A 57,671-nucleotide genomic window follows, 5' to 3' on the forward strand; every position below is an offset into this window, starting at 1 on the left:
TTAATCCTTGTTTATGTTTGTCTAGGGTTTCCATGCTTAAACTTATTTCTGTTGTTTGCACATAAGGCTTGGTTCTAGTTATTTTTACATAGGCAATGGTAATGTCTTCAATTGAATTCCCGCTTTCGTGGGAATGAGATAGTATATTAAAGCCGTTTTCGAGTATCATTAAACTTTCTATAATAAGCTGTGGTGAAAGTCCTAGCTCTATTTCTTTTTTAGTTGGGATAGTACCAGTTTTATAATCTAATATAGTTATGCGGTTTGATTTACTGATTTCAATTCGGTCAGCTATACCAATTATTTTTATATTCTGTCCTGCTATATTTAAGTTCAGCTCTCCCTTAATTTCAAAATAAATTTTTTGACAATTTTTTCTGCGTTCCATATCAAATAGAATAAAAGCTTTACTCAGTAGTGTTAGTTTTGTCTGCCAAGTTTTCTTTGTATATGTAGGGAGAATAGTGCTATGTAAAATATTATTGCCAATATTTAGCAAAGCTTGCTGTTTATCAAGCATATTCTGCTGGTCATAATTTTTAGAATATTCTTCTAAAACTTTATGAATAAAGTTCCCAAAATCTGATATTTTTGGCTCTTCCCATATCTTATCTTGAGTCCGTAGCTTCAGGATTTTCTTAGCATAAAAACCATATGGATTCCTGATTAAGGTTTCTATATCTGTTACAGATAATATATTTGGGAAAAAAGTACTGTGTGCTGCTTTTTTTCTATTGTCATCCCGTGGTTTGTCCACGGGATCCAGAAATATACTTTCAAAGATACCGCGATCAAGTCGCGGTATGACACTTTTATTCTGAGTGACATTTTGCAGCTTTAAAAATAAATTACAAGGAGTAGATAATTTTCCGGCATATTTTTTTGCATTTAATATGATTACTTCTTCATTTTGTAATAACAAATCAAAATAATCTGAATATAGTTTGGGAGTAATTTCATCATAATCTATATTCAATATTTGCTTTGCTTCTTTACTTAAATAAGGATGAGTAGTGGTAGTAGTACTCCAATTATCGCTATTAAAATGTGGTAATATAATTAAATTGAAACGAGATAAAGCAAGTTCTTCAGATGAGCCGATAACTATCTTAGATTCAATATTTTTATAATATTTAATACTAGAAAGTAATAGAGTAAAAATTTTAGGAAAATCTTTTTTACTGGTGTTTATACTATCGCTAAACTCTATTAAATTATTTAAAAATTCTAATAGCTCAGCTCCTTCCTCTTTTTCCCAAATTTCTGGTAAAAGCTTTTCAGCTATTTCTTTAGAAACTACTAATATATCATTGATATTATAAGGTTTAGTAGCAAATAAAATATCTACTAAATTATGGCAGTAACTTCTTAGATCCTCATTATCAAATTGTAATTGTAGTAAATATTTTGGCGAAGATATAAAACGATTTTTACCTGATAATAATAACTCAAGTTTCTGAACATTCGTGCAGTTTATTAAAGGATTTTTAAGTAATAAAAATAAAAGTTTCAAATCAAAATTATTACATAATATATTAATGATAGATATTAGTAAGCTACTTACATTTGTTAGTTTTAGATCATTACCGATCAAATCTTCAAACACTAACTCATATTTATCTAAATAGTTACAATATATCCTTTTCAATTTATCGTTATTTGTAACAATAGCTATTTTTTTATCCGCATTCAGCTTACATATGTGAGCTATCTGCTCAGCTTCTTCATAAATATCCGTAGGCTTATAATAATATATATTATTGTGAGCTAGTTTTATCTCATTATATTTAATTATTTGCAGTTCTTCTTCATATTTTTTTAAGAAAGAATCAGGCTTAAATATGCCGGCTAATATTACCTTTTTACTGCTGTTTTTGGTTCTTGCTATCTCTTCCAAAAGCAATTTTAATTTATAATTATTACTGCTTTGCTTTTCGTTTTTTTGCCATTTTAAAAAACTATATTCTAAGAATTTATAAATATTCTGCCAATATTCTGAATTATTGTAAGTCTCAATTAATTTTATATCGATATTATTATTTACTAAATCAGCAAATAATTTATTTAAAATTCCGGCAGTTTTTAATGCTTCCTCAGGAGTAAAATCTAATTTTTTATATTCGGTAATTATTTTTGACAAAGTAAATAATTCTTCCATTTTAGACATATAATCTTCCGAAGAATCTTTTTTTGAAATAATAGCATTGAATGGGATAATAATAGGTAAATTCTTTATATTATAATTGCCAGTCAAAAGCTCTTTTAATTCGATGCAAGAACGACTATTCGGCAATATTATTTTGAGTTCTTTATACAAATTATCTTTACCGAATTTACTTATAATAAATTCAGCAAAATCCTGTAAAAAAGAAATATTAGAAATCATAAATATCGTTTTTTATATCGAATATAGCATATTTAAAATCCAAAACAAATTTTTTAAAAAATCATATTTTATGGTAATTAACCCTTGATTATTAATTTTTGTTAATTATTATGAGAGAGATATTAATTTAAATGGAGGAGAATCATGGAGTATAAATTTGAAAAAGTTTTATCAATGTTAAACAAAGGTGGAATTGATATTAATTCCTTGGTTGAACACAATAACAAACACGTAAGTGGTGAGATATTTTCAGGTTACAAAACCACAGCTTTACATTGTGCTGCTTTCCACAATCATTATAAAATAGTAGAATTACTAATTGAGAGGGGGGCAGAAATTAATATTGAAGACTCAAATAATTATACTGCTGCTCTACGTGCTACACAATTTGGTCATTATGAAACAGTAAAATTATTTATTGATAAAGGTTTTTCTGATCTTGAATATTTGTTATTTATGGCTGCTACTAATAATTACCTAAAGATAGCAAAGTTATTAATCGAGCATGAAGCAGATGTAAATTATAATAATGGCAAAATATTAAATGAGTTAGCATATTATGACTACGCAGAAATGTTAGAGTTACTCATTAAGAATGGAGCAGTCGTAAACCATATTGACTCTTCCACAAATCGAATCCCATTGGTAAAATCAATAATAACAAACCATGACGATGACAGCGATGATATTAACCCATTTGCTCAATATTTACTCGAATATCCTAATACTAATATTGAAGATGAAATATTAGAACCTGTGTATAAATCATATTTAAATAATCGTATAACAGGAATAGTTGAAGATATAGCAAAATGCGAGAAATTATATAAACAATCTAATTTAGAAGAGTTATATGAATATTTTAAAGATTGTGATTCAAAAGTACAAAATATTTTTTTAAATAGGCAAAAAAACAAATTTAATCCGGAAATAAAATATTTTAAGAATAAAGATGATTTATATAACGAAGCAACAAAATTAACAAAATTTACTTCTAATGATTTTGTTGATCCTGAACTAAAATCTTTAAGTAACTCAATATCTGAATATATTACATTAAAAAGATTAGCATTATTAGAAATTAAAGAGTCGAATATTGAATATAAAAATTCATATATACCTAAATCCTTAATTGAGGATTTAGACGAAGTTATAGCATTAGGTAGCCCCTCTGCTGATTAAGTTTTAATAAGCTTTTTAAACAAGACTAAATCTATATTACAAGAAAACCACAAAGTAATTTAACAAAGCAATCTAATTAAAATTTTTTAGATTGCTACCTTGCTTGAATTGTTTGCAATATAGATTTTTAAAGACTAAGTCGCAGGTGCTACATCGCCTCCCATAGTTTCAACATTTTCTTCTTCATAAATAGTAGCTGTAGTATGTTGACGCTCAGAAGCAAGTTGTTGATTAGAGCCTGCGTATTCTTTCAAATAACTTTTTATTTCTTCATTGCTGAGTAATTTCACAGCATTAGTCATGTTATATTTATCTATAAACTCTTTCGGCATAGTTTCTTTAAGAGCTTCAGAAGCGTTATCTAATAAATAAGATGATAAAAAATCTAATATTTTATTACCTTTTTTAAATGACAAAAAACTTAATATAGATTTATTAACACTTTCAGTTAGTAAACAAGTAACAATAATGCCATAATCATTTAATTTTTTGCACCATTCTTGAGTTTCGTTTATACCAAGATTTGGTTCTTTTATATGTGCTTTGGCAAATTTTACAGTTTGTAAAGCATATAATATTTGATTATATGTTTCGTCCATGGAAAATTTGGTTGGAGCTATTTTATAAGCTGATTTAACTTCTGATCTAACTTTTAATTCTTCTGCCAATTCTTTTATGTCATTAATAACAGGGTTTTGAGTATAGGAATTAAGACTAAGTATACTTGCTGAAAGTTTGCTTTTCATAACACTACCTATTAATAAGTTTTTAACATATTATTAATTACACATTAATTTTTATTAATAAATAAGTATTTTGTTTGGAAGATAAAATTATTATACCAGATGTGATAAATATAACGCATTAACATACTCGTTTATCAATTTTTCATTTATTCGTGGTATATTTCTAAGTGATGACCATTAATAAATATTTCAGCTTCTTTATGATTAGCTTCATGATCAAAATTTATTAATAACTCTTTTCCTGAGTTTTCATAAATTTCACTTGCTAATAACCTTTTATCAGCTCTAACCTTGATTTCAATAGCCTTTTCTTCAATAAATTTTACTCCATTTATACCATATTGATGATGTATTATTCCTTTCTCCATTGCTTTCTCAAAACGAGGCAATAAAGAACCAATTGATTTCTTCACTTTATCATCAATAATACTATAACAATCTTGTCCTTTATATTTACCAATATAAGTAGCTTCGGTACTTTTAACCTGACCTTTTCCTGGAATATTCCATGAAGTGGTATAATGAGTAATTTTCTGACTTAATATATGAAGCTGTTGTTCTTTTTTATCCTGATAATATTGATGAATTTTCTTAGCATCATATTGTGCAAGTAAACAATCTAAATCATCTATTTTTGTAGCTTCTTCAGAATCACCTATAAAGATTTCTTCTTGTTTTTCTTTACTTAATTGATTTGCATATTTCTTAGCTTTTTCTAGATCACTATTAAGTAAAGCAGCATTTATCCCAATTTCTAAAGTTTCTTCATTTTGGGGATGGAACTCTAAAACCTTTTCAACATTTTGTAAAACTTTTTGAACGTTTTTAGAAACTAGCTCACTTTTATCTTCTGCCATTAAAGAAGTATTGGCAGCATTAAGAACTTCGACTTTTTCTTCTTTTTTTAATTCCTCTGCATCATAAATTATAGAATCTGGATCAAGATAGCTTCTTAAGAGCGATAAATTTAACTTCTTACACTTCTCTATTTCATTTTCTGGAACTGTGTTTAATATGTTGCGAGCTATGTCAAATTGTTCTGTGTAAATAGCTACCGAGAGGGCTAATAATTTATCAATATCAGAATTTTTTTTGATTATTGTATTTAAATCTTTTGTAAAACGTGTTTTTTTACTAATTTTTTGATCAATTGAAAGAGAATTATATTTAGCACTATATTTATAAAGATCAAACATTTGAGTATGCTGAGGTTGTAAATCAGAGCGGTTAATATTCTCTAATTGGGAAGTAGTAATATTTGTTAGATTTTTGCCTAATTTTAGTAGATCTTTAAGACCAGATTCCGGCATTTGATTTAATAATGCTTCTATACTATCATCAGCATCATAATAACTATAAATACCCCATAAATTATAATTAATAGTTTGTATAATATATTTATCTGTAGCTGGTAATTTGTCTAAAGCATTCTTATAGCACTCTACAGCATATTCTCTCTGTCCATTTCTATGATTAAGATAACCTAATTTATAGTAACACCAACCTATATCTTGGTTTTTTGGTTTATCATCTATAGTCATATTATAAAGTGCTGCTGTAAGCAATTCTTCAGCTTCATTTGAATGTTTATTATTAATTAGTATATCTGTAGATTCTGCTGTAATATTAAAATAATGCTTTAAGTGAGAGGTTAGATCTATGATAGTTTTAATTTGATGTTCAACAGACATAAACTTGTTTACTAATTCAAACAAAATAGTCGTATATTTTTTATGATTAACATATTCTTGTTGAGAGAATATCGAATCTAAATTTGTTCTTGCATTTGAAAATATATCGGTAAATAATTTTTCTGCTACTTCATAGTGATTATTCTCTATGGTACACTCTAACGCCATTTTCATTATTTCAAGCTGTGAGAAAATACTTTCTATAGAATTATCCGCTTCAGTTTTTGCACTTTTAGAAAATTTTTCAGCATAGGCAACATTATTTACTAAAAAGGTAACGTCTCCATTAGATTTTTGCTCAGGATGATATTTTCTTAACACTTCCTTTAGTGCTTTATGTTCTTGAATATTTTTATATTCATAATTATTAAATAAAATTTTTAACACAAAAAATTTCATATTCTTATTTGTATTAATAGGAATTTTTTTTACTGCTGAACTGTTACCACTTAAAAAATTCAAAATATTTATTATTATCTCTGCTCCAGCTTCTATAGAACCTTTCATATTTGAAAGTTTTGACCATGCATTATCTTGTAAAATTATAGGAAGAGCCGGTACAAATTTTAGTACCTTATCTTTATCCAGGGCTGTAAAATTAAATTTTAATTCAGTAGGAGATTTAGACTTTTTCATAATAAATACTTAATACAAATTAGGTATAAATTATAAAATAAATTTAATAAATTGTAAAGCAAATATTAATTTTTTAAATAGGAATTAATTAGATAACAGAAAAACTAGGGTGGTAATTTTTTAGTGTTATGTTGTAGCGATGATATTACGTGGATCGTTTGTTATTCCGGCTTAAGGCTTGCTTGTGTGGATCGGAAAACGCCTTGGATGTCATTCCCGCGGAGGCGGGAATTCAGGGTAAAGCGAGATACCTAAGCTTTTAGTTTTAAAAACTTGTTTTATTTATGTTTTTTTATTACTGGATTCCCGCCTACGCGGGAATGACATGACCCCGTGAACAAGCCACGGGAGGCATTGTTGCGTGGATCGAAAAACGCCCTTGGTGTCATCCCGTGGCTTGTCCACGGGATCCAGAAAATAATAAAAAATACTAATAATATTAGCATTTTTTACTGGATTGCTTCGTCGTCTATGACTAGCATTGTTGCGTGGATGCCAAGTCGTCATTGCGAGCGGTCGAAGACCGCGTGGCAATCTCAGGAAATAATGATGAGATTGCTTCGTCAAAACTTAAAGTTTTTCCTCGCAATGACGAGAAAATGATCTACGCAACAATGCCTCTATGACTCCTCGCAATGACAGGAAAACGATTTACGCAGACATTGACACTGAGGCGTTAGAAGTCCATGCCTCCCATTCCGCCCATGCCACCCATACCGCCACGCATTGGCATTGGGTTTTCTTTGTCTTCAGGTTCATCAACAATTAAAGTTTCCGTAGTGATAATTAACGAAGCAACAGAAGCTGCATCTTGCAGAGCAGTACGCACTACTTTAGCCGGATCAATAATTCCTGCTTTAATCATATCAACATATTGTATATCTTGAGCGTTAAAGCCGAAATTCTTATCTTTATGCTCTAATAATTTACCAACTACTACACCGCCATTCTCGCCAGCATTTTCAACGATTTGCTTTATTGGATCTTTTAAAGCTTCGATTACTAATTCAATACCTGCTTGTTGGTCTTTATTGTCTACTTTCAGATTTTTTAAAGCTTGTGAAGCATGTAGTAATGTCACACCGCCACCAGCAACAACACCTTCTTCAACAGCAGCACGTGTTGCAGCAAGTGCATCCTCAACGCGATCTTTACGCTCTTTTACTTCAACTTCAGTAGCACCGCCGACTTTAAGTACAGCAACACCGCCAGAAAGTTTAGCTAAACGCTCTTGTAATTTTTCTTTATCATAGTCAGAAGTAGTTTCAGCGATATGTGATTTAATTTGTAATACTCTCTCTTCGATATTTTTCTTATCGCCGCTACCGTCAACAATTACAGTATTTTCTTTAGAGATTGTAACTCTTTTTGCATGACCTAAACTTTTAAGGCTAACATTTTCAAGCTTCATGCCTAAATCTTCGGTTATAAGCTCACCATTAGTTAGAATGGCAATATCTTCCATCATGGCTTTTCTTCTATCACCAAAGCCTGGAGCTTTTACAGCTGCAACTTTTAAACCACCACGTAATCTATTTACTACTAAGGTTGCAAGAGCTTCTCCTTCAACATCTTCAGCAATGATTAATAAAGGACGTTGTGACTGTACCACCGCCTCAAGGATAGGTAGCATTGGTTGTAAGTTTGATAGTTTTTTCTCAAATAATAAGATGTAAGGATTTTCAAGTTCAGCAACCATTTTTTCAGAATTTGTTACAAAATATGGTGATAAATAACCTCTATCAAACATCATTCCTTTAACTACTTCAACATCAAAGCTGAAATTCTTTGCTTCTTCAACAGTTATTACGCCTTCTTTGCCAACTTCTTCCATCGCTTTAGCAATTTTCTCACCGATTTCTTTATCACCATTTGAGGATATAGTACCAACTTGAGCGATCTCTTCTTGGCTATCGATTTTTTTACTAGCTTTTTTAACTTCTTCTAATACTGTATTTACCGCTAAATCCATACCACGTTTTAAATCCATTGGATTATAACCAGCAGCAACAAGCTTGTTACCCTCACGTGCTAAAGCTCTAGCAAGAACAGTTGCGGTAGTTGTTCCATCACCTGCAACTTCAGCAGCTTTAGTAGCGGCTGACTTTAACAGCTGAGCCCCAGCATTTCTAATTTTGTCTTTTAATTCAATAGATTTTGCAACAGTAACACCATCTTTAGTAATTTTTGGTGCTCCAAATGATTGCTCGATAAGTACGTTTCTGCCTTTTGGACCTAAAGTAACTTTTACTGCATCAGCTAAAATATCGATTCCCTCTAGCATTTGCTCACGTGCTTTTGAGCCGTGCTTAATAAGTTTTGTTGCCATATTTAAATTCTCCTTAAAACAAATAATTAATTAATAATACCAAATACATCGCTTTCTTTCATTACGATGAGATCTTCACCCTTGACTTTAATTTCAGTACCAGCCCATTTACCATATAGAACTTTATCACCTACTTTTAACTCTAAAGGATGCACTTCGCCTTTTTCATTACGAACGCCTTTGCCAACTGCTACGACTTCACCTTGCATTGGTTTTTCTTTAGCAGTATCCGGAATAATAATTCCACCTTTAGTTTTTTCTTCATGTTCGATAGGCTTTATTGCAATTCTATCGTATAATGGTTTAAAAGACATTTTAACCTCCAAATTATATAAATATTTTAAATGTACATACTATATATATTTATATATTTTATTTTCATTAGTTCAAGAGTAAAAATAAAAATTTTTTAGTTACTGATTTAAGGCTAAAATTTATTTGCTTAATTACTTGAGATTTAATATTGCAAGTAATTTTTAATTAATTATAATACACTTCTCAACCTTTAGTCTTTAATTGGTTGAATTAAGCAAAAGCTTATAATCTTTATAATAAGATAAATAATAATTTTATTTTGAAATCGGGCGAGGAAATGACCTCAAACCTTGATTTCTACAACTTTTCTTTATAATAGCAATTATAAAAATTGATTTGCTACTGCTAATAAATTAAGGAGGTATTGTTGTTTCAAAAAGTTATTAAACATTTAAGTCATAATTTATCTAAACATGATATTACCGCTAAAATAACAGGTAGAATTAAACATCCCGTATCAATTTTATATAAATTGTATTGTAAGGGGATAAAAATAGAACAATTAACTGATATCTTCGCAATTAGGATAGTGGTATTAGATGAAGAAAAATGCTATAAAACTTTAAAAATAGTACATAATTTATATGAGTATGAAAAAGATAAGCTAAAAAATTATATTGATAATCCTAAACCAAATGGTTACCAATCTTTACATACTGTTATTATAACTGAAGATCAATATAGAATAGAAATACAGATACGCGATGAAAATATGCATTATCATGCCGAAAGCGGTGGAGCAGCACATTGGAGGTATAAAAGCGATTTAATTAACGCATTAAAATTTTAACTCGTTATTTAAATTCATTTTGAGAATCTAAAATAGAGTTTTTAAAATTTGTTGTATTAAGTAAGTCATTTTGTTCACCTTTTGAAGGGAAATTTTGTTCTATAAAATTAACACACATTTAATAATTGCTGCTCTATTGTTCTTATCTCAAGATATGCAGCTATAAGTAAAAAGCTTTCTATAGTTTCTTTGACTGTTTTTAAAGCTTTGTCAGGAGACTTAGCATTTATGGTTTGTAAATTATGTAGACGATCAAATACTTTGATAAGTGCTATATCATATTTTTTTTCTTGAATTAATAAATTTAACATTTCACCGGAGCTTATTTTTCCATGCGGTTTAATTCTTGTTAAGTGTTCTACATTATCTGCAATATCTTTATCAAAAATTTTGCTAATATCCTCATGTGTTAAATGAGTATCTTCTATTGTGTCATGAAGCAGAGCAACGATTATCATATAAGATTTATAAAGCTTTGGTGCTTCATGAGCTGCAAATTCAGCTAACATTATTGCTACTTCTATTGGATGGGTATAATAAGGCTCGCCTGATTGACGCATTTGTCCCTCATGATACTTATGAGCATAGTAAAGTCCTTTTTCGATTTCTTTAATATCTATAGGATTTTTTGTTGTGATGTTTAATTCTTGAATTTTATCAATTAGTTTCTTGCCATAATCGCAAGCTTCAAATTTATTCTGCCAAATGTCAATATCTTCCATAACTCTAATAACTTATTATAATTTTAATCTTTAATGTATACCTACTTAAATTACTATATTTTTTTAGGAAAATTAATAGTATTTTAAAAAGATATTATCTTTTGTATCAAAAAATTTTATTTTTGGGTAAAGATAGCGATATAATTTACATTTAGGCATGATTTTATTTAAATAATAACTTATCATTAAATCTTATACTGCTATTTCTTTTCTAGATTTTCTACTAAAGATATTTTTACCGGTAGGTGTGATTTTTTTACATTGCAAAATAACAATTTAATTAATTTTTATTAACGTAATAAATAGTATATATGCATTCAATATTTACTGCTAATTTCAATAAAATATAAACCTAATTAATAAATCTTAATTTTCTATAATATAATTTCTTATAATTTTTTCAATTATTTAGTTTATAATTTCTTGTTTAGCATCAAAAACTCTAGTAATCATATAATTATAAAGATAGTTTTGTTATTCAATCTATCTTTAATTTCAAATTAATAAATTATATGGAGGTTATTATGCCATTACATTATATGATTACGGCAAAATAGGGAAAAGACCAAGCTGAGTGGTTTATTCCTTTAGATATTACAATTAGAAATAATACAGATAAGGATGTAAATTCTCCTACAATAAGTTTTGATGTTAGTAAAATAGCAAATATAAGTGGTGAAGTTAGAGCGTATACGGGTTTTGCTCAACAAACATTTACCGGACCTGTAATTAAAGGAAGTTTGTCAGAGCATATGGCACTATTAAAAGCTAAAAGTTCTACAACTTTAACTTTTGGTGTTAATTTTTCTAGTACTTCTATTTATCCTACATTACCTACTGATTTTACCTTTAATGGTGAGCCTATTGTAATACCTGATGATCATACTCCTCCAACTAAAGTAGAAGATATAGTAACAGCTGCTTCTGGTCCTACAAGTTTCTCTTTAAACTGGACTCCAAGTATAGATGAAGAAACAGGTGTTGATAAATATATAGTAAAATATAGAGCAACTAATGAAACAACGGATCATGAAGCAAGTACCACAACTAACAGTATATCTTTAAAGAATTTAGCTGCTAATACAAAATATCAAGTTAATATTTCAGCAGTTGACTTTGCGGGTAATGCTTCTGCTTCTAGTGCATATTATGCTTCTACAGATGAAGCTTTAAAAGGTCCTGCAAAATGGAATACTGGTAATTGGATTAAAGGTTCTCCTTTTGTTGATTCAACTGCTTGGCCAACTCCTCCTATTGATAAATGGGCTGCAGAATATAATTTAAAAGGTTATTTCTTAGGATTTATTACAGCTCATTATGATACTGCTAGTGGAAGCCATAAAGCTTGCTGGGGCGGTAATTTAAAGATGTATGATGGGATTGATAATCAAGAATATGATGGTGACGTAACAATCTCTAACTATTACAAAACATATATTAATGGTATTAGAAAAAATGGCGGTGATGTAATTTTATCTTTTGGTGGTGCATCAAATGAACCAATAGAAGCTCCAATATCAGACGTTAAGAAAATTGTTGATATTTATTTAAAAGCTATTACAAATTATGGGTTAACTTTAATTGATTTTGACTTTGAAGGTGGTTTCTTAGGTCATACAGATGCTTTAGATAGACATATTGCAGCCATAACCGAAGTAATTAAAGCAAAACCTGATATAAAAATTTCTTATACCTTACCTGTAGACGGGGCTCCTGGCTTAATGGGCTTTAATGGAAACGGTACCACATTCCTTAAAAAATTACATGATGCAGGTATCACACCATCGCTTGTTAACGGTATGTCTATGGAATTTGGTCAAGGTTCAAATGCTAATCTGTTTGAGTGTGCTAGACTTTCTCTTGAAGGTGATGCTGCTAACGATACAGATGGTAGCAAAAAAGGTGCAATCAAACAGCTTTCAGAAATTTGGACAAACTTAACTCCAAAAGAACTTTATGCAATGACTGGTCTATGTACTATGTTTGGCAAACACCTAAATGGAAAAGTCAATACTGTTGCAGATCAAAGAGAAATCAATAAATATTTTGTTGGTGATAAAGGTCTTGGAAATGTCAGCGGTTGGGATGCTTCAATAGATAGTGATCCTGCAAAAGGTGGCGGTGGTTATAATGTTGGTGATTATAGTAAAGCTGTTGCTGACTATAATCCTGAATTATTAGGAAGTCATGTTGTTACAGACGCTCACTAAACCTTAAAATAATACAGTTGGTTAACTTAAACTTGCTTACAATTTAAGCTTTTGCATGCAAATCTAACTTAATTAGCTAGCCGTAATGCCTTAAATCTTAAGGCATTACTTCCCCTCCTTTTTTTCAGAGATAGTAATCCTTACTATTTCTGAAAGTTTTTTTCAAATAACAAGTATACTTTTTTCAAAATTAATATTTCATATTTTCTTTAAAAGAAGATTATAATATGTAGATATCTTCTATGTTGTATTTTTAACAATACATATTACAACTAAATTAACTTTTATTAATATTTAGACCATACATTTTCTCATCAATAATCCTAGTGCTTTAGTAAAATTTATAAAATAATTAACTAATCTTAACTAATTATTTATAATACTATAATATGTATTTCCTTGAATAATGGAGAAACCTCAGTAACTATTTTATTCATAAAAATAAATTTAAATTAAGTTTATTTTTATATAAATGCTAATTTATATAAATTTTTTAATTCAAATAAAGGTTAATTTATGTCGAAAAAGAAAGAGATTGATAATGATAATCTAGAAACACAAACAAATGAAACAGCTGAGGCTGCTAATGTTGGTTCAAATGAAAGTGAATCAAGTCGTGCTTCTACGCCAATAAGCCCTGAAACAATGGCAATCATCAGCAAAGAGTTAGAATCATTAACAAATGTTGAGAAAGGTGATGGTGAGCCTGAAGCTGAAGAGTCTTCTGATTTACCTAAAGATGCTTCTATGGTGATTTCATCTGAAACTGGTGAGGCAGTAAGTAATTTACAAGACTCTGATGAAGTTGATGCATTGGGTGACGTAGTACGCAGTACTGAAATTGCAGAATAATTGAAGTCTTATATGTGATTTGTCATTGCGAGGAAAATTACGAAGTAATTGACGAAGCAAGGAGGTATAAAAAATACTAACTTATAGCATTTTTTAACTAGATTGCCACGCTCATTTCATTCGCTAGCAATGACTAATTGGTATCCACGTAATAATACCATCACGGGGTGATAACAATAAAATCGAGCCATGCAACAATGTCCTTTAATTCTTGCAATGACTATTTCGCTATACTCAATCATAATAAAATTTAAAAATACCAAATTATGTCAAAATATGTTTCTAACAAATATAATATTAAAGAAAAACAGGATGATGAAAATATATTGGGTCAATTGAAAGATTTAGAAGAAGAAATAAATGAAAAATATGAAGTTAATATAGTGGGTGATATTTCCTTACCCCTATCAATAAACTTCCTTTCTTTGAAAAGTAGTATTTCATACTCCTTTCCAAAGAAGCTTTAAATGATGGGTATACAAGGTGAAAAGCGGTTTCCACCTTGTATACAATTTTAATTTATATATTTTATTAGTTTATAGAGTATATTTTTCTGAAATAAAACCTTTATCGATATAGCTAGGTAATTTTGATAATTCTTGTTTTAGTTCGTTATCTACTCCTATAGTTTCAAATTTACGATCAACTAAGAAAATTATAGGCTTAGTATTGTGATTATAGAAAAAATCAAAATTTGGCTTGTTATCAAAATATCGATACACTCGAGGGAAATGATAAGCATGGGTAACAATAGCGATTTCAGTATTATTTAAATCAATATTACCGTCTTCATGTTCTTTATATAAAGTTTTAAACTGTCCGCCAGTGTTAGCCTGATTTTCCGGTAATGCAAAAATATAAAAATTCTCTTTTGGATAATCCTTGATCTCGTTCTTATCTAAATCTTTCTGTAACAAACTGTTACCTTCCGCTCCGCCATTAAATAAAATTATCGGTCCATGCTCCTTTAATTCTTGATAAGTTAAATCAGATACGTGCTTATTAAGCTTTTTAGCGGCTACTTCTCTTGCAATTTCAATACCAAGTCTCATTCTATTATAACCGTCTTCTTTATCTACAGCCCCTATATTTTGGGCATGAGAAATAATAGGCATTTTATTATAAGAATGTCTTGCTGACAAAACCCATACATATTTTATATTCTTATCTATCTCAGGATTTTCAGTGGCATAAATATTTTGTATCTCTGAAATGAAACTTTTACGTACCTGCTCATTATTAATCTCTAAATTATTAAGATCAGTTACTAGTTGTTCAAAATGCTTATCTTGTGTATGTTTTTGGTAATTCTGAAATCCTAGAATCGAAACTATAGCTATAATAATTATAGAAATAGCAATGCCAAAGTTTTTGCAGCTTTTCATATTGTGATAAAGTAATTAGGTTGAAATATGGGAGAGACATATCACGGCTTAATCGTAATATCAAGCAAAATAACTTTTGGTAACTGGTATTACTATTTTCCGTCTGAGCTAAGGAAATTACGGAGTAATTGACGAAGCAATCCAGAAAAAATAATATTAGTATTTTTAACTGGATTGCCGCGTCGATGCTACGCATCTCCTCGCAATGACGGAAAAATTGATCCATTTTATCTCCTACCACCCGCATTCATAGCTAAGCTTGCTGAGACAAATTCTTCGAGATCGCCATCAAGTACGCCCTTAGTGTCAGAAGTTTCATAATCAGTGCGTAGATCTTTTACCATTTGATAGGGCTGCAACACATATGATCTAATTTGATGCCCCCAACTATTATCCGTCTTGGCGGCATTCTGCTCGTTAACACTATCGGTACGTTTTTGCATTTCAAGCTCATAGAGTTTAGCTTGTAGCATTTTCATAGCTTGAGCTTTATTTTTATGTTGCGATCTGTCGCTTTGGCATTGTGTAACCGTGCCGGTAGGTATATGGGTGATACGTACCGCTGAATCGGTAGTATTAACATGTTGTCCTCCCGCTCCCGATGCTCTAAAAGTATCGATTCTTAAATCTTTATCCTCAATTGTAATTGCTATATTGTCGTCAATTTCCGGATATACCCAGCTACTTGCAAAGCTGGTCATACGTTTGCCTGCCGCATTAAAAGGAGAAATACGCACCAACCTATGCACTCCTGCTTCAGTTTTAAGCCAGCCATAAGCACGCTTACCGATTATCCTAATCGTGCATGATTTTATGCCTGCTTCTTCGCCGTTAATCATATTAATGATCTCAGTTTTGAAGCCTAATCTTTCGGCAAAACGTAAATACATACGCATCATAATAGACGCCCAATCATGACTTTCTGTTCCTCCCGCTCCGGCATTTATTTCTAAAAAGCAGTTATTACTATCTGCTTCGCCTGAAAACAAACACTCAGTTTCAAATTTTGCGGCAATAGTGCTTAAATTTTGTAAATCTTTCTCAACTTGCTGCATTATCTCAAGATCATTTTCAGCTTCAGCCATTTCTTCAAGCTCTAATGCATCTTTTAGATTAGACTTAATTTTATTATAAGCTCCTAATTGTTCTTCTAGATTGCTTTTTTCTCGTAGTAATTTTTGAGCATTAGCTTGATCATTCCATAGATCGGGACTTGCCGCTAACTCCTCTAACTCTGCTAGTCTAGTTGCTGACGTTTCGACGTCAAAGTGACCTCCGAAGCAGTTCTAAAGACTGCTCAATTTTCTTAACGTAATTCTCTATTTCCGCTCGCATTATTTTTTCCTGTTATATATTTTGGTTTTGTTATATTATCGTGACTATAGACGTCATTGCGAGGAAAAACTATAAGTTTTGACAAAGCAATCTCAGGATATTTTCATGAGATTGCCACGTCAAGGCTTCGCCTCTCCTCGCAATGACGGAGATGATAAAACGCAAATTATATCACAATAATTATGAATAATCAAAAATATATAAGGAACTTCTCAATAATAGCTCATATCGATCACGGCAAATCTACTTTGGCTGACCGGTTAATTGAATATTGCGGTGGCTTGCAGGCAAGAGAAATGAGCCAGCAAGTACTAGATTCAATGGATATCGAAAAAGAGCGGGGCATAACAATCAAAGCCCAAACAGTGCGGCTTGTATATAAGGCTAAAGACGGCAATACTTACTACTTAAATTTGATGGATACCCCTGGGCATGTCGATTTCGCTTATGAGGTTAGTAGATCGCTTGCAGCGTGTGAGGGGTCGTTGTTAGTGGTTGATAGTACGCAAGGGGTAGAGGCACAAACTCTTGCCAATGTTTATCAGGCAATTGAGAATAATCATGAAATAGTGCCAGTACTGAATAAGATTGATCTTCCGGCGTCAGAACCTGAGCAGGTAAAACAACAAATAGAGGACATAATTGGGATTGATGCAAGTGAGGCAGTACTGATTTCTGCCAAAAGTGGTATAGGTATTGACTTAGTTTTAGAAGCAATCGTAAATAAATTACCTCCACCGAAAGAAAGTAATACAGATATTTTAAAAGCATTGCTTGTTGATAGTTGGTATGACCCTTATCTTGGTGTAGTTATTTTAGTGCGTGTTATTGATGGATCGTTACGTAAGAATATGAAAGTCAAAATGATGGCAACGAATTCGGTTTATACAATAGAGAATGTTGGATATTTTACTCCCAAAAAACATATTTCGGATGTTCTGCATGCAGGGGAAATCGGCTTTTTCACTGCTTCTATAAAGCAGGTAGCAGATTGTAAGGTTGGAGATACTATTACCGATGAGAAGAAGCCTTGTGAGCAAGCTCTGCCAGGTTTTAAACCAAACTTGCCGGTAGTATTCTGCGGGCTTTATCCGACAGATAGTAGCGAGTTTGAGCATTTAAAGGATTCGCTGGCAAAACTTCGCCTTAATGATGCTAGCTTTGAGTATGAAATGGAAAGCTCATCAGCTTTAGGAGTTGGTTTTAGGTGTGGTTTTTTAGGGTTGCTACATTTAGAGATCATACAGGAACGTTTAAGTAGAGAGTTTGATCTAGATTTAATTACTACCGCTCCAAGCGTGGTGTATAAAATTCATATGCGTGAGGGTGAAGTGCTAGAGATTCACAATCCAGCTGATTTACCTGATCTGCAAAAAATCGACTCAATGGAAGAACCTTGGATTAAAGCAACTATAATGGTACCTGATGAGTTTTTAGGTGCGGTATTATCGCTTTGCACTGAAAAAAGAGGAATTCAGTTAGATCACAACTATATAGCAAATAGGGCAAAAGTAGTATATAAATTGCCACTAAATGAGATAGTATATGATTTTTACGATCGGTTAAAAAGTTGCTCAAAAGGTTATGCAAGTTTTGAATGGCAAATGGATACATACGAGCCGTCTGAACTTGTGAAGCTTGGGATTCTGGTTAACAGCGAGGTAGTTGATGCGTTATCGACAATCGTACATCGCTCACGTGCTGAGCAGCGGGGGAGGGCGTTATGCATAAGGCTAAAGGATTTGATACCGAGACAGCAGATCGATATTGCAATTCAAGCAAGTATTGGCAGCCGTATTATTGCCCGTGAGACTATTAAGGCATTGCGTAAAGATGTTTTATCCAAATGTTACGGCGGTGATATAACTCGTAAACGTAAGCTGCTCGAGAAGCAAAAAGCCGGTAAGAAGAGAATGAGGCAGTACGGCAATATCGAAATCCCACAATCTGCATTCATCGCAGCATTAAAAATAGGGGATGAATAGTAGTTTTTTCTTCGTCATCCCGTGATTTATTCACGGGATTCAGCATAAAGCGAGATAACCTAAGCTTTTTATATTAGTATTTTTTATTATTTTCTGTATTTAGTTTAACACCGGTTCGCAGCATCCTCCTCTCAAAGATCGCCTGATTACGACCAACCACCCCGCCAAGCCTTGCCTTCTCCGCCACATTACCAAAGCCAGTACCGTTCATTATCCCAGTCGTAACACCAGCCGCTAGCATATCCTTGCCTAGCGATCTTAAAGCCTTTTTGCTAGTAGATTCCTTTACTCCCTTTAAAATATTCCCACCATTATTTGCAGCTCCTATCACCACTCCAGACGCAAATCCACTCACCCCAGCCGCTATAGCACTACTTACGCCTGCTCCAACTGCACCAATCGTACTACCTACTCCGGCGGTTGCTGCCGTTACTGCTGTCCCTATTACCACTTGAGCTTGAGGGGTTAATGTACGTGTCTTACGATCCCAGTTCTTACTTTCTCTCTTTATCTCACCAATATTTACATTCTGCTTGCCCTGCCTTGCCTCCAACATACTCACCCAAGCAGACCTTAACCAAAAACCTACTTCTTTGGTATTTGCGGAGTTTCGATTAGTTTTAGTCTCGCACGTTTAGAATTATCATTTACTGCAAGATATTTAGGATTCTGTTTAAGCCCTAAGTTCCTCATAATATCATTAAAAATATTTTCTATTTCTTTGAACTCGTTTTCTAAATACTCAAGATTAGCATCACATTTACTATAACTATTAACAATGTTTTCTGTTAGCCTTTCTGTTGTCTTTACAGCCGCTTTGCCTAGATTTATAACTAGCATTCTTTGAAAAAGACTTTTTAATATTAATTTTAGCTTTTTATTAAGTATTAATTTTATTAAATTAACTATTCGGTGCATCACTTTCCTAAATCAAATATTTACTATTCTCTAAAATAGCATTATCTGATCCAGTTTGTAAACTATTAGTAGAAAATAAAAATAAGATGGTTTTGATTTTAAAGTTTTTTGTTAGAATTTTTTCTCTCTATTTCGAAAAATTTACTCATTATTTCTACTAGTTCCTTTTTTGTGTTTACACTAGCACGACCTACAGCTTGAGCTGGTTTATCAGAAACATTAGATAATACCTCACATTCATAAAAGTAATCATCCTTATCATAAATACAAATGTAAATTAATTTATTATTTCTTTTAAACCCAATAGAATTAAAATCGTCCCAATCATCTACTACAGAAAAAGTATCATCACCAAACTCCTTATTAATTATATCTATGAATCTTATTACTAATTGGTTTTTTTCTATCATTTTAAAAAATCTTTTTTTATTAATAATTTTTTAGCAGTTCTTGCTGCGTCTACTCTATTATTTGCATCATTTAAAATTTCTCTTAATGTTTTATCCCAATATTCTCCTGGAAATTCTTCTCTAATACTTCCTTTTCTATGTTCTGATACAAATTCTCTTGCAGTTTTATCAAGGCTTTCAAGAACTTTACGACCAGTAACATTATTATCTTTAATTTCATATTTTTTTCCATCCTTAGCTAATTGTTTTTCTTTCTGATTCTTATCTTTGTCCGGTTCGAAGTCAGGTTTCATTGAGCCAGAAGCAGCAACAGCCTTTTCTTGAGATTGAGGATTGGCTTTACTATTATTATTTCCCTTATTACCATGTTTACTTTTCTCTAAAATAGCACTATCTGCTCCAATTTGTAAATTATTAGTAGCAAGTAGAGATATAATAGTTCCGATTTTGGCAGAAGAAGCGGTTTCGTTATCAATAATTCCTAATGAGTTTAGTTTCTCTGCTAAACTATTGAACATATTCGAAAGAACTATTGGAACATCGGAAATACTAGGCAAAGAAATATCCGGCAATAATGGCTCGGCATCAACTTTTTCTCTGTCACCAATTACAGCTGTGGAGGTAGACAATAAAGCTTGCGTCATTAATGCTTGTTGCTGGAATAAATGCAGAGCAGCATTATACTCCACCACCGAAGAGGAGATGCTAGTTGCCATTTGCATGTCGGAGGCGGATGCACCGGCGAGCATCGCGGTAGCTGCGACTATAGTGTCGTTCCAATTAGATAAGCCAGTGCCGCTTTCGCCAGTGCCAGAAAACTTATGAGCTGGGGAAGAGGTAAGACCGCTTAAAGCCTCACCCATACCACCAGCGAGCATACCTATAGCAACATTACCCTTGCTCGCTAAGGCGTACGTCCCACCAAGTGCCGAATGCATCATTACTTTGGCTGCTCTTTCTTCACTTAGACCATATCGCTGTCCTATGTCCCCGATATAGCCTTGACCGACTGCTAAAGCCCCACGCAGCACCTCACCCATGAAATTATCACGAAGACTGCCGCCCTTAATCGCTGTATTAACACCGGTTCGCAGCATCATTCTCTCAAAGATTGCCTGATTACGACCAGTTACGCCTACATCTTTTGCTTTCTCTGCTACATCCCCAAAACCTGTGCCGTTCATTACTCCCGTTATAACACCAGCTGCTAGCATATCCTTGCCTAGCGATCTTAAAGCCTTTTTGCTAGTAGATTCCTTTACTCCCTTTAAAATATTCCCACCATTATTTGCAGCTCTTATCACCACTCCAGACGCAAATCCACTCACCCCAGCCGCTATAGCATTATATCCCTACATGTGATGATGTTTATTTAAAAGGATTAATATCTCTAACTTCTATGACACTTGCTAAATTTTTATCATTCCTTATAAGTTTTAATTATATTACGGTTTTCATCTTCTATTACTACCGTTCCATCTTAGTATTTTCTAGTACAATATTTATAGTCAATATCCCATAAAAATAACATTAAACTATATCTTCAACGTCCCCACCTAAAGTAGTAGGATTTTTCTCAATAATTTCTTCAAGAGAAAAGAATACAGATTTAGAAGAAGTATCCACTAATTTAGAACCTTTTTTAGATGGTTGATTAGTTTCAGCAGAATCCGAAATATACCCCTCATCTTTAAAATCACTTTTATTAATTACTTTCATATCTTCTATTATCTCTTCTTTCAGTTTATTTATAGCTTCTGTATAACTTTTAAATTTTGAAGTATCAGCTTCATATTGAATTAATAGTTTGCATATAGCTTTATATGTATCATTTTTTGGTTCAGCTATATGTGCAAATAATGCTATAAAAACTACTTTACCTCTTTCTAGAATTTCAGCATTAGGATTACCGCCATGCTCTAATAAAAATTTAAGTGTTTCTACATAATTAGATAAGTCTTTTTTTGTTTCAGAAAATGAACTGTCGGAATAAGTAGGATCATTGGCTGGAATCGCAGCATTTACTAATAAAGCAACAAGATCTTCTGAATAACCATCGTGAGCTGTTGCACCATATTTGAATAGCTTTTCTAAAATTTCTACATTACCTTTTAGTATTGCGGATATAACACCTTGAGATGCGATAGCACCATTTTTTAGGAGATAATTTATTACGTCAATATGTTCTTGCATGGTGGCAATACTTAATATAGCCCCTCCATGTAAAGGATTATTAATTGTAGTATTAACATCAAAATTTTTTTCTTCAATAAAATATTGAACTAAATCTAAACGACCTTTATGAACTGCTTTATAAAGATACTCATCAGGAAGTTCTGATGAAGATAAGGAAATTAATGTTTTAATTTCTTCTAGGGTATATTCATGACCTATTGCAAAATAAATAGCTTCATTTATATCAACTTTTTTTGCTAATAACTCTGTTATTATTTTTTCATCTTTTAGCTTAATCGCTCTATTTAATGCTGTTCCATGTTTAGGATCAACATAGTTGATTTGATTGGTTTTTATAAGTTTTTGAATATCGGCTTTTAAAATTTGTTTTTTAGTTTTAAAAAAATTTCCTAGAGCTAAAGAGGAGGATTTTTTCATGATAATTTACCTTAATTAATTTATAGCGGGCGTACTATAAAGTAATTAAGGTAAATTATCAATATAAAATATTAACTAAATATCAAAGAATTAACTATTAGTTTACTTTCTTAATCTTTAGTTGTAGTTTGTGGTTTTCTAGCTCGATTTCACTAATATGATCAGGAATAAAATCTTTAGCAAATTCACTTAAGGTTTGCTCTTTAATAAACTCACCGTAAATATCAGTTATTCTAGGCAAATTTATATCAATCAAAATCCTATCTGTTATAGCAAAATCGGCATTTTTTCGAGCTTGTTGTATAGACCGCACAATATCTCTAGCTATTCCTTCGTCTATTAACTCAGAGGTCAGCTCTAAATCAAGTATTAGCAGACTGCTATTATGGGCAAAGCTGCTAGCCCCTTTAATATGCGAATGAGGTTCTAAGATTAGTTTATATTCATCGCTATTTAAGGTCTCATTACAGATCCTCAAGCCGTCAGAGGTTACTTCCCACTCGTTCTTTTTAGAGGCAGCTATAATATCTTTCATTTTAGCTGGCAGACGCTTACCGAGTAGCGGGAAATTAATCGATAATTTTTTAACTGCATAATTTTCTAAATCATCACGATAAATTACTGATTTAACATTAATTTCATCTTTAATTAAATCTTCAAAATCTTTTAGTTTATCGTTATTTTTGCTAATAATAGTTATACTGCTAAGTGGTTGTCTTACACGTGCGTTTTCGCTACTTCTGATGAATAGGCTATGACTGCAAATATCTAGTACAGTATCCATAGTATCCACTAGCTCGCTGTTTATTTCAAATTTTGAAAGATCAGGATAGTTGCAAAGATGGACACTTTTTATGTCATTGCGAGCCACTATTGACTTGTCATCCCGTGGCTTGACCACGGGATCTTGAGCCATAGCTTTTTCTCCTGAGATACCGCGATCAAGTCGCGGTATGACCCTATTCGTTAGCCCCAAATATATCGCTTCCGAGATAAGTGGCACGAGTGATGACATCGCAATGGACATAGTCTCCAAGCACGTATATAGCGTGTTATAAGCATTTTGCTTGTCTAGATCTTTTTCGCTTTTCCAAAACCTAGCTCTGCTTCGTCTAATATACCAGTTATTTAGCACTTCAAAAAATTCTGAAACAGCATGATAAGCTATTTGAGTATCAAAATTGTCTAAACTTTCTTTAATCTTTTCTACCGCTATTTTGAGCTTGGATAATATATATATATCAAGCACATTGTCCGAGTTAAACTCCTGCTCGCCTTTAATATGATCGGCATTAGCATACATCGTGAAGAAATGGTAAGCATTCCAGATAGGCTTGATAAACAAACGAAGCGTATCAAATACCATTTTGCCGTCTTTATCAATCAGTAGCTCTTGCCCTTTAACAACATTGGAAGAAAGCATTGTTACCCTTAAGGCATCTGAGCCATATTTATCGAATAGCTCCAGCGGATCGGCATAGTTATTTAGACGCTTTGAAAGCTTTTGACCCGTAGCATCTAAAATCACCCCGTGGCATATACAATTTAAAAATGGTGGACGATCGAATAGGGCAGTAGATAACACCATTAAAGTATAGAACCAGCCACGTGTTTGTGCGGAATATTCAACTATGAAATCTGCCGGAAAGTGATCCTCAAACCACTGCTTATTTTCAAAAGGGTAGTGTGCTTGCCCGTAAGGCATCGAGCCGCTTTCAAACCAACAGTCAAATACGTCTTCTATTCTACGCATTGTTGATTTACCGGTTGGATCGTCGGGATTGGTCCGCGTTAACTCATCAATAAATGGACGATGTAAATCAGTAATTTTAACACCAAAATCTGTTTCTAGCTCTTCTATAGAGCCGTAAACATCTATGCGTGGATATTTTGGATCGTCAGACTTCCATACCGGCAAAGGTGTTCCCCAGAATCTATTACGGCTTATTGACCAATCTCTAGCATTCTCAAGCCATTTACCGAATAAATTATCTTTAACATGCGTCGGTATCCAATTAATTTGCTGATTTAGCTCTACCATTCTGTCTTTAAATTCGGTAACTTTTACGTACCATGACGGAACAGCCTTGTATATAAGAGGCGTATCGGTTCGCCAGCAATGCGGATAATTGTGAATATATTGCTCGGTTTTTAGCCAATTCCCTTGCTCTTTCAGCTTGATTATTATTTTATCGTTTGCATCAAATACTTGTAAGCCCTCTAAATCAGGTATTTCTTTGGTGAACTTACCACTATTATCCACGGGGCAAACGAGCTTTATGCCTTTCGATTCACAAAGTATTTGGTCATCTTCACCAAACCCAGGAGCCATATGTACTACTCCTGTGCCGTCTCCCTCAACAACAAAATCGCCGGCAAATATCCTAAAGCTATTCGGATGATTTTTGAAATAGTCAAATAGCGGCTTATAGCTTAATCCTTGAAGCTCTGAGCCTTTAATTATCGTGAATTGCTCATCGCCTTTTAGCTCTAATTCTTTAGCGTATTTAGAAACAGATGAGGCAGCTATGATATAACAGACATCGCCTTTAGGAACTAACGCATAATTAATATCACTGCCAACTGCTAAGGCTAGATTTGACGGTAATGTCCAAGGGGTAGTCGTCCAAGCTAAAACACGATACTCCTTATAATCACCATGAGGTATTTTGTCGTTCAGTACAAAACTAACTGTTACAGCTTTATCTGCTCGCTCTCTATATGAATTATCAAGTCTTGTTTCAAAGTTAGAAAGCGGAGTTTCGCATGCCCAAGAATATGGCATAACCCTCATAGATTCGTACAATAATCCTTTATTATATAACTCTTTGAATGCCCAAAGCACAGATTCCATAAAATTCTTATCCATTGTTTTATAAGAATTCTTAAAATCCACCCATCTTGCTTGACGTGTTACATATTGCTCCCACTCACCGGCATATTTCATTACCGAATCTCTACAATGAGAGTTAAACTTTTCTATCCCGAAATTAGTAATAGCAAGACGCCCTGAAATACCGAGTTCCTTTTCAGATTGCATTTCAGCAGGTAGTCCGTGACAATCCCAACCGAAACGACGCTCTACTTTCTTACCTCTAACCGTTTGATATCTAGCATATACGTCTTTAATAAAGCCAGTTAGTAAGTGCCCATAATGCGGTAACCCATTAGCAAAAGGCGGACCATCGTAAAAGATAAACTCAGCATCGCCCTCTCTAATATCAATAGATTTTTGGAATATATTATTATCTTGCCAAAATTTTAATATTTCTTTTTCTATGGTAGCAAAATCAGCATTTGAGCTAACTTCTGGGTAATATTTAGTGTTTGTCATTATTTTGTAAATTATTTATTATAACAGTTTAGTTTATTGTAATGTCATCCCCGCTTAAGGCTTTGTTGCGTAGATCGAGAGTCGTCATTGCGAGCGAATGAAATGAGCGTGGCAATCCAGAAAAAATAATAAAAAATGCTATAAATTAGCATTTTTTAACTGGATTGCTTCGTCAATTACTTCGTAATTTCCTCGCAATGACGGAAAAACTGATCCACGCAACAATGCATCCCGTGGTCAAGCCACGGGATGACACCGATTTATAATAATAGATAATAGCAGAGAGATAAATAGCTAACTATGACAAATAGCGAAAAAATTTATATAGGGCTTTGTATAATATTCTCTACTCTTATAATACTTGGTAACTTAATATATCAAAAATTTGTTATGTTACAAATACCGTTTTATAAGTTTGAGTTATCAGCAGGAGCAATATTATACCCTTTAACATTTTTAATTACTGATATAATTACTGAGCTATATGGAAAAGAAAAAGCTAATTTTTGTATTAGATTAGCAATATGTATGAATGTCCTAGTTACTATAATTATAATGTTTGTAAGTTATTTGCCGGCTACTAATTGGTCAAAAATCAATGATGAAACATTTAATAAAGTATTTAGTTATTATAGTGTAGCATTCCTTGCATCTATTATCGCATGTTATATTGCTCAAGCAATTGATGTTAATTTATATTTATGGATACGCAAATTAACTAAAGGAAAATATTTGTGGTTAAGAAGTAATGTTAGTACTTGTATCTCATTATTTATCGATACTACTATCGTGATTAGTTTTATGGCAATGTTTAATATCTTTCCTGTCGAGCAAATATGGAAATTATTTTTTACCATCTGCTGCACACCATTAGTTTATTTGAGCCTTTTTTCTATAAGGGGTTTTATTAAATTTGATATGAGTACTTGGAAAAAATAGCAACAAATATATAAGTAATAATCGTCAGTGTAAAAATATTTGATTAATATTACTTTTTTAGTTTTTCTTATTTATTAAGTTTGGTATAATAATATTATATAGTAAGTCATATCAAATAATTATAAGTTATTAACATGTATATCAATACTTTAACCATTACCTCTAAAGGACAAATCGTTTTACCAAAAAAAGCCAGAGATATTCTAAGTAGCACTGTTATTGCTGTAGAAGTTAATGATAATCATCAGGTTATCTTATCTCCTGTTTTAGATGTAGGAGGTGTTTTTGCAAAATATAAAAAAAATACAGAAGCTTCTTTTGAAGAGATGAGAGATAAAGCTTGGAGAGAAAACGTAAGAAAATAATATGAAATATATATGTGATACAAATTTTATTGTAAGATATTTAGTTGCTAATGATCAAAATATGTTTGATAAAGCAAAAGAAATATTTGAAAAAGTCAAAACAGGACAAATTATTTTAATATTAGAGCAAACCACATTTACTGAAATAGTATTTGTTTTATCTTCTGTTTATAAAGTTTCACGTAGTGAGATATTTACTAATTTATCAGGCTTACTTGCCTATAAAGGCATTCATTGTGAAAAGGAATATTATTTAGCTGCTTTAGAATATTACAGTAGGCATAACATTCATATAGTTGATTGTATATTGTTAGCTAAAGCAAAGTTTTTAAATATACTGTTACTTACTTTTGATCAAAAATTACTTAATTTATCTAATAAAAATGACAGTTAAAATACTTACCCCTCCAAGCGGTAAAATCTACTAGATTTATAGAATTTAATTATATTAAAAAGTAAAATCTTCGTGACGCCGGCTATTGGTATAGCGAAAAATATTCCAATAAAGCCGAATAAGCTACCGCAGGCAAAAATTGAGAATATAATCCAAAGAGGATGTAAACCTATTTTATCACCAATAATTTTAGGTGTTAGAATATATGACTCACAAATATTTCCGATTAAATAGACCACTATTATATAAAACAGTTTTGTGGTTGCACCAAAGGTTAAATATCCGACAGTTAGAGTTAGAAGAAAAGAGATAAAAGTGCCGATAAAAGGAATAATAACTAAAAAACCTGTTAAGATTCCAAGTAAAAGAGCAAGATCAATGCCTATTACACTAAATGAGATGCTATAATAAATCGATAACATTAAACAGATATTTAGCTGACCTCTTATATAAGCAGCAAGCTGGCTATTGATAGAGGATAATATTCCAAGGATTTTATGCCTGCTTTTTAGCGGTAATAATGATTTCATATTTTCGATAATTCTCATCCAATCACGTAAGAAATAAAATAATATTATAGGTATAAGTAAAAACAAGACAAATATATTAATTGTAATGAGAGTATAGTGCCAAAAATTATTAGCAAGGCTGCCAAGTATAGTGAATATACTATTTATGAAATTACTTAAAGAATCCCGTATCTTATCAGCGATATTAGGTTCTACAGCATAAATTTTTGTCATTATAGGCGGTAATATTTCTGCTTGAAAATAATCCTTATATTTAGGGATATTATTAACAAAAGTAGAAACCTGCCCATAAATTACCGGTACTAAAAGAGTAAGTGCAGTAAAAAATATACTTAAAAATATCAAGTAAACTACAATAGATGAAATTTTATTTGATAGTTTAAATTTTGACGCAACAAATTCTATAGCAGGTTGTAGTAAATAAGAAATTATAAAAGCAATAAAAAATGGTCTTATTGCTTCTGAAATTAGCATAAAACCGCTTATAAAAATTCCTATAAAAAGAAGCCAAAATATAGCGCTTTTATTCATATATATACTCCTAATAAATGAAGAGTTGTGTATACGAAGATCAACTTGGAAAAGAGTAATCGGTCTATAAGGCAAGGAGCGGCAGCAGTTACTTAATACGTGAGCACCGCAGATCTTATAAGACGACGTATCCAATTTTTCAAGTTCATCTAGTATATCTACTTTTTTGTTACTTGAACAGTCGCAGGTCTTAATAACCTATCTTTAATTTTATAACCAACTTGCATTATATTAATAACACTATTAGGTTCATGATCAGGATGCTCTATTTGAGAAATTGCATTATGCAAATTATAATCAAATGATGATCCTATTTCTGGCTTTATTTCTTCTATATGATGCTTATGAAATACTTTATCTAGTTCATCTTTAGTCATCTGAACACCAGCAATAATATTCGTTACTTCTACTGAAGCATCTAGTGGTTTATGCTCTAATGCTCTAGATAGATTATCGCTAACGTTTAAAAGTTCTTTAGCAAATGTAGTAATCGCATAATCTCTTGCATCATCACGTGCTTTTTCTAAACGCTTTCTTGTATTATCTATTTCAGCACTTGCTCTAATTAGCTTATCTTTTAGCTCTTCTATTTGGGCTTTTAAGTCTGCTATTTCTGAATTAGTTTCAGTATTTTCTACCTCTTCAGCAATATTATTTATTGCTTCTTCTTTGTTTTCTATATTATTGTCCGTCATCGTATAACTATTATTGATTTACTTATAGTATAAGATATAATAAAAAATCTAAAATTTTCAATGGGGTATACTTGTTTTATTTAAAATCTTTTCCAAATAAAACTTTGTCTATCTATTCTTCATCTATTAGAGGTATAAATATTATATTATGAGGCAGTCAGGCAGAAAAAGCAATCAATTACGTCCTATTTCATTAGAATTATCTCCTCTTATTAACGCAGAAGGCTCATGTCTTATTAAAATAGGCAACACTCATGTTATGTGTAGTGCAAGTTATGATACGACAGTACCGCCATTTTTACGTAACCAGAACAGAGGATGGATTACCGCAGAATATAGCATGCTCCCGGGTTCTACAGCTCAGCGTAATAAAAGGGAAGCGGTGCAAGGTAAGCAGTCAGGTAGAACGCAAGAAATACAGCGTTTAATTGGGAGGGCGATGCGTTCGATAATTGACTTACAAAAACTTGGTGAGCGACAAATTACCATAGATTGTGATGTGATTAATGCCGATGGAGGTACTAGAACTGCCGCTATAACAGGGAGTTATGTAGCTTTGCATTTAGCTATTAGATCATTAATGAAGAAAAGAATTCTGAAAGTAAATCCATTAATTAACCAAGTTGCTGCCGTTTCTTGCGGTATATATAAAGGTCAACCTATATTAGATTTGGATTATTTAGAAGATAGTGACGCTGAAGTAGATAGTAATTTTGTGTTTGCAGGTAATGGAAACTTAATTGAAATTCAAGGAACGGCAGAGAAAGAACCTTTTTCTGAAGAGCAATTTTTAGAAATGTTAAAACTTGCAAAAGCTGGTGTTTCAGAATTGTTTAAACTACAAAATCAAGTATTACTCAATTTACAATGACTAAAATAAGACTTGATGAATTTTTACTGCAAAAAGGTTTTGCCCCAAGTATCCAAATAGCACAAAGTCTAATTATGCAGGGTAAAGTGCATAATAAACATGAGCAATTAACCAAAGCCGGAACTCAAGTTAATGTAAATGATAAGGATATTAAGGTAAAATTGCCGAAGCATAATTATGTTTCAAGAGGAGCATTAAAGTTAATTAAGGCTTTAGATCATTTCAAGATTAACCCTAGCGGTATGGTTTGCATTGATCTTGGAAGCAGTACTGGCGGTTTTACGGAAGTTTTATTGGAGCAAGGTGCAAAGTTAGTTTTTGCTGTAGATGTTGGTTATGGCGAGCTGCATCATAGATTGCGTGACAATCCACAAATTATAGTACTTGAGAAAACTAATGCACGATATTTAACCGAAAAACAAATAACTACTCAGCCTGATTTGATAGTTTGTGATGCAAGCTTTATTAGCTTAACCACTATTCTGCCTGCTTCATTTGCTTTAGCTAAGAAAAATTGTTTGCTTATAGCTCTAATTAAGCCGCAATTTGAAGTCGAAAAGCAGGAGGTAGAGGAGGGGGGAATTATTAAAAATCCGTTACTCCATCAAAAAGTGTGCAATAAAATTAAAGCTTGGCTTGAAGAAGAACATAATTTTGAGATATTCGGTATTGTAGAAAGCCCGATACTTGGAGCTAAAGGAAATAAAGAATTTTTAATAGTAGGGCAGAGAAAAAAGACACTTTAAATCAATTTATTATTAATTGCATCCTCTAATGTATAATTATTAAGTGTTTTTATAAATGCATTGCTTGCCTCCTTAATAAAATGTTTAAATTGGCACGAATTAGTGATTCTACATTGATTAGTATCCTTATTAAAACACTCTACTATATCCATATTAGGCTCTAACTTCTCTATTATATCTCCAAGTTTTATAGAAGAGGGGTTAGATGCTAATCTAATTCCACCTCCTTTTCCTTTACTACTAGTTATATATCCTAATTGTGCTAATTTGTGTATTACCTTTACTAAATGATTAAGCGAAATATTATAGTATTCTGCTATTTCTTTTATACTACAAATTTTCTCCTGTTTAGATGCAAGATATATAAGACTACGTAATCCATAATCTGTAAAACTTGTTAACTGCATAAAAATTTTATTTTTTATCTTGAATATACAAAAAAACATTTATATAAGTCTATATGTTATAATATGTATTTGAAATACATATTATAACATATTAATAATTGTAAACAAGGAGTGACTATGTCTAAAGTAATTACAGCAAAAGAAATAAAAGATGCTGCTAAGTTATTTAAAAATTTTGATATTACTAAATCATTAAATTTTTATGGGAGTTTGGTAGCTAATTATAAAGTTGTGGTAGATGAATATTTTAATAGTAGTAGCTTCAATTTGAAAGAACCAGAAAAAGGAACGCAACCAAATTTAATGAAAAATTTTTTAAACCTTACTGGAAATGCTATTTTAAAAGTTTTAGATTCATATAATGAAACAGATGAAGTAAATATTTCAGAAGTTATACAATCAGCTTTAGATAATGATAATAAATTTAATGAAGCGATAGCAAAAATTGTTGGCATACATGTAGGGCGTAATATTCCTGCACATCTATATCCACCCGTTGCTGAAAAGCTTATATTAAATGTAGGAAATGGTAATGAGCTAGTAAAAGAAATATTAAATGAAGTAGGAGCATATTTTGTAAAAACTGAAGAAAAGCAATATAATGAGTTGAAAGAATACAAAATAGAAAATTTTGAAGAGCATAAAATAAAAATCGAAATGAAAAACGCTGATGGAGATACAGCAAAAATAAAATTTTATAGACAGAATGAGCAGGAAGTAACACCTCATAAACACGGACAAATTATTACTATTAAAGTGGGAAGCAATTATAGTGAATTTACAGTTATGAAAACTGGTCATGATAATGAGGGGCATTATTATGAATGTTTGATAAAGAAAAATCCTAATGGAACTGTAACAAATTACCTATTTAATGATAAAAATCAGCTAGTAAAAGTGCAGCCCTCATATATTGAGTCAGATATAGAAACTACAAAAGACCTTGTCCTTATTAGTAGTGGATCAGGAGAAAGCCATTCTATTTCTATAATAAATAAAAAGGATATTCCGTTCCCACAATCCATCCATGTTATTCATTCTACTAAAAGTGAAAATAGTGATACATTTCAATTAGATGAAGTAATTAATGTTGCAAAATCATATAATATTAACGTTTCTCATCATAAACATTATACTCATTATAGTGGTAGAATGACTAAAGAATCTTTAAGCGATATTTTAGAAAATTATGATAGCCATTATGAAGTTTGTACTTCTAGCTCTTTTAGTACTGCTATACAGCAGACATTAAAGGGATGGGGTGTTGAAGACGTTAATATTCATGTAGAGGGATTCGGTTCGATACCAGAAATTCTTGATTCAGCATTAATAGGTGTCTGTCCGTTTCATTAAACATATAGTTCTTTTTATTGTTAAATAAATATTGCTTATATATATGAACTAGTGTATTCTGCCTTTTTAAGGGATACAATATTGGAATTAAAAAAAGGTGGGTTATCCCGCCTTTTTTGTTATAAAAGCCAAAGAATGCAAACTATTGAACAACAAATAACAGATTTGATACAAGAAACCTTAAAAGATATGGGGTTTGAAGTAGTTCTTGTACGTGTTAAAGGTCTAAGCTCTAAAGTAGTCGAGATATTAATAGATAGGCTTGATGATCAAAAAGTAACGGTAGAAGATTGCACTAAAGCAAGCAATACTATTTCGGCTATTTTAGATGTTGAAGATTTGATAGAAGAGGCATATTATTTAGAGGTTTCATCAAGTGGTGTTGAACGTCCATTAGTAAAATTTGAAAATTATAAAAGATTTGTAGGACGAGAAGTTAAAATTAAGCTTAAAGAGTTGTTAAATGGTAGAAGCCGTTATCAAGGTACGATAATTGAGGCTAAAGACGATAAAGTATATTTAAAATGGGAAAACCAAGAAGTAATAATTAATTACGATTTAATTAAAAGTGCTAACCTAGTTTTAACAGAAGAAATGTTTAAAAAATTATTAGGTTCTGAGAATAAAAGTAATACAAGGTAATGTAATATATGTCTAATATAGGTAACATAGAAATTTTACAAATTATAGATTCTGTAGCTCGTGAGAAAGGAATATCAAAAGAAGTTTTGATATCAACTGTAGAACAAGCAGTGCAAGTAGCAGGGCGAAAAAAATATGGCAATGAATATAATATCAAAGCACAAATAAATAGAAAGACAGGTGAAATAAATCTTTTAAGAGTGCTTAAAGTAGTAGAAAATGTAGAAGATTATTTAACACAAATTTCACTTACCGAAGCTTTACAAAAAGATCCTGAAGCTAAAATTGATGGTGAAATATATGAATATTTGCCTTCTATTGATCATGCGAGAGTAGCAGCTCAAGCCGCAAAACAAGTCATAACACAACGTGTTATAGAAGCAGAGCGTGAAAAACAATATCATGATTTCAAAGATAGAAAAGGTGAAGTTATAAATGGTGTTGTCAAAAGAATAGAATATGGTGATATAATAGTTGACCTTAACCGTGCTGAGGCAATAATAAAGAGAGAACAACAGATTAAAGGTGAAAATTTTAAAGTTGGTGATCGTGTTAAAGCATATGTACAAGATGTAAGACACGAAACAAAAGGTCCACAAATCTTTTTATCTAGAGCAGATGATAGGATGCTTGCTAAACTATTTGAGTTAGAAGTTACAGAAATTTATGAGGGAATGATCGAAATAAAAGCAGTAGCACGTGATGCCGGTTCAAAAGCCAAAATAGCTGTATTTGCTTCAGATAGTAGTGTAGACCCGATAGGTTCATGTGTTGGTATTAGAGGCAATAGGGTAAAAGCTATAACAAATGAGCTAAATGGAGAAAAAATTGATATAATATTATGGAATAGGGATGTTGCACAGTTTATAATCAATGCTCTTGCACCTGCTGAAATTTTAAAAATTCTTATTGATGAAGATAAAAGAAAAGTAGAGGTAGTAGTTTCACAAGAGAATCAAAGCCTTGCAATAGGTAGAAGAGGACAAAATGTAAGACTTGCTGCTAAACTTGCAGGATGGAATATCGATATAATGACTGAAGAGCAAGAGTCAAAACGAAGAAATGAAGAGTTCGTAACTTCTACAGAATTATTTATGGAAGCTTTAGACGTTGAAGAAGTAATCGGGCAGCTTTTATCAGTTAGTGGATTTAATACAGTAGAACAAATTGCAAATAGTGATGTTAATGCTTTAATGAATATTGAAGGTTTTGAAGAGGAGCTTGCTGTAGAGATTAGAAATAGAGCTATTAATTATGTTAATCTCAAAAATGAAAAGATTGTTAAAGAACTTGAAGAGCTTGGAGTCGAACAAGAATTAATAGACATATTAGAAATACAACCTGAATTAATACTAAAATTTGCTGAATATGGTATTAAGACCATAGAAGATTTAGGTGAAATGAGCGTAAATGAATTTAAAAATTTAGCTCCAAATTCTAATATAACAGATGAAAATATTAAATTATTAATTAAGACGGCTAAACAACATAGCGAGCTAAAAGAAGAATAAAAAAATTTTGGTGTCATATTTGTCATTGCGAGCCACTGAAAGTGGCGTGGCAATCTCGTGAGAATGTCCTGAGATTGCTTTGTCGCTACGCTCCTCGCAATGACGGTCTCCAGTTAAGGCACCATATTACTCTAGCAAAGGGTTCTATTACTAAACACAAAGGTTTAAATATGACGGATAACCAGGAAAACAAACCCAAAAAGTTGACACTTAGCAATACGAAATTGTCACTTAACAAGTCTTTTGACTCTCTTGCGAGTACTCAAAATTTTGTTAATGCTAAGTCGAAAACATTAGTAGAGGTTAGAAAAAGCTCTAGTGGTTCTACTACTACCCTTTCATTAAATAAAGAGAAAGGTAGTTTAGAAACTGGTTCAAGTAGTGGTAGTGAAGAATTTAACAGACGCTTATCTATTCTAAAAAAAGCTGCAGAACAATCAAAATTAAATGATAATCCACAAATAAGTACTTTAAGTAAACTTGCAAGTATTAATCAATCTATTGCTTCACAAGAAGATCCTATAGAAGTTGAGCAAGAAGAAAGCAGCGATACTAACAAAGTTAAAGAAGAGACAAAAATAGAAGAAGTAAAAGATACTGAGGAGTCTGCACTTCAAACTCCTAAAAAGAAAGAGGATATTTTTGTAAAATCTCCGTTAGTAGGAACTAGAACTCGTTATGGTATAGAATCGGAAAAAGATGTAGATAAAGTAACCGAAAATAAGGTGATTGCACCAAAACCTAAAGTTGAAGAATCAAGAAAGTTTAAAAAGACTGACCTCTTTAATATGGTTGGTGACGATGAAAACGACAATAGAACTAGAACTAGAAGTCTTGCTTCTATAAAAAGAGCAAGAGAAAAAGAAAAGCGTAAATCATTAGTACAAGCCCCTGAAAAAGTATATAGAGAAATAACGCTACCTGAAGTTATTGGTGTTGGTGATTTTGCAAATGCAATGTCTGAGCGTGTATCTGATGTTATTAAAGAGTTAATGAAGCTTGGCATCCTTGTTAATGCTAGTCAAACAATTGATGCAGATACTGCAGAATTAGTAGCCACACATCTAGGTCATGCTGTCAAAAGAGTCCAAGAATCGGATGTTGAAAATATCTTAATTACCAATGATAAAGAAGAAGATTTAAGATCACGTGCACCAGTTGTTACAGTTATGGGGCATGTTGACCACGGAAAAACTTCTCTACTTGATGCTCTGAAATCTACAGATGTAGCATCCGGTGAGACAGGGGGAATTACCCAGCATATCGGTGCTTATAGAGTAACGCTTGCTGATGGTAGAGCTATTACATTTATTGATACTCCTGGTCATGAAGCTTTCTCAGAAATGCGTTCAAGAGGGGCAGGTGTCACTGATATAGTTATCATAGTAGTTGCAGCAGATGACGGAATTAAGCCGCAAACTGTTGAAGCGATTAACCATGCAAAAGCAGCAAATGTTCCTATAATAGTTGCCATTAATAAGATAGATAAGCCTGATATTGATATTGAGCGTGTAAAAAACGAACTCTATATGTATGAAATTATCGGCGAGGAAGCTGGTGGTGATGTTATGGTTATTCCGATCTCGGCACTTAAAAAAATTAATTTAGACAAGCTTGAAGAAGCTATTTTATTAATTGCAGAAATGCAAAATTTAAAAGCAAGTCCATTCGGATCAGCTAGCGGTGTCGTGATCGAATCAAAAATCGAAAAAGGAAGAGGTGCGTTAACAACCATGCTAGTTCAGCGTGGTACTTTAAAAAGTGGCGATATTATAATAGCTGGAACTGCGTATGGTAAAGTCAAAAAAATGACCAACGATAAAGGAATAGAAGTTTTAGAAGCTACCCCATCCGTTCCAATAGAAATTCAGGGCTTGAGTCATGTTCCTCATGCCGGTGATATGTTTAACGTAGTACAAACTGAAAAGCAAGCAAAAGACATAGCAGAATATAGGGAGCGAGTTGCTAAAGAAAAGAAAATATCTATAGCACCACGTTCAAGTCTAGAAGATTTATTCTTAAAAGCTTCTGGTAGTAGTAAAATTAAAGAATTACCTTTAATTATTAAAGGTGATGTTCACGGGTCAGTTGAAGCTATTGCTGGTAGTTTATTAAAATTACCAAATGATGAAGTTAAGCTCCGCATTCTTCACAGTGGTGTAGGTCCTATAACAGAATCGGATGTATCACTTGCTCATGCTTCTTCAGCTATCATTGTTGGTTTTAATGTTAGAGCAGGTGCAAACGCAAAAACTGCTGCAGAGAAAGAAAAAGTTGAAATTAGATATTACAGCATAATATACGATCTATTAGATGACGTGAAAGCAATTATGAGCGGAATGCTTGATCCGATTATCAGAGAACAATATATTGGATCAGTAGAAATTAGGCAGATATTTAACATTACCAAGATTGGTAAAATCGCTGGTTCTTATGTCACTAGAGGTATTATTAAGAAAGGAGCAGGAGTACGCTTATTACGTGATAATATAGTAATTCATGAGGGTAAGCTGAAAACTTTAAAACGCTTTAAAGAAGAAGTTAAAGAAGTCAGAGAAGGCTATGAGTGTGGTATCGCATTTGAGAATTACGAAGATATCAGAGAGGGCGATACAGTCGAGGTATTTGAGCTGATTCAAGAGAAAAAACAGTTATAACTTAGTTCCCGTCATTGCGAGAAGAAACTGTAAGTTTCGACTAAGCAATCTAGTAAAAAAATACTAATAATATTAGTATTTTTTATTATTTTTTGGATACTGTGATCAAGCAATTAGATGACACCAAGAGTGTTTTTGATCCACGCGGGCAAGCCTACACGGGAATGACATATAATATATGACTATGGAACTTACCGGAAATGAGTTAATTAAGTCCAAGCTTATAGATATCCCTGAGCGTTCAGGGGTCTATCGGATGTTTGACGCTAATAAACAAGTCATTTATGTCGGTAAAGCTAAAAACCTAAAAAAGCGTCTTACTAATTACATTAAAACAGATTTAGATACTAAAATGCTTCGGATGGTTGCAAATACTTGCTCGTTAGAGTATAGCATTACTAATTCTGAAGTCGAAGCACTGCTTTTAGAAGCTCAGCTAATCAAAAAATTTCAACCGAAATTCAATATTCTTCTTAAAGACGATAAATCTTTCCCTTTCATCAAATTACGTTTAGATCATGATTTCCCGCAATTGCTAAAATACCGAGGCAGAGCCTTAAATGATGGGAAGTTTTTTGGTCCGTTTGCTTCAGCAACCGAAGTTAACACTACTTTATTAGAACTACAAAAAATCTTTAAACTACGTTCCTGCACAGATAATTACTTCAATTCACGTATTCGTCCTTGCCTACAATATGAAATCAAGCGTTGTTATGCTCCATGTGTTGGTAAGATTAATAAAAAGGATTATGCAGAGCTAGTAGGGCAGGTTAAAGATTTCTTGCAAGGACGCAGTAAAGAACTCCAAGAAAATCTATCGAAGAAAATGGAAGAGTTAAGCGAGCAGATGCGTTTTGAAGAAGCGGCAGACATCAGAGATCGTATTAAGGCATTGAGTTATGTACAGCTTAAAGCTGGTATTACGGATATTGTTAAAGATGCAGATATAATTGCTATTGTAGAAAAGAATGGGCATTATTGCGTAGAGGTATTTTTATATAGAATAGGGCAAGCTTGCGGTAATATTCCGTATTTCCCTACTTCTACTGAAAATAGTACTAAAGAAGAAGTGTTAAGGCATTTTTTACTGCAATTTTATCAAAAGCAACAAGTGCCTCCGGAAATTATTATCAATCACGAAATTGATGATAAAGATAATATCATAGAAGCGATTAGGAGTATTAATGATTTTGCTAAGCTTAGCATTACAATTCCTGCTAGCGGCGGTAAGCTTAAATTAGTTCAAAATGCTGAGGAAAATGCTTTATTTTCACTTGAGCAATATTTAAAGAAATTTACTAAAAATCAAGAACTTATGTTTGAGGTTAAAGAGTTATTTAATCTTCCTGAAATTCCTGAGAGAATTGAGGTTTACGATAATAGCCATATTCAAGGTAAGTTTGCCGTCGGGGTTATGATAGTTGCTGGTAAATCCGGTTTTGATAAAAAAGAATATCGGGTTTTTTCGTTGTCATCCCGTGACTCGATCACGGGATCCAGTAAATCAACAAACAATGATGGTGTTAGTTGTTTTTTGGATACCGTGGACAAGCCACGGTATGACGCTGTAGGTGATGACTATGAAATGCTAAGACAAGTCCTTACCAGAAGGCTTACACGATTAAAACAAGAGCCGCATAGGTTGCCAAGCTTGATGATTATTGATGGGGGGAAAGGACATTTAGGAATTGTTAAAGAAGTGATGAACAAGCTTCAAATGGATATTCCGTTTGTTTGTATGTCAAAAGGTCCTGATAGAAATGCTGGTCTTGAGCAGTTTCATATGGTAGGTAGAGAAGTATTTACCTTGAACAAGAATTTACCGCTCATGAAATATTTACAAATCCTACGGGATGAAGCTCATAATTTTGCAATAAAGAATCATAGACTTAGTAGTTCACGTGCTATAAAAGTCTCAAGCCTTGATGAAATAGAGGGAATAGGGGATACACGTAAAAAGGCATTATTGCATTATTTTGGTTCATATAAAGCAGTATCAGATGCGACGCTAGATGAGCTTTCTAAAGTAAAAGGCATTAGTAAATCACTTGCGAAAATGATCTTTAATGCCTTGCATAAAAATTAAGCTATTAAGCTTTGTCTGTAGGGTTATTAGTAGTAGTGTTATTAGACTCACCTAACAATTTTTTTGCCCAAGCTTGTGCATCATCATTAGTATGTACAACAGTATTATCATGATGCTTATCATATTCTTCAGCAAAAGCAAGTTCTTCAGGTGATAAAAAGTTGTTATCTTTATTGTTTGGTTTCTTGGACATATTATTACCTACCTATTTGATTATTTTTCTTTATTATAACATTTTTATTAGTATTTGGCAATGGATTAGAGTTATTAGATTGTAATTGATTCCCTAACTGTGATCCAATCATTTGAGCTTCATCTGTAACTTTTGTATAGCTTACTTTTATACCTAAATTACTATCATTAAATTTATAAGTCGGAGTTTTTTTATGATAATCTTCGCTATATAATTCCTGTGGGTTTTGTGCTTTAGGATTTAAGTTTTGTTTACGTAAAAATTCATCTAACCTAGTTTTATTGTGTATCTCTACTGTTTTTTCTTTAAGATTACCTTGTTCTATTAATATCGGTTTTTTACCTCTTTCCACATCATTGTCTACTATTTTATATTCAATATCTTTTCCAATATTCTTAGACATAATATCATGAAAATTCTTTGGGACATTAATATTTGCATTGATAATATAATCAGTTGGTACAAATCGTTGTTCTTCTTTTCCTCGTTCATATGCTCTTTCTACACATTTTTCTGTCGGAATTGAGATAACATCAATTAAAGTTTTTCCTCCATTTTTAACTGCCATATCAAGTATATATTGATTAGGCATTATAGTATCAACTAGCATATCAGGAGCTTTATTGTCGTTAACTTTTTTCTCATATAAACGATATGACATATTAGAAATAAATCCTGCTTCTGCATGATTAAGAGCTGATCTATTCTCAATTTTACTAGTAGGTGAGCTATCATCTATAAAATCTCTATGACTATCAGTGTTAATTTTTACTATATCAGCCCAATTTTTTCCTTCCCCTTGATTGCTTCTGATCTACGCATTGCTACAGATGTCCCTTTTCCGGATGCTGGTGCCCCATAAAAACAATAAGTAGTTCTATCTTTTGAATGTTCAGTTAATTTTTTAAATCCTTGACTTTCTGCTTCTTTTACTAATTTTGGTTCTAGATCAGATATTATTGTATCTTCTAAAGCTTTCATTCTAGTTTTATCAAATAATATTTTTTCCAAATATTGTTCTGGTGATTTTGAGTGTGATTCTTTAGGTAATTTGGAATAATTTGTGTTTATAGTTTCATATAAATTTTTTGCGTCTAGTTCTTCTTTATTTAATGTTGTTGTATCGGTATTATTAATAACTTTAGAAGCTAAAGCTTCGGCTTGAGATTTTGAGTCTATAGTTACCTTATTTACCTTTTCTTCAAATTCCTTGCTGTTACTATATTCTAATATGTAGGGATGTAATTTTTCAAAAGTAGGTTTTAAATCCGCTTCTTTTTCTATTTGCAGGTTAGTGTTTATAATAGCAAGAGAAGCATATTTAGCTATACGTGTTGCCGGTAAGCTAGCTACACTTGTTAAATCATTTGTACCTGTTAGTATTATATGTTCAGCAGTTGTTCTAGCGGAATTTTCTGAATTTTTAATAATAGTAGGAATTTCTGTATCTGTTTTTTCATTACTTAAATCTTTTGCCTTGCTAAGTGTATCAACTCCTGTAACTTCCCAAGCTTCATTTTGTTTATCTTTCATAATTATTAATTGTTTTTTAAATAAAATTGATAATAAGATTATTTGATGCATCATCAAAATAAATTAATAGTTGAATTTAATTTTAGTAGAATAGTAGTGTATTTTTGCAACTTATATTATTATTAAGTATTGATATAATTATTGTTAAGTTTTGAAATATTTTTCAAAATTATATTTGATTATTAATTAAAAAATTGATACTATATTAAATAATTAACTTTTTATTAAATAATGAGAAAGGGGATATGATTATATTTAATTTTAAGGATAAGTTTAGTTATTCACATTTGTTAGAAGTTTTAAAAACCAAATATAAAAACACAGGATATGACGGATAAGTATATATCATATACTAAAGTTGAATCATTAGAAGATATGGTTGTTAATGATAGAATAATAAGCTGTTATGATATTTGTAAAATATCCTTTTCTTCTGGAAATAAAAAATTAGCTATGCCTAAGGGTATGGTATATTCTGGGTTATCTGAAGTTACTGCTGAAGATGTGATGCATTTAATGGGACATGAAAGTATAGTTATGTAAAGTGCCATCTAGTTGCTTGCTAACTAGAGCCATATATCATTTCTGCATAGGCTTTATTGCGTGGATACCAAATCGTCATGAGCTACGCGACTGTAAGGAGCGTGGCAATCTCATTAAACATCCTGAGATTGCTTCATCAATTACTTCGTAATTTCCTCGTAATGATGACTCTCAATCTATGCGAGAATGACCTTTTTCTAAACCTTAACTAATATATGTCTTTTTTTACCGGCAGAGAGTTTAATAACCTTATTATCAAGTAAGAAAGTAGTATTAATTATCATATTCTCGTCTTCTATAAGCTGATCATTTACTTTAGCTCCTTTTCCTCTTATAAGCTTACGTGCTTCAGATTTAGAGGTAGCAAGCCCAGCTTCATGAAATAGTTCAAACGCAGTAATGCCTGCTTGTAACATTTCCGGCTCTAGAACTATGGTGGTTAAATTTTCGTCAATTTGTCCTTGTTCAAATATTTTTACTGAAGTCTCTAAAGCGGTATTGGCTTCTTGCTCTCCATGACAAAGTTTAGTCAATTCATAAGCAAGCTGCTTTTTAGCGGCATTAATATCCGTACTTGCTAAATTTTCAAATGCTGTAAGCTCTTCACTTGTTAGCTCACTATATAATTTAGCAAATCTAACCACGTCAGCATCTTCACAGTTACGCCAATATTGGTAATAATCATAAGGGCTTAGCAGATCTTCATTAAGCCATACAGCACCTGCAGCCGTCTTACCCATTTTAGCACCTGAAGCAGTTGTAAGTAACGGCGTTGTCATACCAAACACTTCTTTGCTACTTATTTTGCGAGTTAAATCCGCCCCCATTACGATATTACCCCATTGATCACTACCACCAAGTTGCAGACTACAATTATAATGTTTGCTTAAATAGTAAAAATCATAGGCTTGCAGCAACATATAGTTAAATTCTAAAAAGCTCAAATGCTGCTCCCGCTCTAGTCTAAGCTTTACCGAATCCATAGTAAGCATACGGTTTACCGAGAAATGGCTGCCAAAATCTCTTAGGAAATCTAGATAATGAAGTGAGTCTAACCACTCCGCATTATCGAGCATAATAGCATCACTTTCACCGTCACCGAACTTGATGAATTTAGACAGAGATTTTTTGATGCCTTCCGCATTTTTAGCTATATCTTCCTTGCTTAAAATTTTACGTGCCTCATTTTTCCAAGTAGGATCACCGATTTTACTCGTACCACCGCCAATAATCACTATTGGCTTATGCCCATGCTTTTGAAGTAGTCGCAATATCATTATCTGCATTAAACTACCAATATGTAGCGATGTTGCAGTGCAGTCAAAGCCGATATAAGCTGCGATCTTACTTTCTTTTGTTATACTGGTTAACCGCTCTAAATCGGTACATTGGTGGAAATATCCTTTATTTATAAATTCTTCTATAAAAGTCATATTATTAATTTCAAAAGCCATTAAACCACGCAGTTTGGTATATATTAAGTAAATTGTCAATATTCAATAGTATCATTTAGGTAATAATTTTATATTTATAATATACTTTAACCTAAATTAATTTTAATTAACTTGTTAGCATTTTTAAATAATGATTTAATTAAATAAACTTAATAAGGAATTTTGATATGTCAAAAGATAGTGATGGAAAAGGAAATACACTTACTAAGGAACAAAAAGAAAAAATTATCTTAGAAAGATTAGAATATGTTGAAAAAGATATAAAAAATTTAGAAAATTTTGCAGCAGCTCAATTTGCAAATAAAGTTAAAGCTAACAAAAAACCAATCGACGTAAAGGATGAAGAGTTTCAAAAGGAATTAAACGCAACAATAGAAACGGAAAAGAATCAGCAAAGTAAAACTGGAGGGGTAAATGCGGTAATAAGCCTTAAAGCAACTTTAACAGATTTGAGGGAGTATTTAGTAGAAAAAGGCGTTCTTCCAGCGGTTTCTGATGGAAAAGATTTTGAAGAATTTCCTGCAATAAAAGAAAGAATAAATAATTATGATAAAGAATTTAGAGAAAAGTTTTCAACTAATGAAAAAGTGAAGGCAGCAGTAAAAAATCGTGTTGAATATGAAATTATAAATGAATCTTTGGATTTTAAAGAATTGAAAAATGATCAATATATACCATTAGATAAAGAAGCCAATAAAATACTTACTAATCAAATATCTAATGAAGTAAAAATACCTGAAGAGCTTTATGAAAAAATCATGAAAGGTAATGAACAACTTAGATCAAAATTAACATATCAAATAATTAGACCTGAAGTAGAAAAAGCTTTTGGTAATCCTAAATTTAATTTTAATCAAGATGGTTATGATTATGAAATAACCACTTTAGATAATTCCAAACTAACTCCAGAAAATATAGCAAATTTTAAAAACTCATTAAATGATAAACTTGAAAAAGCCAATGATAAGTTAATAGCGACAGAAAAATTAATGGATAACGTTAAGGCACAAAATCCTGATCTTACCGATACTCAGCTTGAGCAATTTGAAAAAGCTTTATCTAAATTAGATACCAAAAATTTAACCCAGCATAAAGATACATTGGTAAATACGATAAATGAAACAAGTAAAATCAAACTTGGATTTGCTGAAAAAATTTACACCATGGTTACCGGAAAAGATCAAGAAGTATATCTAAACAATAAAATAGATGAAATATTGAATAAGAGACTTTCTAGCATTATTAGCTCTCAAACTCCTAGTGTTCAAAGTCCAAGTTCTCAAAGTGCTAATATTAAGCAAGTTTTAAACAGCCCAACAAGTAATTTTGCCAAAACAAAAGAAATGCAAAAATCTATGAATAGAGAAAAAAGTTCTCAAAGTGCTGATATTAAACAAGTTTTAAGCAATCCAACAAGGAGTTTTGCTAAAACAAAAGAAATGCAAAAAGCTATGAATAGAGGAAGTATGATAAACACATCAAGCTCTATTTCAGTACCTACTACTCCTAATAAATCTATATCTAATAAAAGTAAACAAGATGAAAGATCTAGATAACTTAAATGACTACAAACTTCTGTAAGAAAGTCGGCAATCTTATAAAACAATATAAAATGCCTGAGGTTGCTTCGTTAATTATTTTATAATTTCTTCGCAATAACTATTCAAGTTTTGTCTAATAATCCCTATAAATATAAGTAACATTAACTATTTATTAAAAAATTAATATTCCTGCTTGACATAGTACGATATTTTGTGTATAATGTATTCAAGAAGAAGAATAACTCGTTGAAGCGAGTTTATAATTTTTAGCCGAAATAAATTAACTAATAATTAACTTATTAACTAAAAGTTAGACCTAATTAACAAACATATTTATCTTTAAAAGAGGAAAAATTATGCCAAATATAACATCTAAATATACCGGTGTTAAAATCTCTGAAACAACATACAACTACTTCTCTAGTGCTTCAGAACATTTTGCAAATGCTGGTCAAGCTGCAGTAAATTGTGGTATGTACGCTGGTTTAGCAGCTACTTATGGTGGTAAAGCAATGTTTCAAGGTGTACTTGGGCTTTGTGCTTATAAAGAATTTGCTGGTGAAGTAATGACCGGTCATGCTTTTGGTTTTGCTATGCCTAAAGTTTTAAGTGGATTAGTAGCAGGTGTTGCTGGGGCAATTTACCATCACCCAACAGCTGTTATGGCAACTTTTGTTACAGCAGCAATTTTAACTTCACCAGAAAATGCATACGAAACTGTAAAGAATGCAGCATTTACAGGTTTAGAAGCAGCACATTTCGTATACGAAAATACTGCAGGTATAGCAAACGGAGTAGCAGGAATATGTAATCTTGTTTACGAAAATTTACCAAGCCACAGCGAAGTATCTAATATAGCATCTGTAATAGAAAATAATGCACTAGAATTAGTTGGTAATGGTATGCTTGCACTTGAGTATAACGTATAATAACAATATAGTAATCTTATAATTGCTCTTTAAGCTCAGCGATTATGAGAAACGTATTATTTCCTTATCGTCATTGCGAGAAGAAACTAAAAGTTTCGATGAAGCAATCCAGTAAAAATAGTTAAGAATATTGCATATTTTTAACTGGATCCCGTGGCGGGGCCACGGGAGGCATTGTTGCGTGGATCGAAAAGCACCTAAGGTGTCATACCGTAGCTTGTCCACGGTATCCAGAAAAACAACTTTTGATACTAATAATTTTAGTACTTTAAGCTGGATCCCGCTACAAGCGCACGGGATGACAGAGGAAAAATCGATCCACGCAACAAAGCCGCCACGGGATGACAACGCCCTAGGTGCTTTTCGATCACAACAAAGATTTTTAACTACCTTTCAATCTCTTGGTCACTTCGACTATTCTTTTTCCAAATAAATTAGCAGTTAGTAAATCACCTTTTGTAGGGGCAATATTAGGGGCGGATTTATGATTTGATTGTGTCATAAGACCGGACCAGCTACCTAATCGGTTAGTTTTACCATGGTCAGGCATCTCATGATCGGCAAATTGTGGGGCAGATTCAGCTTGTCCAACCCAAATCATACAATGCTGCATTGCAAAATGAAATAACTGTTGAATACTACAAAGCTTATCGCCTGAATAAGAAGCAGAATTAGTAAAGCCTGCTGCTATTTTGTCTTTCCATTTTATTGAAGTAGAGTCCATAAATGTTTTAAAAGGACCAGCTAAACTACCCATATAAGTTGGAGCTCCAAAAATAATAGCATCTGCATTATCTAACAAACTCCAATCTACATTATCAGGTTTGTCTTTGCTTATTTGAATTAAGGAGGTTTCTGCTCCTGCTTCTTTTACGCTTTTATTTATTTCTTCGGCTACTTTAACAGTATGACCATATCCGCTATAATATACGATAGCTACTTTAACCATTCTATTCTCCTTTAAGTGTTACAACTAAATCGTCATTGCGAGGAGGCTTTGTTGCGTAGATCAGTTTTTCCATCATTGCGAGGAAATTACGAAGTAATTGACGAAGCAATCTAGTTAAAAAATGCTAATTTATAGCATTTTTTATTATTTTTTCTGGATTGCCACGCTCATTTCATTTGCTCGCAATGACGACTCTTGATCCACACAACAATGCCCTGCGAGGAGCGTAGCTTTGATGCAATCTCAGGATAATAAAATGAGATTGCCACGCTCCTTGCAGTCGCTCGCAATGACGAGAACTCCTTACAAATTCACTATAAATTCAGCTTCTGTTTTGGATTTTATTTCTTCAACAGTAACGTCTTCGGCTTTTTTAGAGAGTATCATCTTATCTTTATCAATATCAAAAATTCCAAGGTCGGTAATTACTCTATTAACTACTTTAGCACCTGTTAAAGGAAAGTTACATTCTTTTAATAATTTAGCACCGCCATCTTTGGCATTATGTTCCATTATAACAACTACTCGTTTGGTGTTGGCGACCAAATCCATAGCTCCGCCCATACCTTTAACCATCTTACCTGGAATAGTCCAATTAGCAAGGTCGCCTTTTTCTGAAACTTGCATAGCTCCTAAAATAGTCAGATCAATATGCCCACCTCTAATCATCCCGAAAGAAAAACTACTGTCAAAATAACTACTTTCTGGCAAAGCCGTTATAGTCTGCTTGCCGGCATTAATTAAGTCAGGATCTTCATCACCTACATAAGGAAAAGGTCCCATCCCAAGCATACCGTTTTCGCTATGAAGCGTTATAGTTATGCCTTTAGGGATATAGTTTGCCACGTTAGTTGGCATACCTATGCCAAGATTAACATATAAGCCGTCCGTAAGTTCAAGCTCTGCTGTTATTTGATAAATTTGTTCTTTGCTCCAAGCCATTTATTTTGCTCTTGTTGTTAGTTGCTCAATGCGTTTTTCGTATTTTTCACCGACTATTAGCCTCTGCACAAAAATATTAGGAGTGTGAATATCATCAGGATTAAGTTCACCAACTTCAACTATTTCTTCTACTTCACAAACAGTGACTTTTGCCGCACCTGCCATTACAGCGTTGAAATTTCTAGCGGTTTTATTATAAATAACATTACCGCTTTTATCAGCTTTATAGCCTTTAATAATAGCAAGATCAGCCTGTAATGCTGTCTCCATTATATATTTTTCGCCGTTAAATTCTTTAGTTTCTTTATTCTCTTCTACGATCGTACCTATACCGGTTTTAGTATAGAAAGCGGGAATCCCAGCACAAGCAGCTCTAATTCGCTCGGCAAGAGTTCCTTGTGGGTTTAATTCAAGCTCTAATACTTTATCAAGATATTGCTGCTCAAAAATTTTATTTTCCCCTACATAAGAAGAGATCATTTTTTTGATTTGTTTAGTTTGAAGAAGTAAACCAAGACCGAAATTATCAACACCGCAATTATTGCTGATAATCGTTAAATTTTGGACGTTGCTCTTAAGTAGGGCATTGATTAGATTTTCAGGGATACCGCATAGACCGAATCCGCCTGACATGATAGTCATGCCGTCATAAAGTAATCCTTCAAGGGCTGCTTCAGCTGAAGGATAGATTTTGTTCATAAATTTTTTATTATTTAATACTTACTATTAAGAAATTATGGGGATTTTCACAATAAGTCAAGAATATTAACAACTTTAACTTATTAAAAAATTTACTTGTTAATTTTATAAATATTATATATAATGCCTTTCTGATAAATTAACAAATATTAATAATTATGAAAATAAGTAAATTAAGTTTAGCCTTTGCTACATGCATTTTGTCAGTAGCAGCAAATGCATCAAGCATAGATAATACCTCATCCAAAAAAGGATATAGTTATGTAGTAACTTATGGTTGCTAATCATGAAATAGGTGGGCATGGTGCTAGAATGAGAGAGTTTGACTTAAAAGTAACAAAGTATAAAGTTAATCCTTTCGATGGATTCACTCAATAATAAGGCAAAAGATTTTGATTCTTTACAGGTTCATAAAAAAGCAGCTATAGATGTTGGAGGAATGCAAGCAAGTTATCTATTATCTGAAAATATTAAAGATAGATATATGAGCAGTAATAAAATTAACCCTACTTATGGTATAGGTTATTTTATAGCAAGGTTAGATCAAGCAACTTATATTTTTGACACTAATTTTAATGAAACTGATAAAAAGGGCAACGATATTAATGCTTATACAAAACTGATGAATAGTATATATGGTAATAATTATATTACCAAAAGCAAAATGCGTTCTTATGCTTATTTAGATTTAATTGATCCATTTTTATTCTATTCTGCTTATTCATTTGTAATGAATACTAATCTTGATAATATTCCAATGATTAATTTAGGAAGAGTAAAATATTTACCAGCTACCAGAGCTATACTTGCTCCATATGGTTTAGAGCGTGGTTTAGTTAATCATTTTGTTATTGACGATAAATATATCCAACTTAATATTAACTACGGAAAAAATCAAAAATTTAAGTCTTATGGCGTTGGATTTAAAGCAAATAACTTAGCAAAATTTGATTTTATTTCTTTAGGTTTAGAAGCTGCTTATTGGAATCAGCCTAAAATGCTAACTGCTACTCCTTTAAAGGAAAAATGTAAAAAAGGTGGCTTTGGAGCTGTTAATTTTGAACTTAGTTTAAATGATACATTTAAAATAGTTGGTTCAGGTGGTTATAAAACAGCAGGATTTATAGAGGGTATGCCTTTAAAATCTTCAGCTATAGTTAGAGCGGGTCTAAAACTGGATTTATAAGCCTTAAAATAATGAGTACCAGAGATGAAAACCGCTTTTCATCTCTGGTACAAATTAAATAATTATTTTTATTATTCTTAAGAGGTATATATAATCATAATATTAAATAATGATATATAATTATATATGCTAACTATTTTAGAGAAATTTTTATTTTCCCCCATCAAAGCTTTTATTAATATTCGTGAAGATACTGCAGCTGCCCTTAAAAGGCTTGGTATTAGTAATATTCGTGATTTGCTATTTTATTCTCCTGTTTCTTATCAAACAAAAACATTATCACCTAATCTAACAGAGGTTAAAGAAGGAGATTTAATTCAAGTAGAAGTAATAATTGAAAGCGTTAATCTACCGAATAAAAGCCATCAGCTGTTAAGAATTACAGCAAGTAATGATACAGGCTCGTTGCTATTAGTATTTTTTCATAAACCACCCCCATTTATTTTTAATAAGCTGAAAGTTGGAACGAAGCATATTATTAGTGGTAAGGTACAATTTTTTGATCATCACTTACAAATTTCTCATCCTGAATTTATCGTTAATCCTAAGCTTACAAAGGAACTAGAACCTATTTATTCTTTGACATACTTAATTAGTAACAAGCAATTATATTCATATATCATAAAAGTAATAGATATGTTTGAAGAGAAATGTAAGAATGTGCAGGATAAAGAGGTAAAGGAATATTTGGATGAAGTGCTAGAGAGCTTGAAAGGGGTGCATGTTCTTCGTCATTGCGAGGAGGCATTTATGCCGACGCGGCAATCTAGTGATGTAAAATCATTAATTTCTGGATTGCCGCAGCCCCTAAAGGGGCTTCGCAATGACGATGTACATAAAAAATCCTTAGCCGCTAAAGAACTCATCGCCAATCAGATATCTCTTTTTAAGGCACGTACGCAAATAGTAGGAAAGCATGGTAATATTTACCCTAAAGCGGAGCAGGTTCAAGCTAATATACTAAATAGTCTTGGGTTTGAGTTAACTTTTTATCAGCAGCAAGTAATAGAAGAGATAGAGAAAGATCAGGCTAGCGGCATTGAGATGATGAGATTATTACAAGGTGATGTTGGATCAGGTAAAACTTTAGTAGCCCTGCTTACCATGACGAATGTAGCAGTTGCGGGGTTTCAATCAACCTTAATGGCACCGACTGACTTACTTGCCAATCAGCATTATGAGTTTTTTATTAGAGCTTTGAAAAATACCGATATAAAAATTGGATTACTTACCGGTAAAATACTTGGCTCGGCTAGAAAAAATATTATGATGCAGCTTGAAAATGGTGAAATTGATATATTAATTGGCACTCACGCTTTATTTCAAGAAAAAGTAAATTTTAAGAAGCTCGGTTATATAGTGATAGATGAGCAGCATAGATTTGGCGTGCAGCAAAGACTTGATCTAATAAGTAAAGGTAAAAATCCCGATGTTTTAGTTATGACCGCAACACCGATTCCAAGAAGTCTTGCTCTTACTATGTTTGGGGATATGACTATATCTAAGCTTCAAGGAAAGCCCAAAAATCGTCTGCCTATTGCAACAAACACCATGTCTATCAATAAAATCGAACATATTATAGAAGCGATAAATAAGAAGCTTGTTGCAGGCGAGCGAATATATTGGATATGTCCATTGATAGAGCAGGCAAAAACCTCCGATGTCATACCGCGGCTCGACCGCAATATCCAAAAAACAACTGATAATGCTAATAATTTTGACTGGATCCCGTGGACAAGCCACGGGATGACATCAGAGGAAGAAGATAGACTATTAATAGATGTAATGAATCGTTTTAATTCGATTGAGAATATTTATGCAGGATGCAGCGGTATTATTCATGGTAAGATGAAAAATGAGCAAAAAGATGCTGTAATGAAGCAATTTAAGGATGGAGAAATTAAGATATTAGTTGCAACAACTGTTATCGAGGTTGGGATAGATGTGCCTGAAGCAACATTAATTATTATTGAGAATGCCGAAAGGTTTGGACTTGCTCAGCTCCATCAGCTGAGAGGTAGAGTAGGGCGTGGTAGTTTACAATCATATTGTATATTGCTATATAATCCTAAAAGACTTGGTAAAGTTGGGCGTGGTAGATTTGAGATAATGAAACAAACTAATGACGGATTTTATATTGCCGAGCAGGACTTAAAACTTCGTGGTAGTGGTGAGATTTTAGGTGTAAAGCAAAGCGGTGAGATGGATTTTTTCTTTGCTGATTTAGCAAGAGATTATGACCTGTTACTTAAAGCTAATAAGTTTGCTGAAATAGGTGCAAATGGTAATGCAGAGTTTATTGATTTCCAAATTAAACTATTTGCAAAATCGCAGATTAGCGAGTTTGTATAACTGATTGTCATTGCGAGGAGTGTAGCTTTGATGCAATCCCAGGACATTCTCATAAGATTGCCACGCCACTTTCAGTGGCTCGCAATGACGAGTTATATAAAATTTATTTGCTTTTTTCTCTGAATATTGTTAGTATTACTGCGATTATACTGGCTGGGTAGCAAAGTGGTAATGCCGTGGACTGCAAATCCTCTATTCGTCGGTTCGATTCCGACCCTAGCCTCCATCTAAAATTAAAAATTTTATGGAATTTATTTCACAATTCCTAGAAATGTTACTCGCTGAGCGAGCATTATCAAAAAATTCCATACTTAGTTATAAGCGTGATTTATTAGATTTTCATAATTATCTTGCCAAGCAAAAATTATCAGAATTAAATATTACTACTGACAATATTAGAAATTGGGTTGAGTATCTAGCAGAAAATGGTTTGCAAGCTCGTTCTATTAACCGAAAAATATCAACTATAAAAAGTTATTATGAATTTTTAATTAGTGAAAACCATACTAACTTAAATCCTTTACTAAATATAGATTTACCAAAATATCAAAATAAACTTCCTGAAATATTATCTATAGATGATATTAAATCATTGCTTGAATATTGCTCGCAAGATACTTCACCTGAAGGTATCCGGCTTAATGCAATGATCCACTTGCTGTATGCTAGCGGTCTTAGAGTCTCAGAGCTTGTTAGCCTTAAACTCAGCGATATTTTAAGTAATAAAGTGTCAAGAGAGGTAAAAAAAATATTTTCCGTACTTGGTAAAGGTAATAAAGAAAGAATTATAGTAATAAATGAGCCGGCTATTAATAGTCTTGTTAAATATTTAGCAGTTAGAGATAACTTTGTAAATAAAACAAAACCAAAAAATCTTATTTACTTATTCCCTTCTTCATCTGCTGCCGGTTACATGACTAGGCAAAATTTTGCTATCCTCTTAAAATCGGCTGCTCTTTACGCTGGGCTTAATCCTGAGCATATTTCCCCGCACGTATTGCGTCATAGCTTTGCAAGCCATTTGCTTGAGGGCGGAGCGGATTTACGTGTTATTCAAGAGCTATTAGGTCATGCTGATATCTCTACTACTCAAATTTACACTCATCTTCAAACCAACCATCTTAAAAAAGCATTGTTACATCATCCCCTCAGTAAAAATTAAAATATTTTAATTATTGTATAAAATTCTTGCTAATATTTACTAACTATGCATAATACGCTTTTTTGATATTCAAGGAGGATAAATGAAATTTACTAAATTTTTTTGTATAACAGTTGAGAGTGATGATAATGAGTATGATATAAATTATATTGCAGAACATATAATTTATAATAGTAAAAGCAAGAAAATTACGTTAGAAGATTTACAAGAACTACAAAAACTATCAAATTTACCGAAACATATAAAACAATTATTTCTATTGAATTTAGAAAGTAAAATATCTGATGAAAGGTTACATAGTCTTAACGAAAAAATAATGGAGCATGCTGTGGGTTTATCTGTTTCTGAAGATCTAAGTTTTTTTCTACGCAAATCAGATGATTCTATATTACGTAACTTACTTTATTTAGAGGCAATAAGAAATAATTTTACCGCTGAATTTAATGAAGAAGGAGATCTAACAATTAATTTTCCTAATTCAATATTGCAGCTTTATAAACTATTAGTTAATAATTTTTATTTGAAAAAGTTTAAAGATGATGAAACTCAGAAAAAAATATATAATTTATATCAAAAAAATTTAAAAGATGAAAGTAAAGATGAGTTAGAAAATCATTATGTTAAACAGAGCTTAGCAGAAAGTACAATGTGTTTATTTATAAGTAAATATATTAATGAGCATGATCTAAATAAAGTATTTAAGTTGCCTATATTTAAACGCAAATTAGATAATTCATTAGAATTAGGATATCCAGACAATAAAGATACTAGAGTAATAGTAGTTAATAAAGTATTAAATGATATAGATAGTATTTATATTAGTAATTTAGCATCTTCAGATATTTTAGAATCAGTAATGTATAGTAAATTAGATGATGAAATAATTACAGTAAAAGTTTTAGGAACTATTGAAACAGAATTATGACCTACGAGCTACTATCCTAAAATTTTAGTGATATAGTCAGTAAAAATTCATGGTAATTAGTTTATTACATATTTAATATAATTGTGTCATTAAGTTATTACCATATATGTTAAAAGAATCAAAGAAGAATCAAAATTCTATTACAAATAAAAATCTAGCAGATTTAGTTATTGAAGAATTAGAAAATGAGAATTTTGATTTAAAAGTTTTAGAAAAAATACAGCAAGCCTTTAGTACTGCAAGTAAGCAAAAGCAGAGAGAAGCTTTTATATCTATTATAAATACAAATCTTAAAAATAATCAGTTACATAAATTAAATAGGGCAGTAATGGAACATGCAAGCGAGCTAATGCCGGTTAATGACCCGAATTTTGTTTGTCGTACTACTGATAATAAAATTTGGGGAGAATTATTATTATTAGAGGCAAAACGTCATGGTATGAAAGCCGAACTTAACTCCAAGTTAGAACTACAGCCTCTTAATATCAAAAATATACCTCAAGAAATATTAAACCATTATTTCGTTCTCAAACAAAAATTTTATCCCCAAAGGGATTCCAAAGACTCAATAGATAGTAGGATTGCTCAAAGTATTAATTTTCTGCTATATGCTCCTCTTTTTCGAGAAATAAAAGAATATGAGAAGTTATCTGATATGGATAAACTGATCGCAGAAAGTAACATACGAAACCCTAACGGCAAATATGTTCAAAATTTGGTAGAGAAAAAATTAGCAGCATATATAGAAAAGCATTCTAATACTCAAGAAAAATACGAGAATAAAAAAAATGAAGAAAAAGAAGCTGAAATATCTTCAATAATTGAAACATCAATAGGAAAGTTAGAGCAAAATAAAAAAATAGCTATTGAAGGTCAACAACGAGAGAAAATTAAGAGACGTATATCTAGATTTTTAGAAGAATTTTCAATTGAATTACTAACTTCTAACAAAAAAAAGTTAGTAGATATAATCCATCAAGAGCTTTATCAAAAAAGATCTGTATGGTCAAAAATAGTTAATTATTGCGGTATAAAATATTATAAGATTTCAAAAGAAAACCTTAAAAATATAAAAGAAGTAATAGGTAGTAAAATTTGTTACTTTACTATGAAACCAGAAGTAAGAAAGCAGTTAGAGCAGCTTTCAAAGCAGCTACATAAATCAGGTGCAGTAATATCTTCAGTTGATAAAGATAAGCAGAAAAACCTAAAAGAATTAAAGGAAAATTTTAAAGAATTGAAGAAATTAAAAAATCCAGTATTGCCGTCGAAAATTAAACAAACTAAATCTAAAACAAAAGCAAATCCTCCCCTGCCTAAAATCTAGAGCTTTTTATTTATGCTATACCAGAAAGACGTGAGCAAGACTTAAAAAGGTGAGAAAACCTAAAGCATCGGTTAGGGTAGTCAGAAAGACGCCAGAGCCAGCAGCTGGGTCAATATCGAAATAGTGCAGTAATATCGGAATAGCAGAGCCAAATAACCCTGCTACCAGAAAGTTTAAGATTACAGCAATAGCAAAAATTACGCTAAGATTAAGGTCCATCAGCATCACAAAGCTAAGTCCTGCACCGATGATTGCTAGCACAAAGCCGTTAAAACCCGATACGGCTATTTCTTTCAAGATTATTTTACTTACGTTACTATAATGAATATCTTTATTGGCAAGTGCTCTAACCGTAACTGTCATAACTTGCGTACCTGCATTGCCGCCCATAGAGGCTACAATAGGCATAGTAGCTGCAAGTGTTACAAGCTTTGCAATAGTATCATTAAAATGATTAATAATAAGCGAAGTCATGCAAGCGGTAATCAGATTAACAAATAACCATGGAAAACGATGTTTTACAGTGTAAAAGAAGTTAAAGAAAGTATCTTGTGTATGCACACCGCTTAGCGATAATATATCCTTTTCGGCTTGTTCTTCAATAATATAGATTATATTGTCAATAGATACGCTACCAATTAATTTACCATTTTTATTGACTACTGGTACTATAGTTAAAGCATATTGTTTAAAAATGAAACTAAGTTCATTTAAATCGGTGAAACTATCAGCCAGTTTAAAATCTTTACTCATTAAATTTTTCACCAATTCATTTTTTTCATGCTTAATTAAAGTACTAAGCGAGATGATACCGATAGGACGCAGTTTATTGTCTGTAACAATAGCAGCGTGGAAGTCATTTTTGACAGTTTTTATAAAATTTAACGACTCTTTAACAGTCCAATTTTCTTGAAGATTAACAAAGTCTCGCTCTATTACCCTTCCTACTGTATTTTCTGGATATGTACACCCAATAGTGATTTGATGTTTTTTTTCTTTAGAAAGATTGCTTAATATTAAATCTTTAATATCATCATCTAAGTCAATTACAACTTCAATAGCATCTTCTATATCTAGCTTATCAATTAATTCTGCTGATTTTTTTATGCCAAGAGTTTCTATTATTAAAGGTTTGCTGTAAGCATTTAGTGAAACTAAAGTTTCAGGTTTGATTTTGTCTTGTAGTAGTGGAATGATTATTTTGTAGATTTTAGGACTTAAATTATCTAAGAAATCAGCTAAATCAGCATAATGAAGTTCTGCAAGCCTACTAGCCGCAGCATTATAATTATGATCTTCTAATAAATCATTAATTTGATCAAAAATTTCAGCAAATTGATCATGATGATCAGGTAATATGCTTTTGAACATACTGAAATTAGGCATAATCCCTTACCTATAGTCAATTGATTTGAACGCATGTAGCAGGTTGTTCGTCGTCTTGCCTATTATTATAAGCTCTACCCTCACGCCTGTCACAAAATTCAACTGAATTGACTATAATAGTCTGGCTTGCAGACTTATTTAATTATAATTATTTACTGGTTAGCTAGGTTTGACGTAGAATGGTGTACGATTTGTTAATCAATATAAATTACAGAACAAAAATAAGCAATAGTTTTTTAACTATGCTCAATAATAGAACCTCGTTTATCTACTCTTTAAATTTATTAGATATATACTTATAATAGAAAAGCTTGTATAATGCTCCCTTATTAGTTACAATAATAAAATTATGTCAGATAGAAAAGAGCATGATAAGTTTTTTCAGCAAGCTTTAGCAAATCCATTAATAGCTAAAGAATTCTTTGAGGAATATTTACCAACTGAAATAAAAGTTTTATTCTTACCCTCTACTTTGAAATTGAAAAATGATAGTTTTATAGAGCCAAGCTTAAAAGAAACTATTACAGATGTTTTATATTCTGCTAAAATTAATAATAGAGATGGTTATATATACATTTTGTGTGAACACCAAAGTAGTTCCGACCCTCTTATGGCTTTTCGCCTGTTTAAATATATGTTAAATATTGCTGAAAGACACTTAAATTCGCATCCCGATTCTAAAAAGTTTCCTTTTATATATCCGTTAGTATATTCAAATGATCATAAAAAATATACTGCTCCTTTAAATTTGTGGGATTTATTTGAAAATAGCGAGTTGGTAAAAGAAACTTGGAGCAACGATTATCAACTAATCAACTTGTTTGATATTCCTGATGAACAATTAAAAGAAAGATCTTGGCTTGCTCCTTTACAAATTCTAATGAAATATATAAATGAGCCTGATTTATTACCAAGATGGAAACAACTAGCCGATACTTTATCGGTGTTTGCTGACTCTAATAGTGGAGTCGATCATATAAAATC

General features: G+C 32.0%; 49 protein-coding genes, 1 tRNA gene and 4 pseudogenes (2 of these 54 only partly in view). 28 read left to right on the top strand and 26 right to left on the bottom strand.

Annotated features, from left to right (window positions below; genetic code table 11):
• Positions 1-2,386, bottom strand: partial view of a PD-(D/E)XK nuclease family protein gene (locus AAGD49_RS03155; RefSeq protein WP_341789096.1) — the 5' portion only. It extends 95 nt beyond the left edge of the window; the window shows 2,386 of its 2,481 coding nt (coding positions 1-2,386); its start codon is at positions 2,384-2,386; its stop codon lies off the left edge, out of view.
• Positions 2,387-2,530: 144 nt separating this feature from the next.
• On the opposite strand from AAGD49_RS03155, the gene AAGD49_RS03160 reads away from it, so the two are divergent.
• Positions 2,531-3,568 carry an ankyrin repeat domain-containing protein gene (locus tag AAGD49_RS03160; protein ID WP_341789097.1) on the top strand — a complete coding sequence of 346 codons (1,038 nt, stop codon included), beginning with the start codon at positions 2,531-2,533 and terminating at the stop codon, positions 3,566-3,568.
• 134 nt (positions 3,569-3,702) lie between these two features.
• Here the strand turns inward: AAGD49_RS03160 and AAGD49_RS03165 are convergent, their stop codons facing one another.
• The 4 genes from AAGD49_RS03165 to AAGD49_RS03185 form a co-directional block, all read right to left on the bottom strand.
• Complete coding sequence (locus tag AAGD49_RS03165; protein ID WP_341789098.1) at positions 3,703-4,314, bottom strand: hypothetical protein; 612 nt, start codon at positions 4,312-4,314, stop codon at positions 3,703-3,705.
• Between the two features lie 146 nt (positions 4,315-4,460).
• Positions 4,461-6,641: a hypothetical protein gene (locus AAGD49_RS03170; RefSeq protein WP_341789099.1), complete on the bottom strand. Its 2,181-nt coding sequence runs from the start codon at positions 6,639-6,641 to the stop codon at positions 4,461-4,463.
• 676 nt (positions 6,642-7,317) lie between these two features.
• Positions 7,318-8,970 (bottom strand): chaperonin GroEL, encoded by a 1,653-nt coding sequence (gene groL / locus AAGD49_RS03180; protein WP_341789100.1) that lies wholly within the window; start codon positions 8,968-8,970, stop codon positions 7,318-7,320.
• A 26-nt stretch (positions 8,971-8,996) separates the two neighbouring features.
• Complete coding sequence (locus AAGD49_RS03185; RefSeq protein WP_011477260.1) at positions 8,997-9,284, bottom strand: co-chaperone GroES; 288 nt, start codon at positions 9,282-9,284, stop codon at positions 8,997-8,999.
• 368 nt (positions 9,285-9,652) lie between these two features.
• On the opposite strand from AAGD49_RS03185, the gene AAGD49_RS03190 reads away from it, so the two are divergent.
• Positions 9,653-10,075, top strand: a complete 423-nt coding sequence (locus AAGD49_RS03190) for a bifunctional (p)ppGpp synthetase/guanosine-3',5'-bis(diphosphate) 3'-pyrophosphohydrolase (RefSeq protein WP_341789101.1) — start codon at positions 9,653-9,655, stop codon at positions 10,073-10,075.
• A gap of 4 nt (positions 10,076-10,079) precedes the next feature.
• Here AAGD49_RS03190 and AAGD49_RS03195 read toward each other — a convergent pair.
• Positions 10,080-10,797, bottom strand: a pseudogene (locus AAGD49_RS03195) (HD domain-containing protein).
• Positions 10,798-11,549: 752 nt separating this feature from the next.
• Here AAGD49_RS03195 and AAGD49_RS03200 point away from each other — a divergent pair.
• The 3 genes from AAGD49_RS03200 to AAGD49_RS03210 all read left to right on the top strand — a co-directional run bounded on the left by AAGD49_RS03200 (position 11,550) and on the right by AAGD49_RS03210 (position 14,326).
• Complete coding sequence (locus AAGD49_RS03200) at positions 11,550-13,007, top strand: fibronectin type III domain-containing protein (RefSeq protein WP_341789102.1); 1,458 nt, start codon at positions 11,550-11,552, stop codon at positions 13,005-13,007.
• A 516-nt stretch (positions 13,008-13,523) separates the two neighbouring features.
• On the top strand, positions 13,524-13,859 hold the full coding sequence (locus AAGD49_RS03205) for a hypothetical protein (RefSeq protein WP_341789103.1): 336 nt from the start codon (positions 13,524-13,526) through the stop codon (positions 13,857-13,859).
• 266 nt (positions 13,860-14,125) lie between these two features.
• Positions 14,126-14,326: a hypothetical protein gene (locus AAGD49_RS03210; protein WP_341789104.1), complete on the top strand. Its 201-nt coding sequence runs from the start codon at positions 14,126-14,128 to the stop codon at positions 14,324-14,326.
• A gap of 69 nt (positions 14,327-14,395) precedes the next feature.
• Here the strand turns inward: AAGD49_RS03210 and AAGD49_RS03215 are convergent, their stop codons facing one another.
• The gene (locus tag AAGD49_RS03215) at positions 14,396-15,244 is read right to left on the bottom strand and encodes a hypothetical protein (protein WP_341789105.1); all 849 of its coding nucleotides are present in this window, start codon (positions 15,242-15,244) and stop codon (positions 14,396-14,398) included.
• Positions 15,245-15,471: 227 nt separating this feature from the next.
• Positions 15,472-16,579, bottom strand: a protein-coding gene (prfB, locus tag AAGD49_RS03220) for a peptide chain release factor 2 (protein ID WP_341789106.1) whose coding sequence is annotated in 2 segments (ribosomal slippage) — positions 15,472-16,509 and positions 16,511-16,579 — 1,107 coding nt in all. Because the reading frame shifts where the segments join, the coding sequence is not laid out codon by codon here.
• Between the two features lie 182 nt (positions 16,580-16,761).
• On the opposite strand from prfB, the gene lepA reads away from it, so the two are divergent.
• Positions 16,762-18,564 carry a translation elongation factor 4 gene (gene lepA, locus AAGD49_RS03225; RefSeq protein WP_341789107.1) on the top strand — a complete coding sequence of 601 codons (1,803 nt, stop codon included), beginning with the start codon at positions 16,762-16,764 and terminating at the stop codon, positions 18,562-18,564.
• Positions 18,565-18,637: 73 nt separating this feature from the next.
• Here the strand turns inward: lepA and AAGD49_RS03230 are convergent, their stop codons facing one another.
• From AAGD49_RS03230 to ileS, 6 genes are all read right to left on the bottom strand, one after another.
• A complete protein-coding gene (locus tag AAGD49_RS03230) occupies positions 18,638-19,120 on the bottom strand; it encodes a DUF637 domain-containing protein (protein ID WP_341789108.1) in 483 nt (160 codons plus the stop codon).
• 29 nt (positions 19,121-19,149) lie between these two features.
• Positions 19,150-19,482: a hypothetical protein gene (locus AAGD49_RS03235; RefSeq protein WP_341789109.1), complete on the bottom strand. Its 333-nt coding sequence runs from the start codon at positions 19,480-19,482 to the stop codon at positions 19,150-19,152.
• Between the two features lie 98 nt (positions 19,483-19,580).
• Positions 19,581-19,892 carry a hypothetical protein gene (locus AAGD49_RS03240; protein WP_341789110.1) on the bottom strand — a complete coding sequence of 104 codons (312 nt, stop codon included), beginning with the start codon at positions 19,890-19,892 and terminating at the stop codon, positions 19,581-19,583.
• Positions 19,889-21,220: a DUF637 domain-containing protein gene (locus AAGD49_RS03245; RefSeq protein WP_341789111.1), complete on the bottom strand. Its 1,332-nt coding sequence runs from the start codon at positions 21,218-21,220 to the stop codon at positions 19,889-19,891. Before AAGD49_RS03245 ends, AAGD49_RS03240 begins: the two co-directional genes overlap by 4 nt.
• A gap of 202 nt (positions 21,221-21,422) precedes the next feature.
• Positions 21,423-22,505, bottom strand: coding sequence for an ankyrin repeat domain-containing protein (locus AAGD49_RS03250; protein ID WP_341789112.1), 1,083 nt, complete (start codon positions 22,503-22,505; stop codon positions 21,423-21,425).
• A gap of 97 nt (positions 22,506-22,602) precedes the next feature.
• A complete protein-coding gene (ileS, locus tag AAGD49_RS03255) occupies positions 22,603-25,839 on the bottom strand; it encodes an isoleucine--tRNA ligase (RefSeq protein ID WP_341789113.1) in 3,237 nt (1,078 codons plus the stop codon).
• Positions 25,840-26,139: 300 nt separating this feature from the next.
• Between ileS and AAGD49_RS03260 the strand changes: the two genes are divergently transcribed.
• The 3 genes from AAGD49_RS03260 to AAGD49_RS03270 all read left to right on the top strand — a co-directional run bounded on the left by AAGD49_RS03260 (position 26,140) and on the right by AAGD49_RS03270 (position 27,537).
• Positions 26,140-26,778 carry a queuosine precursor transporter gene (locus tag AAGD49_RS03260; RefSeq protein WP_341789114.1) on the top strand — a complete coding sequence of 213 codons (639 nt, stop codon included), beginning with the start codon at positions 26,140-26,142 and terminating at the stop codon, positions 26,776-26,778.
• 134 nt (positions 26,779-26,912) lie between these two features.
• Positions 26,913-27,143, top strand: a complete 231-nt coding sequence (locus tag AAGD49_RS03265) for an AbrB/MazE/SpoVT family DNA-binding domain-containing protein (RefSeq protein WP_341789115.1) — start codon at positions 26,913-26,915, stop codon at positions 27,141-27,143.
• Position 27,144: 1 nt separating this feature from the next.
• Complete coding sequence (locus tag AAGD49_RS03270; protein WP_341789116.1) at positions 27,145-27,537, top strand: PIN domain-containing protein; 393 nt, start codon at positions 27,145-27,147, stop codon at positions 27,535-27,537.
• Positions 27,538-27,542: 5 nt separating this feature from the next.
• Here AAGD49_RS03270 and AAGD49_RS03275 read toward each other — a convergent pair whose 3' ends face one another.
• Together AAGD49_RS03275 and grpE are read right to left on the bottom strand one after the other, a co-directional pair.
• On the bottom strand, positions 27,543-28,598 hold the full coding sequence (locus tag AAGD49_RS03275) for an AI-2E family transporter (protein ID WP_341789117.1): 1,056 nt from the start codon (positions 28,596-28,598) through the stop codon (positions 27,543-27,545).
• Positions 28,599-28,756: 158 nt separating this feature from the next.
• Positions 28,757-29,293: a nucleotide exchange factor GrpE gene (grpE, locus tag AAGD49_RS03280; RefSeq protein WP_341789118.1), complete on the bottom strand. Its 537-nt coding sequence runs from the start codon at positions 29,291-29,293 to the stop codon at positions 28,757-28,759.
• A gap of 148 nt (positions 29,294-29,441) precedes the next feature.
• Between grpE and rph the strand changes: the two genes are divergently transcribed.
• Positions 29,442-30,164: a ribonuclease PH gene (gene rph, locus AAGD49_RS03285; protein WP_341789119.1), complete on the top strand. Its 723-nt coding sequence runs from the start codon at positions 29,442-29,444 to the stop codon at positions 30,162-30,164.
• Positions 30,161-30,910, top strand: a complete 750-nt coding sequence (locus AAGD49_RS03290; protein ID WP_341789120.1) for a TlyA family RNA methyltransferase — start codon at positions 30,161-30,163, stop codon at positions 30,908-30,910. The genes rph and AAGD49_RS03290 overlap by 4 nt, the downstream gene beginning before the upstream one ends.
• On the opposite strand, the gene AAGD49_RS03295 is transcribed toward AAGD49_RS03290, so the two are convergent.
• Positions 30,907-31,317 (bottom strand): Rrf2 family transcriptional regulator, encoded by a 411-nt coding sequence (locus tag AAGD49_RS03295; protein WP_341789121.1) that lies wholly within the window; start codon positions 31,315-31,317, stop codon positions 30,907-30,909. The two genes, AAGD49_RS03290 and AAGD49_RS03295, sit on opposite strands and share 4 nt — an antisense overlap.
• Positions 31,318-31,434: 117 nt before the next feature.
• Between AAGD49_RS03295 and AAGD49_RS03300 the strand changes: the two genes are divergently transcribed.
• The 5 genes from AAGD49_RS03300 to uvrC all read left to right on the top strand — a co-directional run bounded on the left by AAGD49_RS03300 (position 31,435) and on the right by uvrC (position 39,566).
• Positions 31,435-32,670, top strand: coding sequence for an FAD-dependent oxidoreductase (locus AAGD49_RS03300; protein WP_341789122.1), 1,236 nt, complete (start codon positions 31,435-31,437; stop codon positions 32,668-32,670).
• 135 nt (positions 32,671-32,805) lie between these two features.
• Complete coding sequence (gene rimP / locus AAGD49_RS03305; RefSeq protein WP_341789218.1) at positions 32,806-33,312, top strand: ribosome maturation factor RimP; 507 nt, start codon at positions 32,806-32,808, stop codon at positions 33,310-33,312.
• 8 nt (positions 33,313-33,320) lie between these two features.
• Positions 33,321-34,823: a transcription termination factor NusA gene (gene nusA / locus AAGD49_RS03310; protein ID WP_341789123.1), complete on the top strand. Its 1,503-nt coding sequence runs from the start codon at positions 33,321-33,323 to the stop codon at positions 34,821-34,823.
• A gap of 170 nt (positions 34,824-34,993) precedes the next feature.
• On the top strand, positions 34,994-37,480 hold the full coding sequence (gene infB / locus AAGD49_RS03315) for a translation initiation factor IF-2 (RefSeq protein ID WP_341789124.1): 2,487 nt from the start codon (positions 34,994-34,996) through the stop codon (positions 37,478-37,480).
• Between the two features lie 178 nt (positions 37,481-37,658).
• Entirely contained in the window at positions 37,659-39,566 is a 1,908-nt protein-coding gene (uvrC, locus tag AAGD49_RS03320; protein WP_341789125.1) for an excinuclease ABC subunit UvrC, read from the top strand.
• A 4-nt stretch (positions 39,567-39,570) separates the two neighbouring features.
• Here uvrC and AAGD49_RS03325 read toward each other — a convergent pair whose 3' ends face one another.
• From AAGD49_RS03325 to AAGD49_RS03335, 3 genes are all read right to left on the bottom strand, one after another.
• Entirely contained in the window at positions 39,571-39,759 is a 189-nt protein-coding gene (locus AAGD49_RS03325) for a hypothetical protein (protein WP_341789126.1), read from the bottom strand.
• Between the two features lie 4 nt (positions 39,760-39,763).
• Positions 39,764-40,420 (bottom strand): hypothetical protein, encoded by a 657-nt coding sequence (locus AAGD49_RS03330; protein ID WP_341789127.1) that lies wholly within the window; start codon positions 40,418-40,420, stop codon positions 39,764-39,766.
• Between the two features lie 110 nt (positions 40,421-40,530).
• Positions 40,531-41,292: a hypothetical protein gene (locus AAGD49_RS03335; protein WP_341789128.1), complete on the bottom strand. Its 762-nt coding sequence runs from the start codon at positions 41,290-41,292 to the stop codon at positions 40,531-40,533.
• 327 nt (positions 41,293-41,619) lie between these two features.
• On the opposite strand from AAGD49_RS03335, the gene AAGD49_RS03340 reads away from it, so the two are divergent.
• Positions 41,620-41,835: a hypothetical protein gene (locus AAGD49_RS03340; protein WP_341789129.1), complete on the top strand. Its 216-nt coding sequence runs from the start codon at positions 41,620-41,622 to the stop codon at positions 41,833-41,835.
• Positions 41,836-42,032: 197 nt separating this feature from the next.
• Here the strand turns inward: AAGD49_RS03340 and tyrS are convergent, their stop codons facing one another.
• Positions 42,033-43,268: a tyrosine--tRNA ligase gene (gene tyrS / locus AAGD49_RS03345; RefSeq protein ID WP_341789130.1), complete on the bottom strand. Its 1,236-nt coding sequence runs from the start codon at positions 43,266-43,268 to the stop codon at positions 42,033-42,035.
• 188 nt (positions 43,269-43,456) lie between these two features.
• On the opposite strand from tyrS, the gene AAGD49_RS03350 reads away from it, so the two are divergent.
• Entirely contained in the window at positions 43,457-44,845 is a 1,389-nt protein-coding gene (locus AAGD49_RS03350; RefSeq protein WP_341789131.1) for a hypothetical protein, read from the top strand.
• Between the two features lie 341 nt (positions 44,846-45,186).
• Positions 45,187-45,759 carry a hypothetical protein gene (locus tag AAGD49_RS03355; RefSeq protein ID WP_341789132.1) on the top strand — a complete coding sequence of 191 codons (573 nt, stop codon included), beginning with the start codon at positions 45,187-45,189 and terminating at the stop codon, positions 45,757-45,759.
• Positions 45,760-46,141: 382 nt separating this feature from the next.
• Here the strand turns inward: AAGD49_RS03355 and AAGD49_RS03360 are convergent, their stop codons facing one another.
• From AAGD49_RS03360 to AAGD49_RS03375, 4 genes and pseudogenes are all read right to left on the bottom strand, one after another.
• Positions 46,142-46,360, bottom strand: a complete 219-nt coding sequence (locus tag AAGD49_RS03360; RefSeq protein WP_341789219.1) for a transcriptional regulator — start codon at positions 46,358-46,360, stop codon at positions 46,142-46,144.
• 42 nt (positions 46,361-46,402) lie between these two features.
• Positions 46,403-46,708, bottom strand: a pseudogene (locus tag AAGD49_RS03365) (flavodoxin family protein); the annotation flags it as partial.
• A gap of 303 nt (positions 46,709-47,011) precedes the next feature.
• Positions 47,012-47,650, bottom strand: a complete 639-nt coding sequence (locus tag AAGD49_RS03370) for a 3-oxoacid CoA-transferase subunit B (RefSeq protein ID WP_341789133.1) — start codon at positions 47,648-47,650, stop codon at positions 47,012-47,014.
• On the bottom strand, positions 47,651-48,349 hold the full coding sequence (locus tag AAGD49_RS03375; protein WP_012151833.1) for a CoA transferase subunit A: 699 nt from the start codon (positions 48,347-48,349) through the stop codon (positions 47,651-47,653).
• 158 nt (positions 48,350-48,507) lie between these two features.
• On the opposite strand from AAGD49_RS03375, the gene AAGD49_RS03380 reads away from it, so the two are divergent.
• The 8 genes and pseudogenes from AAGD49_RS03380 (at position 48,508) to AAGD49_RS03410 (ending at position 55,301) form a co-directional block, all read left to right on the top strand.
• A complete protein-coding gene (locus tag AAGD49_RS03380; RefSeq protein WP_341789134.1) occupies positions 48,508-48,633 on the top strand; it encodes a hypothetical protein in 126 nt (41 codons plus the stop codon).
• A 77-nt stretch (positions 48,634-48,710) separates the two neighbouring features.
• Positions 48,711-49,535, top strand: coding sequence for a hypothetical protein (locus AAGD49_RS03385; protein WP_341789135.1), 825 nt, complete (start codon positions 48,711-48,713; stop codon positions 49,533-49,535).
• 126 nt (positions 49,536-49,661) lie between these two features.
• Positions 49,662-50,261 (top strand): annotated as a pseudogene (locus AAGD49_RS07565) (ATP-dependent DNA helicase RecG); the annotation flags it as partial.
• Positions 50,262-50,372: 111 nt separating this feature from the next.
• Positions 50,373-51,887, top strand: a pseudogene (locus AAGD49_RS03390) (ATP-dependent DNA helicase RecG); the annotation flags it as partial.
• Positions 51,888-52,038: 151 nt separating this feature from the next.
• Positions 52,039-52,113: transfer RNA gene (locus AAGD49_RS03395), tRNA-Cys, on the top strand.
• An 18-nt stretch (positions 52,114-52,131) separates the two neighbouring features.
• A complete protein-coding gene (gene xerD / locus AAGD49_RS03400; RefSeq protein ID WP_341789137.1) occupies positions 52,132-53,049 on the top strand; it encodes a site-specific tyrosine recombinase XerD in 918 nt (305 codons plus the stop codon).
• Positions 53,050-53,131: 82 nt separating this feature from the next.
• Positions 53,132-53,974, top strand: coding sequence for a DUF5410 family protein (locus tag AAGD49_RS03405; protein WP_341789138.1), 843 nt, complete (start codon positions 53,132-53,134; stop codon positions 53,972-53,974).
• A 106-nt stretch (positions 53,975-54,080) separates the two neighbouring features.
• The gene (locus AAGD49_RS03410; RefSeq protein ID WP_341789139.1) at positions 54,081-55,301 is read left to right on the top strand and encodes a DUF5410 family protein; all 1,221 of its coding nucleotides are present in this window, start codon (positions 54,081-54,083) and stop codon (positions 55,299-55,301) included.
• Between the two features lie 15 nt (positions 55,302-55,316).
• Here the strand turns inward: AAGD49_RS03410 and mgtE are convergent, their stop codons facing one another.
• Positions 55,317-56,687 carry a magnesium transporter gene (mgtE, locus tag AAGD49_RS03415; RefSeq protein ID WP_341789140.1) on the bottom strand — a complete coding sequence of 457 codons (1,371 nt, stop codon included), beginning with the start codon at positions 56,685-56,687 and terminating at the stop codon, positions 55,317-55,319.
• 349 nt (positions 56,688-57,036) lie between these two features.
• On the opposite strand from mgtE, the gene AAGD49_RS03420 reads away from it, so the two are divergent.
• Positions 57,037-57,671, top strand: partial view of an Rpn family recombination-promoting nuclease/putative transposase gene (locus tag AAGD49_RS03420; protein WP_341789141.1) — the 5' portion only. It continues 295 nt past the right edge of the window; the window shows 635 of its 930 coding nt (coding positions 1-635); it begins with the start codon at positions 57,037-57,039; the stop codon falls past the right edge of the window.

It is taken from the genome of Rickettsia endosymbiont of Lasioglossum villosulum, from assembly GCF_964026455.1.
Classification (GTDB): domain Bacteria; phylum Pseudomonadota; class Alphaproteobacteria; order Rickettsiales; family Rickettsiaceae; genus Rickettsia.

What these genes read in the sequence shown, in the direction of transcription:
- AAGD49_RS03330 (WP_341789127.1), bottom strand. Translation starts at nt 40,420, where the DNA reads ATGTCATATCGTTTATATGAGAAAAAAGTTAACGACAATAAAGCTCCT.
- AAGD49_RS03370 (WP_341789133.1), bottom strand. Translation starts at nt 47,650, where the DNA reads ATGGCTTGGAGCAAAGAACAAATTTATCAAATAACAGCAGAGCTTGAA.
- AAGD49_RS03295 (WP_341789121.1), bottom strand. Translation starts at nt 31,317, where the DNA reads ATGCAGTTAACAAGTTTTACAGATTATGGATTACGTAGTCTTATATAT.
- AAGD49_RS03265 (WP_341789115.1), top strand. Translation starts at nt 26,913, where the DNA reads ATGTATATCAATACTTTAACCATTACCTCTAAAGGACAAATCGTTTTA.
- tyrS (WP_341789130.1), bottom strand. Translation starts at nt 43,268, where the DNA reads ATGACTTTTATAGAAGAATTTATAAATAAAGGATATTTCCACCAATGT.
- AAGD49_RS03260 (WP_341789114.1), top strand. Translation starts at nt 26,140, where the DNA reads ATGACAAATAGCGAAAAAATTTATATAGGGCTTTGTATAATATTCTCT.
- AAGD49_RS03355 (WP_341789132.1), top strand. Translation starts at nt 45,187, where the DNA reads ATGCCAAATATAACATCTAAATATACCGGTGTTAAAATCTCTGAAACA.
- AAGD49_RS03210 (WP_341789104.1), top strand. Translation starts at nt 14,126, where the DNA reads ATGTCAAAATATGTTTCTAACAAATATAATATTAAAGAAAAACAGGAT.
- AAGD49_RS03200 (WP_341789102.1), top strand. Translation starts at nt 11,550, where the DNA reads ATGGCACTATTAAAAGCTAAAAGTTCTACAACTTTAACTTTTGGTGTT.
- AAGD49_RS03410 (WP_341789139.1), top strand. Translation starts at nt 54,081, where the DNA reads ATGTTAAAAGAATCAAAGAAGAATCAAAATTCTATTACAAATAAAAAT.
- infB (WP_341789124.1), top strand. Translation starts at nt 34,994, where the DNA reads ATGACGGATAACCAGGAAAACAAACCCAAAAAGTTGACACTTAGCAAT.
- lepA (WP_341789107.1), top strand. Translation starts at nt 16,762, where the DNA reads ATGAATAATCAAAAATATATAAGGAACTTCTCAATAATAGCTCATATC.
- AAGD49_RS03275 (WP_341789117.1), bottom strand. Translation starts at nt 28,598, where the DNA reads ATGAATAAAAGCGCTATATTTTGGCTTCTTTTTATAGGAATTTTTATA.
- rimP (WP_341789218.1), top strand. Translation starts at nt 32,806, where the DNA reads ATGCAAACTATTGAACAACAAATAACAGATTTGATACAAGAAACCTTA.
- AAGD49_RS03340 (WP_341789129.1), top strand. Translation starts at nt 41,620, where the DNA reads ATGACGGATAAGTATATATCATATACTAAAGTTGAATCATTAGAAGAT.
- AAGD49_RS03230 (WP_341789108.1), bottom strand. Translation starts at nt 19,120, where the DNA reads ATGTTGGAGGCAAGGCAGGGCAAGCAGAATGTAAATATTGGTGAGATA.
- AAGD49_RS03360 (WP_341789219.1), bottom strand. Translation starts at nt 46,360, where the DNA reads ATGATTTGGGTTGGACAAGCTGAATCTGCCCCACAATTTGCCGATCAT.
- uvrC (WP_341789125.1), top strand. Translation starts at nt 37,659, where the DNA reads ATGACTATGGAACTTACCGGAAATGAGTTAATTAAGTCCAAGCTTATA.
- mgtE (WP_341789140.1), bottom strand. Translation starts at nt 56,687, where the DNA reads ATGCCTAATTTCAGTATGTTCAAAAGCATATTACCTGATCATCATGAT.
- AAGD49_RS03325 (WP_341789126.1), bottom strand. Translation starts at nt 39,759, where the DNA reads ATGTCCAAGAAACCAAACAATAAAGATAACAACTTTTTATCACCTGAA.
- AAGD49_RS03300 (WP_341789122.1), top strand. Translation starts at nt 31,435, where the DNA reads ATGTCTAAAGTAATTACAGCAAAAGAAATAAAAGATGCTGCTAAGTTA.
- AAGD49_RS03185 (WP_011477260.1), bottom strand. Translation starts at nt 9,284, where the DNA reads ATGTCTTTTAAACCATTATACGATAGAATTGCAATAAAGCCTATCGAA.
- xerD (WP_341789137.1), top strand. Translation starts at nt 52,132, where the DNA reads ATGGAATTTATTTCACAATTCCTAGAAATGTTACTCGCTGAGCGAGCA.
- AAGD49_RS03160 (WP_341789097.1), top strand. Translation starts at nt 2,531, where the DNA reads ATGGAGTATAAATTTGAAAAAGTTTTATCAATGTTAAACAAAGGTGGA.
- AAGD49_RS03215 (WP_341789105.1), bottom strand. Translation starts at nt 15,244, where the DNA reads ATGAAAAGCTGCAAAAACTTTGGCATTGCTATTTCTATAATTATTATA.
- AAGD49_RS03240 (WP_341789110.1), bottom strand. Translation starts at nt 19,892, where the DNA reads ATGATAGAAAAAAACCAATTAGTAATAAGATTCATAGATATAATTAAT.
- AAGD49_RS03385 (WP_341789135.1), top strand. Translation starts at nt 48,711, where the DNA reads ATGGATTCACTCAATAATAAGGCAAAAGATTTTGATTCTTTACAGGTT.
- AAGD49_RS03165 (WP_341789098.1), bottom strand. Translation starts at nt 4,314, where the DNA reads ATGAAAAGCAAACTTTCAGCAAGTATACTTAGTCTTAATTCCTATACT.
- AAGD49_RS03375 (WP_012151833.1), bottom strand. Translation starts at nt 48,349, where the DNA reads ATGAACAAAATCTATCCTTCAGCTGAAGCAGCCCTTGAAGGATTACTT.
- ileS (WP_341789113.1), bottom strand. Translation starts at nt 25,839, where the DNA reads ATGACAAACACTAAATATTACCCAGAAGTTAGCTCAAATGCTGATTTT.
- AAGD49_RS03290 (WP_341789120.1), top strand. Translation starts at nt 30,161, where the DNA reads ATGACTAAAATAAGACTTGATGAATTTTTACTGCAAAAAGGTTTTGCC.
- AAGD49_RS03205 (WP_341789103.1), top strand. Translation starts at nt 13,524, where the DNA reads ATGTCGAAAAAGAAAGAGATTGATAATGATAATCTAGAAACACAAACA.
- grpE (WP_341789118.1), bottom strand. Translation starts at nt 29,293, where the DNA reads ATGACGGACAATAATATAGAAAACAAAGAAGAAGCAATAAATAATATT.
- AAGD49_RS03270 (WP_341789116.1), top strand. Translation starts at nt 27,145, where the DNA reads ATGAAATATATATGTGATACAAATTTTATTGTAAGATATTTAGTTGCT.
- AAGD49_RS03350 (WP_341789131.1), top strand. Translation starts at nt 43,457, where the DNA reads ATGTCAAAAGATAGTGATGGAAAAGGAAATACACTTACTAAGGAACAA.
- nusA (WP_341789123.1), top strand. Translation starts at nt 33,321, where the DNA reads ATGTCTAATATAGGTAACATAGAAATTTTACAAATTATAGATTCTGTA.
- AAGD49_RS03250 (WP_341789112.1), bottom strand. Translation starts at nt 22,505, where the DNA reads ATGAAAAAATCCTCCTCTTTAGCTCTAGGAAATTTTTTTAAAACTAAA.
- rph (WP_341789119.1), top strand. Translation starts at nt 29,442, where the DNA reads ATGAGGCAGTCAGGCAGAAAAAGCAATCAATTACGTCCTATTTCATTA.
- AAGD49_RS03235 (WP_341789109.1), bottom strand. Translation starts at nt 19,482, where the DNA reads ATGCACCGAATAGTTAATTTAATAAAATTAATACTTAATAAAAAGCTA.
- AAGD49_RS03405 (WP_341789138.1), top strand. Translation starts at nt 53,132, where the DNA reads ATGAAATTTACTAAATTTTTTTGTATAACAGTTGAGAGTGATGATAAT.
- AAGD49_RS03380 (WP_341789134.1), top strand. Translation starts at nt 48,508, where the DNA reads ATGAAAATAAGTAAATTAAGTTTAGCCTTTGCTACATGCATTTTGTCA.
- AAGD49_RS03170 (WP_341789099.1), bottom strand. Translation starts at nt 6,641, where the DNA reads ATGAAAAAGTCTAAATCTCCTACTGAATTAAAATTTAATTTTACAGCC.
- groL (WP_341789100.1), bottom strand. Translation starts at nt 8,970, where the DNA reads ATGGCAACAAAACTTATTAAGCACGGCTCAAAAGCACGTGAGCAAATG.
- AAGD49_RS03335 (WP_341789128.1), bottom strand. Translation starts at nt 41,292, where the DNA reads ATGAAAGATAAACAAAATGAAGCTTGGGAAGTTACAGGAGTTGATACA.